Raw genomic sequence first — 46,163 nt, 5'->3', positions numbered from 1 at the left:
GTGGCCGCCGGCGGCCACGCCGTAGAGCCCGGTGGCGGCGAACAGCGCCGCCGTCATCGCGGTCGCGGCGAAGGGCGGCGGCTCGAAACGGCCGGCCGCCAGCCGCGTGACGAGACGCGCAGGACGGCGCAGCCAGCGCGGCAGCACGACGGCCCTCGCCGGCGCACCGGCGCTTGCCGGCCTGTCATGTCCTGTCGTCAACGCGAACAAGAGGCGTCCTCCACCATCCAACGCAACAGCTCACCGAACCCATGCCCCGCCTCGGCGGCGATCTCGGGCACCAGGGAGGTCGGCGTCATGCCCGGCTGGGTGTTCACCTCGAGCCAGACGACCTCGCCGTTCTCCGAGTACCGGTCGTCGTAGCGGAAGTCCGAACGGGACACGCCGCGGCAGCCGATCGCTTGGTGCGCCTTGAGCGAGAGTGTCTGTATCTTTTGGTAAATATTCGGTGAAATTTTTGCCGGGCATTCGTGTTTCGAGCCGCCGGCGACGTATTTCGAATCGTAGTCGTAGAAGGCGTGGCCGACCGGCACGATCTCGCACACGCCGAGCGCCACGTCGCCCATCACCGCGCAGGTCAGCTCGCGGCCGTGCACGTAGCGCTCCACCATCACCGTGTCGCCGTACTTCCAGTCCGGCGCGCCGATCACCTGCGGCGGATGCGACTGGTCCTCGCGCACGATGACGACGCCGAAGCTCGAGCCCTCATTGACCGGCTTGACCACGTAGGGCGGCGGCATCGGGTGCCGGCTGCCGATCTGGAAGCGGTCGAGAATGCGCGCCTCGGCGACCGGAATGCCGGCCGCCCTGGCGACGGTCTTGGCGAGCTCCTTGTGCATGGCGAGCGCCGAGGCGAGCACGCCGGAATGCGTGTAGGGAATGGCGAGATATTCGAGGATGCCCTGGACGGTGCCGTCCTCGCCAAAGGGGCCGTGCAGCGCGTTGAAGGCGACGTCGGGCTTGAGGTCGGCCAGCACGCGCGCCACGTCGCGGTCGACGTCGATGCGGGTGACGCGGTAGCCCTCGGCCTCCAGCGCATCGGCGCAGGCCTTGCCCGACGACAGGCTGACCGGTCGCTCGGCCGAAAAGCCCCCCATCAGCACGGCCACATGCTTCATCGCCATCGAGCGATCGTCCCTCTCGCGTCCCGTCCCCGCGCTCCCCCGCATTGGCGCGTGAATCGGACCCGTCCGGGACAGAGCCCCGGACCGCACCGGCGACCGACTCAAATCAGGAAACGCTTTCGAGCAAAGAATCAGAGACGGGAGTCGCTGGCAAGTCCGGGCGAGTCCGCGCGGCCGGTTTTTTCGCCCCGGCCGTCCCGAACCGCTACAGCATCAGCCCGAGGAACGGGTCGATGGCATGGCCGGGCCGGAAGGCGCCGATGCGCCGGATTTCCCATTCCAGCCGCACGGCGGAATGCTCCAGCACGCGCGCGCGCACCGTCTCGCCGAGATATTCGAGATCGTAGCCGGTCGCCGTGCCGGTGTTGATCATGAAGTTGCAGTGCATCGGCGACATCTGCGCGCCGCCGATCATCAGGCCGCGGCAGCCGGCCTCGTCGATCACCTTCCAGGCCGAATGCCCGGGCGGATTCTTGAAGGTCGAGCCGCCGGTCTTCTCGCGGATCGGCTGCACCGTCTCGCGGTGCTGCTGCACGGCGTCCATGTCGCGGCGGATCTGCTCGCGCTCGGCCGGTTCGCCCTCGAACAGCGCCGCGGTGAAGATCAGATCGGCCGGCGCGGCCGCGTGGCGGTAGGCATAGCCCATGTCGGCGTTGGCGAGCACGTGCAGCTCGCCCCTGCGGTCGAGCGCGCGCACCTCGACGACGCGCTCGCGCGTCTCCACGCCGTTGGCGCCGGCGTTCATGCGCAGCGCGCCGCCGACGCCGCCGGGAATGCCGTGGTAGAAGTGGAAGCCGCCCAGCCCCGCCTCGAGCGCCACCGCCGCCAGCCGCTTGTCCGGCGTCGCCGCGCCGGCGCGGATCTGCCGCTCGCCGACCTGTTCGGCGGTGCCGAAGCCGCGCGCCGAAAGCCGCACGACGAAGCCGGCGATGCCGCCGTCGCGCACCAAAAGGTTGGAGCCGATGCCGACCACGGTGACGGGAATGTCGTCCGGCACGGCGCGCAGGAAGGCGGCCAGGTCCTCCTCGTCGGCCGGCTGGAACAGCACCTCGGCCGGGCCGCCGACGCGGAACCAGGTGATCTTGTCCATCCCGGCATCGGGCGTCAGCCGGCCGCGCAGGCCGGCCAGCCGGTCGCCGAGCCGGTCGAGAAGCGCACGTCCGTCGGTCATGCGGCGTCCTCGGCCGCCGCCAGCGCGTCGGGCAGCGCGTAGGCCCACTGGGTGATGTTGCCGGCGCCGAGGAAGATGACGAGATCGCCTGGCTCGGCCAGCGCGCGCACGATCGGCGCGATCGCCTCGGGTCCGTCGATCAGCCGCGCGTCGCGGTGGCCGGCCGCGCGGATGCGCGCCACCAGCCCGGCCGCGTCGACGCCCTCGATCGGCTCCTCGCCGGCCGGATAGACCGGCGCAACGAGCACCGTGTCGGCCTCGTGGAAGCAGGCAGCGAAATCGTCGTAGAGGTCGTGCAGCCGGCTGTAGCGGTGCGGCTGGGCGATCGCCACGACGCGGCCGCGCGCGGCGTCGCGCGCCGCTTTGAGAACGGCGCGGATCTCGACCGGGTGATGGCCGTAGTCGTCGAACACGCGCACGCCGTTCCAGCTTCCCGTCGGCGTGAAGCGGCGCTTGACGCCGCCGAAGCCCGACAGCCCCTTGCGGATCGCCTCGGCGCCGATGCCGAGCTCGTGCGCCACGGCCACCGCGGCGGTGGCGTTGAGCACGTTGTGCTGGCCGGGCATTGGCAGGCGCAGGCCGTCGATCCGCTCGACCGCGCCCGAGCGCCGGTCGCGCAGCGCCACGTTGAACACCGACACCGCGTCGTCCATGCGATGGTCGAAGCAGCGCACGTCGGCCTGCGGATTGGCGCCGTAGGTGACGACGCGCCGGTCCTCGATGCGCGAGACCAGCGCCTGCACCTCCGGGTGGTCGATGCACATGACGCCGAAGCCGTAGAACGGCACGTTCTCGACGAAGCTGCGGAACGCCTCGCGCACCTTGTCGAACGAGCCGTAGTGGTCGAGATGCTCGGGGTCGATGTTGGTGACGACGGCGATCTCGGCCGGCAGCTTGAGGAAGGTGCCGTCGCTCTCGTCGGCCTCGACCACCATCCACTCGCCCTCGCCCATGCGCGCATTGGTGCCGTAGGCGTTGATGATGCCGCCATTGATGACGGTCGGGTCGAGCCCGCCGGCCTCGAGCAGCGCGGCGACCATCGAGGTGGTCGTGGTCTTGCCGTGCGTGCCGCCGATCGCCACGCACTGGCGGAAGCGCATCAGCTCGGCCAGCATCTCGGCCCGCCGCACGATCGGCAGCAGCCGCTCGCGCGCCGCCGCCACCTCGGGATTGTCCTTGCGGATGGCGGTCGACACCACCACCACCTCGGCCGCGCCGAGATGGGCCGCGTCGTGGCCGATCGCCACGGCGATGCCCTTGTCGCGCAGCCGCTGGACGTTGGCGCTGTCGTTCTGGTCTGTCCCCTGCACGCGGTAGCCGAGCGTGTGCAGCGCCTCGGCGATGCCGCTCATGCCGATGCCGCCGATCCCCACGAAGTGGATCAGCCCGATGGTCTGCGGCATGGTCATGGCCGCGCTCCGCGCTTGATGGCGTCGATTGGCATGCCCGACGCAATAGCTTCTGTGAGGTCGGCAAGCAACTCGGCCGCCTGCGGCCGGCCGGCCGCCTGCGCCGCCCCGGCCATCGCGGCGAGCCTTTCGGGCGCGTTGATCAGCGTGCCGAGCCGCTCGGCCAGGCGCTCGGGCGTCAGCATCGCCTGGGCGTGCACCTCCGCCCCGCCGGCCGCCGCCAGGGCAGCCGCGTTCGCCGCCTGGTCGTGGTCGAGCGCGTGCGGATAGGGCACGAGCAGCGCCGGCCGGCCGATCACGGCGATCTCCGAGACGGTCGAGGCGCCGGCGCGGGCGATGACGAGGTGGGCTTCGGCCATGCGCCGGGCCATGTCGGAAAAGAACGGCGAAATCTCGGCCGCGACGCCGAGCTCGGCATAGGCCGCGCGCAGCGCCGTCTCGTCCTCCGGCCGCGCCTGCTGGGTGACGGCGAGCCGCGCCCGCTCGCGCGCCGGCAGCAGCGCCAGCGCCGCGGGCAGCGCCTGCGAGAAGAACTGCGCGCCCTGGCTGCCGCCGAAGACGAGCAGCCGGACCGGCGCGCCGGCGGCCGGCGGCGCGTAGCCGGCCTGCGCGGCGGCGACGACCGGCGGGCGCACCGGGTTGCCCGTCGTCACCGTCTTGTGCGCGTGCGCGCCCTCGCCCTCGGGCAGGAAGCCGCCGGCGATCGCCGCGACGCGCCCGGCAAGCGCCCGGTTGGCGCGCCCCATCACCGCGTTCTGCTCGTGGATCAGCGTCGGCACGCCGCGCCGCGTGGCGGCAAAGAGCGGCGGCAGCGTCGGATAGCCGCCGAAGCCGACGACGGCGGCCGGCCTCAGCCGCGCGATCAGCGCCGAGGCCTGGCGCACCCCGCGCCAGATCGTCCAGCCGGCCCTGAGCAGGGCGAGCGGATTGCGCGAACCGATCGTCGCGGCGTCGACGGCGTGCACCGCCTCGGCTGGAAAGTCGGCGGCGAAGCGCTCGGCCCGCCGGTCCGTGACCAGGTGCACCTGCCAGCCGCGCGCGCCGAGCGCGGCGGCCAGCGCGGCGGCGGGAAACAGGTGCCCGCCGGTGCCGCCGGCCGACAGCAGGATGACGCCGCGCCGCATCGTCAGCCGGCCGCCGCGGGTGTCGCCGGCAGCGGCGCATGGGCCGGCCGGCGCTTCTCCGGCCGGCGCCGCGTCAGCGCCAGCACCATGCCCATCGAGATCGCCACGGCGACCAGCGACGAGCCGCCGTAGGAGATGAAGGGCAGCGTCATGCCCTTGGCCGGCATCATCTGCAGGTTGACCGCCATGTTGATGATCGCCTGGAAGCCGAACAGGATGACCAGGCCGCTGACGGCGAAGCGCGAGAAGTCGTCGCCCTCGCGCGTGGCGATCCACAGCCCGCGCAAGACGACGAAGGCGAACAGCGCCATGATGATGAAGCACAGCACCAGGCCGAACTCCTCGCCGGCCACGGCGAAGACGAAGTCGGTGTGGCTGTCGGGCAGGATGCGCTTGACGGTACCCTCGCCCGGCCCCTGGCCGAACCAGCCGCCGCGCACCAGCGCCTCGCGGCCCATGTCGACCTGGAAGGTGTCGCCCTCGCCGGTGAGGAAGCGGTCGATGCGCCCGGCCACGTGCGGGAAGCTGAGATAGGCGAGCACGCCGCCGCCGACGGCGAGCGCGGCGAGCAGGCCGATCCACAGCCAGGGCAGCCCGGCGACGAAGAACATCGCGCCCCAGGTGCCGAGCACCAGCACCGTCTGGCCGAGGTCGGGCTGGGCGACGAGCAGCGCCAGCACCAGGCCGAGCAGGATCATGGCGAACAGGTTGCCGGGGATCTCCGGCTGGCGCGCGTGCTCGGCGAACAGCCAGGCGCAGATCACCACGAAGGCGGGCTTGAGATACTCCGACGGCTGCACCGACAGGCCGCCGAGATAGATCCAGCGGCGCGAGCCCTTGACCTCCAGGCCGACATAGAGCGTCGCCACCATCAGCACCAGCGAGACCGCCAGCATGACCAGCGCCAGCCGGCGGACATGGCGCGGGTCGAGGAACGAGACGCCGATCAGCGCCGCCAGCGCCGGCACCATGAAGATGATCTGGCGGGTGACGAAGTGGAAGCTGTCGAGGCCGAGGCGCTCGGCGACGGCCGGGCTGGCGGCGAAGGACAGCACCACCCCGAGCCCCATCAGGCTGAGGAAGGCGGCGAGCAGCCAGCGGTCGACGGTCCACCACCAGTTGGCGGCCGGGCTGCGGTCGGTGCGGCTGACCATCGGCTTATCCTCCGATCACGGTGATGTCGTCGAGGGCGGTGACGGCGGCGCGGAAGGCCTCGCCGCGGACCTCGAAATTGCGGAACTGGTCGAAGCTGGCGCAGGCCGGCGACAACAGCACCACCGGCTCGGCCGCCGGGTCGGCCGCCGCGTCGGCCGCGGCGCGCGCGACGGCCGCCTCGATCGTGCCGGCGATCTCGTAGGGCACCGCCCCGCCGAGGGTGGCGGCGAATGCGGGTGCCGCCTCGCCGACCAGATAGGCGCGCGCGATGCGCGGCCAGAAGCGGGCCAGGCCGTCGATGCCGCCCTGCTTGGGCAGGCCGCCGGCGATCCAGTAGATGCGCTCGAAGCTCGACAGCGCCGGCGCGGCGGCGTCGGCGTTGGTCGCCTTGGAATCGTTGACGAACAGCACCCGGCCGCGCCGCGCCACCTGCTCCATGCGGTGGGCGAGGCCGGGGAAGCTGGCGAAGCCGGCCTGGACCGCGTCGGCGCTGAGCCCGCAGGCCAGGCAGGCGGCGAGCGCGGCGAGCGCGTTCTGCGCGTTGTGCCGGCCGCGCAGCGCGCCGATGCCGGCGAGCGAGGCGAGCGGCGTGCGCCGGCCGCCCGCGATCTCCAGCAGCGTATCGCCGTCGGCGAACAGGCCGTCGGCCGGCGGCGTCCGCGTCGCGATGCGCCGGACCGTGCGGCCGGCCGCCTGCAGCCGGTCGGCGACGGCCGCCGAGCGGGCGTCGTCGGTGCCGACGATCGCCACCGCGCTGCCCTCCACCAGCCGCGCCTTGATGGCGGCGTAGTCGTCCATCGTGCCGTGCCGGTCGAGATGGTCGGGGCTGATGTTGAGCAGCACGCCGGCGCTCGGGTCGAGCGAGGGGGCGAGGTCGATCTGGTAGGACGAGCACTCGACCACGTGGCAGCGCGCGGCGGCCGGCGGCGCGAGCGACAGGACCGGTCGGCCGATGTTGCCGCCCATCTGCGCGTCGCGGCCGGCCGCCGCCAGCACGTGGGCGATCAGCGCCGTGGTCGTCGACTTGCCGTTGGTGCCGGTGATGGCGACGAACGGCGCGTCCGGCGCCAGCCGCCGGCGCTCGCGGCAGAAGATCTCGACGTCGCCGATCACCTCCGCCCCCGCCGCGTGCGCCAGCGCCACGCTCCAGTGCGGCCGGGGATGGGTGAGCGGCACGCCGGGCGACAGCACCAGCGCCGCGGTGCCGGTCCAGTCGTGCGCGCGCAGGTCGGCCGTCGCGATGCCCGCCGCGCCGGCCCGCGCCACGCTGTCGGGGTTGTCGTCCCAGGCGGTCACCGCCGCGCCGCCCTCGGCGAGCGCGCGCGCGGTCGCCAGGCCCGAGCCGCCGAGCCCGAACACCGCCACCTTGCGCCCGTCGAAGCTGTGCGCCGCGATCATCGTCCGCCCCTAGCGCAGCTTGAGGGTCGACAGGCCGATCAGCGCCAGGATCACCGCGATGATCCAGAAGCGGATGACCACCTGGCTCTCGGTCCAGCCGAGCTTCTCGAAATGGTGGTGGATCGGCGCCATCAGGAAGACGCGCCGGCCGGTCAGCTTGAACACCGCCACCTGGACGATGACCGACAGGATCTCGACGACGAACAGGCCGCCGATGATGGCCAGCACGATCTCGTGCTTGGTGGCCACCGCGATGGTGCCGATCAGCCCGCCGAGCGCCAGCGAGCCGGTGTCGCCCATGAAGATCGCCGCCGGCGGCGCGTTGAACCACAGGAAGCCGAGCCCGGCGCCGATCACCGCGCCGAGCACCACGGCGAGCTCGCCGGTGCCGGGCACGAAGTGGATCTGCAGGTAGTCGGCGAAGATGGCGTTGCCCGACAGGTAGGCGATGACGCCGAACGAGGCGGCCGCCACCATCACCGGCACGATGGCCAGCCCGTCGAGCCCGTCGGTCAGGTTCACCGCGTTGCCGGCGCCGACGATGACGAAGGCGGCGAACGGCACGAAGAAGATGCCGAGATTGAGCAGCAGGTCCTTGAAGAAGGGAAAGGTGAGCGAGGAGGAGAACGGCGCCTGGCCGGCACGCATGATGATCCACGCCGCGAGGCCGGCGATGACGAACTCGGCGCCGAGCCGCGCCTTGCCGGAAAAGCCCAGATGCGACTGCTTGGTGACCTTGAGATAGTCGTCGTAGAGGCCGATCAGGCCGAAGCTGACCGACACGATCAGCACCGCCCAGACATAGACGCTGGCGAGGTTCGCCCACAAGAGCGACGAGCCGACGATGCCACACAGGATCATCAGCCCGCCCATCGTCGGCGTGCCGGCCTTCTTGAAGTGGGTCTGCGGCCCGTCGGCGCGGATCGGCTGGCCGCGCCCCTGGCGCACGCGCAGCGAGTTGATGATCGCCGGCCCGAACAGGAAGACGATCAGCGCCGAGGTGATGAGCGCGCCGCCGGTGCGGAAGGTGATGTAGCGGAAGACGTTGAAGGCCGCGAAGGTGTCGGCGAGTTCGACGAGCAGCAAGAGCATGGGAAACCCCCGGCGGTTCGGTTCAGGCCGTCATCGGCCGCTCCGCCCGCGGCGGATAGGTTGTCGTCAGCGCCGCCACCAGCCGGGCGAAGCCCATGCCGTTCGACGACTTGATCATCACCGCGTCGCCGGCGCGCACGGTCTTCATCAGCAGCGGCCGCAGCGCCTCCGCGCTGTCGCGGTACTCGACCTGGAAACCGCCTTCGAGGCTGTCGGCGAGCGCCTTCATCTCCGGCCCGGCGAGCAGCACGACGTCGATGCCCGTCTCGCCGATCGCCTCGGCCAGGCCGGCATGCAGCTTGGCCGAATGGGCGCCGAGCTCGAGCATGTCGCCGAGCACGGCGATGCGCCGGCCGCGCTCGCCCACCGGCGCCGCGTCGAGCAGCCGGATGGCGGCGCGCATGGAGGCCGGGTTGGCGTTGTAGCTCTCGTCGATCAGCGTCAGCGTGCCGTCGGGATGGGCGAGTGCGTGGCGCCGGCCGCGGCCCTCGTCGGGCGCGAACTCGGCGAGCGCCATCGCCACCTTGGCGAGATCGGCCCCGACGAGATGCGCCGCGCCCATCACGGCGAGCGCGTTCTGCACCATGTGGCGGCCCGGCGCGCCCATCTTGGCGATCACCTCCTGGCCGGCGATCTTGGCGGTGAAGGTGGAGTTGTCGGGGTTGAGCTTGCACTTGACCAGCTTGAACTGGGCGCGCTGGTGCTCGCCGAAGCCGAGCACGCTCTCCACCCCCGCCTGGCCGGCCAGCCGCGACAGAAGCTTCCAGCGCTGGTCGTCGCGGTTGATGACGGCGTGGCCGCCCGGCTCGAGCCCCTCGAAGATCTCCGCCTTGGCCGCGGCGATGCCGTCGAGGTTCTTGAAGTTGCCGAGATGGGCGGCGGCGATCAGCGTGACGATGGCGACGTGCGGGCGCACCAGCTTGACCAGCGGGCGGATCTCGCCGGCATGGTTCATGCCGATCTCGAACACCGCATAGTCGCTGTCGGCCGGCATGCGGGCGAGCGTCAGCGGCACGCCCCAGTGGTTGTTGAAGGAGCGGTCGGCGGCGTGCACGCTGCCGACGGTGCCGAGCGCGTGGCGCAGCATCTCCTTGGCCGTCGTCTTGCCGACCGAGCCGGTGACGGCGACGATCCTCGCCTTGCTGCGCGCGCGCGCCGCCGCGCCCAGCGCGCGCAGCGCCTCCAGCACGTCGGGCACGACGAGCATCGGCGCGGCCAGCCGGCCGAGCGCCGGCAGCTTGGCCTCCGAGACGACGAGCAGCGCGGCACCTGCCGCCATCGCCGCGCCGGCGAAGTCGTGGCCGTCGAAGCGGTCGCCCGTGATGGCGAAGAAGGCGTCGCCGGGCGCGAGCGTGCGGCTGTCGATCGAGATGCCGGTGATGCCCCCGGGCAGCCGGCCGAGCGGCCGCCCGTCGGTCGCCGCGACCAGCGCCTCCATGGTCCACAACAGGCTCATGCGGCGCCCTCCCGAAGCGCGGCGGCGAGCTCCTCGTGGTCGGAGAAGGGCAGCGTGCGGCCGGCGATCTCCTGGCCCGGCTCGTGCCCCTTGCCGGCGACGATCAGCGTGTCGCCGGGCTCCAGCATGGCGACGGCGCGGCGGATCGCCTGGCGGCGGTCGCCGATCTCCTCGGCGCCGGGCGCGGCGGCCAGGATGGCGGCGCGGATCGCGGCCGGCTCCTCCGAGCGCGGATTGTCGTCGGTGACCACGACGACGTCGGCGAGTCGCGCGGCGATCTCGCCCATGATCGGCCGCTTGCCGCGGTCGCGGTCGCCGCCGCAGCCGAACACGACGACGACGCGGCCGGTGGTGAAGGGCCGCACCGAGGCGAGCACGTTCTCCAGCGCGTCGGGCTTGTGCGCGTAGTCGACATAGGCCGGCGCGCCGGCCGCCGTGGTGCCGACGAGCTCGAGCCGGCCGGGCGCGCCGGAAAGCCGCGCCAGCGCCGCGAGCGCGGCCTCGGCGTCGCTGCCGGTGGCGATGGCGAGACCGGCGGCGACCAGTGCGTTGGCGATCTGGAAATCGCCGGCCAGCGGCAGCACGATCTCGTGGATGCGCCCGCCATGGGCGATCTCGGCGCGCTGGCGGAAGCGCTCGTGCTCGACGCGCTTGAGCGTCAGGAAACCGCCCTTGCGGCCGACGGTGAGCACCTCGAGGCCGGCCGCCCGCGCCGCCGCCGCGCTCGGCGCCGACCAGGCGTCGTCGGCGAAGATGACGGCCGGCGCGCCCTTCGGCAGCAGCGTGTCGAACAGCCGCATCTTGGCGGCGTGATAGGCCTCCACCGTGGGGTGGTAGTCCATGTGGTCGCGGCCGAGATTGGTGAAGCCGCCGGCGGCCAGCCGCACGCCGTCGAGCCGGCGCTGGTCGAGGCCGTGGCTCGAGGCCTCCATCGCCGCATGGCTGACGCCCGCCGCGGCGAGCTCGTCGAGCAGCCGGTGCAGCGCGATCGGATCGGGCGTCGTCAGCGAGCCGTATTCGACGCGGCCGGGCGCGGTGACGCCGGTCGTGCCGATGCTGGCCGCGGCGCGCCCGGCATCGGCCCAGATCTGCCGCGTGAAGGCGGCGACCGAGGTCTTGCCGCTGGTGCCGGTGACGGCGACCATCGTTGCCGGCTGGCGCGGATGGAGCCGCGCGGCCGCCAGCGCCAGCGCCCGGCGCGGATCGCCGACGCGCACCACCGGCACCGCCAGCTCTGCGACGTCGGCGTCGCGCGCGGCGACAATGGCGGCGGCGCCGCGCGCAACCGCCTCGCCGGCGAAGCGCGCGCCGTCGGCCTTGCTGCCGGGCAGCGCGAAGAACACGTCGCCCGGCGCCACGGCGCGCGAATCCGCCGCCAGTCCGCCGACCGCGATCGGCGGCAGCGGGGCCTCGGCATCGAGCGCGTCGGAAAGGTCGGCCAGGCTTGTCACGGTCGGGTCGGTCAAGATGTCGGCACGCTCTCCAGGGCTGGGCGACGGAATCACTGCTGCGAGACGAGCAAAGCGTCCCTTTCATGGCCGAATTCGGGCTTCACGCCAAGCAGCGGCGCCGCGCGGCGGATGATGCCGCCGACCGTCGGCGCCGCGTTGAGGCCGGCCGTGGCGCCGATTCCCTCGCGCTCCGGCTTCGGCTCGTCGAGGATGACGAGCACGACATAGGCCGGGTCGTCGGCCGGGAAACCGGCCAGGAACGCGTTGAAGCGCTTGTCGGAGGAATAGCGGCCGTCGACGACCTTCTCGGCCGTGCCGGTCTTGCCGCCGACATAGAAGCCCGGCACCTCGGCGCGCCGGCCCGACCCGCGCTCGACGTTGAGGCGGAACAGCCGGCGCATCAGCGCGCTGGTCTCGGGCTCGAGCACCTGCTCGGCGACCGCGTCGGCCCGGGCGCGGCTGCGCGGCAGGAAGGTCGGCTGGATCAGCCGCCCGCCATTGAGCATGGCGGCGGCCGAGACCGCCGTCTGCAGCGGCGTCGTCGTCATGCCGTGGCCGTAGGAGATGGTGACGGAGCTGATCTTCTTCCACTCGGCCGGCTCGGTCGGCCGCGCCACCTCGGGCAGTTCGGTGTCGAGCCGGTCGAGCAGGCCGATGCGCTTGAGGAAGGCGCGATGGCCCTCGACGCCGACCACATCGGCCATCTTGGCGGTGCCGATGTTCGACGAGTAGATGAAGATCTCCGGCACGGACAGCACGCGCCGCTTGCCGTGGAAGTCGTTGATGGTGAAGCCGGCGATGCGGATCGGCCGCGAGGCGTCGAAGCTGTCGGTGATCGCCACCTTGCCCGAATCGAGCGCCATCGCCGTGGTGAACGCCTTGAAGGTCGAGCCCATCTCGTAGGCGCCGGCCGACATGCGGTTGAGGCGGTCCTTGTCGAGGGCGTTGTACGGGTTGTTCGGATCGTAGTCGGGCAGCGAGGCCATCGCCACCACCTCGCCGGTGCGCGCGTTGAGCATCACCGCGCCGGCGGCGATCGCCTTGTAGCGCTCCATCGCCTGCACGAGCTCGTCGCGCACGATGTGCTGGACCCTGAGATCGATCGACAGGCGCACGGGGGCGAGCTCGCCCTCGACGGCGAGCCCGGTCGCCTGCAGGTCGGCCAGGCCCTGGTCGTCGACGTATTTCTCCAGCCCGGCGATGCCCTTGTTGTCGATGTTGACCAGGCCGAGCAGGTGCGAGGCGGTCGGCCCGCCGGGATAGAAGCGCCGCTTCTCGGTGCGGAAGCCGAGGCCGGGAACGCCGAGCGCCAGGATGTCGGCCTGCTGGCGCGGCGAGAGCTGGCGGCGCAGCCACACGAAGCCCGCATCGCTCGCCAGCCGGCGGTAGGTCTGCTCGTAGTCGAGGTCGGGCAGCACGGTGGCGAGCTTCTCGATCGCCTCGTCGACGTCGACGATGCGGCGCGGCTCGGCGAACAGCGAGGCGGTCTTGATGTCGGTCGCCAGCACCTCGCCGTTGCGGTCGACGATGTCGGGCCGCGAGGCGGTGATGCGGGCGCGCGGCGCGTTGCCGGCGGCGGCGTCCTGCAGGCCGAGATGCACCAGGCGGCCGCCGATCGCGCCGAACACGGCCAGGAACACGACCATGGTCATGGCGAGCCGGCTGCGCGCCCGGCCGCCGGTCGCCTTGCGCGCGCCGTCGACGACGATGGCGCCGCCTGCCGCCGCCGCGGCGCCGCGCTGCCGCACGAGCCGCATCATCGCACCACGCTCCCGGTCGTCGCCGGGTCCTGGCCGGTCGCCGCGATGCCGCCGAGCGGATGCGTCGGGTCCTCGATCCGCATCGGCCGCACCGGCAGGTCGTCGAGTTCGGCGATCTGGCCCGCCTCGACCGGCGCCAGGTCGAGCTCGGCGGCGTAGACCTCGGTCAGCCGCTGCAGCCGCGCCGGCTGGGTGAGCAGGCTCCAGTCGGCCTTGAGGACGTCGATCGTGTCCTTCTCGAGGCCGATGGCGGTCTGCAGCGCGCGCACGCGGTCGAGCTGGTTCTCCGCCTCGTGCTTGGTGGTGTAGGTGAAGGCAGCCGCCGAGACCATGACGGCAATCAGCACGATGTCGAGGGTGCGGAACACGGGCAACGCCTACCTTTCGATGTCGATGGATGCGAGGTCGGGCAGACCGAGCCCGGCGGGATCGGCGGGCCGCGCCGCGGCGTCCGTGCGCGTCGCCGCACGCAGCCGCGCGGAGCGGGCGCGCGGGTTCTGCTCCACCTCGGCCTGCGACGGCGTGACCGGCCGGGCCGGCTTGCCGAAGGTGGCCGGCGCGGGGGCGACCGCCGGCAGGTGGCGCGAGCCGCCGGCCGGGCCGGCGGCGGCGGCCAGGAAGCGCTTGACGATACGGTCCTCCAGCGAATGGAAGGTGACGACGGCGAGCCGGCCGCCAGGCTTCAATGCGCGCTCGGCCGCGTAGAGGCCGCGCGCCAGCTCGCCGAGCTCGTCGTTGACGAAGATGCGCAGCGCCTGGAAGACGCGGGTGGCGGGATGGATCTTGTCCTTCGGGTTGCGGCCGACCGTCGCCTCGATCAGCCCGGCGAGCTCCAGCGTGCGCGCGAAGGGCTGCCCGGCGCGCCGGCGCTCGATGGCGCGCGCGATGCGTCCGGCATGCCGCTCCTCGCCGAGCAGGCCGAAGAGGCGCGCCAGCTCGTTGGCCTTGAGCCGGTTGACGACGTCGGCCGCGCTCGGGCCGGTGCCGCCCATGCGCATGTCGAGCGGCCCGTCGTGGCGGAAGGAGAAGCCGCGCTCCGCCTGGTCGAGCTGCATCGACGACACGCCGATGTCGAGCACGACGCCGTCGACCGGCTCGCCGGCCAGCGTGTCGAGCGCGGAAAAGCGCCCCTCGACGAGCCGCAGGCGCCCGCCGGCCGCCGCCTCGCGGGCGCGGCCGGCCGCCACGGCCGCCGGATCGCGGTCGATGGCGACGACGCGCGCGCCCGCCTCGAGCAGCGCGCCGGTGTAGCCGCCGGCGCCGAACGTGCCGTCGACGACCAGCGCGCCGGACAGCGGCGCCAGCGCGTCGCGCACCGCCTGGAGGAGAACCGGAATGTGGCGGGCCGGTCCGCCACCGGCGCCTTGCGGATCGCCGGGGCCCGCCATCATTCCGTTCTTTGCGCCGGCGGCCGCGCGGCCGCCTGGCGAAGCCGGGAGAGCCGGGCGCGCACCTCCGCGCCATGCGCCGCGAGGCGCTTCGGCTCCCACATCTGGAAGAACAGCCCGCGGCCGACGAAGGCGACCTCGCGGTCGATCCCCGTATGCGCGCGGATGAAGTCGCTCATCGTGATGCGACCGTCCTGGTCGATCTTCAGGAACGTCCCGTCGCCATGCACGAAGAACGACATGTCGTCCGCCGTCTGCAGGAACGGATCCTCCTGGGCGATGCGCGTCTCGTAGCGGTCGAGCAGGTCCGGCCCGCCGACATCCATCGCCGGCACGTCGAGCGCACGCAGCGCATAGAGCTCCGAGTAGCCGCGCTTCTGGACCACGCTGCGGAAATGCGCCGGCACCGACACCCGTCCCTTGGCGTCGACCCTGTTGACGGCATTCGACAGAAACCGGTCCATGGCACAAGGCGGCCTGCGCCGCCGTTCCCCTCTGCATCGCCCCGCCCGCGCCCTCGCGCGGCTCCTCGGATAAAGGCCCCCCGCCTGAACACACAGATGCCGTGTCCGGGCGCCGCTCTCTTGCGGGTCGCCCGACGTGCACCGCACCTCGAACTGAGACGAAAACCTGACTGGGTTTATGGGATATCATGGGCCATCATGGGCGTCAACGGGAACAGCCTCCACAATGCGGGGCGAAGACCCCACTTCCGGCCTTTGCCGCGCACCCCGCCACTTATTCCCCATTAAGGCTAACGAAGCGTTTAGACGGCGCAGGCAGCGCCCCGCCGCCGTGTCGGCGCCGCCTGCGCGGCGATGCCGCGGCCGCGCGCCGCGCGCGGTTTCCGCCCGGCCGCGAAATGCTCTACACGTTTGGCGCCGCACGACGGCCGACACAGGATCGCCAGCCATGACCGACGCGCTCGACCGGCGGCTCGCCCGCCTCTCCCACCTTCGCCGTGAGGCGCTGTCGCCGGGCGACCCGGTGGCGCTGCCCATCGTGCCGGCCTCGATGTATCACCTGCCGGGCGATCCCGCCGGGGTGCGCCAGTACGGCCGCTTCGCCAACCCGACGACCGAGGGGCTGGAGGACGCGCTCGGCCATCTCGAGGAGGCGGCCGTCGTCGCCCTGCCGTCCGGCATGGCGGCGATCGCCGCGCTGTTCTACGGCCTGCTTGCGACCGGCGACCGGGTGCTGCTGCCGTCCGACGGCTACTACACCACGCGCCGCCTGGCCGAGCGCTTCCTGGCGCCGATGGGGGTGGCCTGCGACACGCGTCCGACGGCGGCCTTCCTCGACGGCGGCTTCGACGGCTACCGGCTGGTGCTCGCCGAGACGCCGGCCAATCCGGGCCTCGACCTGTGCGACATCGCCGCCGTCGCCGAGGCCGCGCATGCCGCCGGCGCGCTCCTGGCGGTCGACAACACCACCATGACGCCGCTCGGCCAGCGGCCGCTCGATCTCGGCGCCGACCTCGTCGTCGCCTCCGACACCAAGGCGCTGAACGGCCATTCCGACGCGCTCTACGGCCATGTCGCGGCGCGCGACGGCGCGCTGATCGACCGCCTGCGCGACTGGCGCACGCTGGCCGGCGCCGTGCCCGGCCCGTTCGAGGGCTGGCAGGTGCATCGCGGGCTGGAGACGCTGGAGGTGCGCTTCGCGCGCATGTGCGCGACGGCCGAGGCGCTGGCGCCGCGGCTGGCCGCCCACCCGGCCGTCACGGCGCTGCGCTATCCCGGCCTGCCGCAGGACCCCGGCCACGCGCTCGCCGGCCGGCAGATGCGCTGCTACGGCTTCCTGATCGGCCTCACGCTCGCCTCGCGCAGGGCCGCCGACGCCTTCATCGAGCGCTGCACGCTGATCCAGCCGGCGACCTCCTTCGGCGGCGTGCACAGCTCGGCCGAGCGCCGCGCGCGCTGGGGCGACGCGGTGCCGGAGGGCTTCGTGCGGCTGTCGGTGGGCTGCGAGCCGGCCGAGGCGCTGTGGGCCGCGCTCGAGGCCGCGCTCGACCCGCTGGCGGCCTGACTACGGCCGCGCCGCGGCTCGAGCGTTTCCAGGCGAAGCGGACACCGGTTCGCCTGAAAACGCGCCAAACCAAGGACCTGGAGCCGATCCGCGCTTCCGTGAAAAGCAGATCGGCTCTGGAAAAGAGATGCCAGCCGGCCTGTAAGCCGGGTTCTGTATGGCCGGGCGCCGTGCGGCGCCCCGACGTGGCGGCCATTCCTCTGGGACCGATGTCGCCATCGGCCTCGTGCAACCTACCCGAACGGCTGGGCCGGAAACCGCCTGAAGGTCGCCCTTCGCGCCGTTCCTATTCGGTCTTGCTCCCGGTGGGGTTTGCCGTGCCGCTTCCGTTACCGGTCGCGCGGTGGGCTCTTACCCCACCCTTTCACCCTTACCCCGCCGGCGCACCGGCCCGAGGACCGGTCTGCAGACGGGGCGGTCTGCTTTCTGTGGCACTTTCCCTGGGGTCGCCCCCGCCGGACGTTATCCGGCACCGTGTTTCCGTGGAGCCCGGACTTTCCTCCCCGCCGGCATCCCGAAGGATGCCCGCGGAGCGGCCGCCCGGCCGGCTGGCAGGGCTTATAAAGGCATTCCCGCGGCAAAACGCAAACGCTTTCCGCCGCCGCGGGAGGATGGCACGGCGTCAGACGCCGAGGCGGCGCTTCACCTTGGCGCAGTAGGCGGCGGAGATCGGGTTCATCCGCTTGGCACCGTGGCCGGCGTTGTATTTCAGGATCGTCCCGCAGGTCGATCCGCCGCCGAGCTGATGGGCGCGGCCGAGATACATCATGCCGTACTTGATGTTGGTCTCGGGGTTGTAGAGCGCCTTGGCCGAGCCGCTGTAGCCCATGCCGCGCGCGGTGGCGAGCTTGAGCTGCATCAGGCCGATCTCGCCGGCCCGCCCGCGCGCGTCGGCCCGGTAGTTGCTCTCCACCGACACCACCGCATGGGCGAGCGACAGCGGCACGCCGTAGGTGCCGGCATAGCGCGTGATGATGGCGTCGAACGGCCGCCCGCCGGCGGCCGCCTGCTGCGTCGCGGGTGCCGGCTTCGCGGGTGCCGGCTTCGCCGCTGCGGGCGCCGCGGCCTCCGCCTCGGCCTGCGGCGCGGCGGAGACGGCGGCGGTGGTCGTCTCGTCGACCTGCGGCACGGTCACCATGCGGCCGCGGTCGACCCACACGGTCTTCACCGCGCCGCCGCCGGCCGACGCCGCCGCGTCGCCTTCCGCGTCGGCCGCGGGTGCGGCCGTCCCGGCCGCCTGCGGCTTGTCCTTGGCCGCCGCGATCATGCTCTCGGCGCGGTCGGGCGCCTCCTTGGCAAGCGCCGCGTGCGACAGGCCGGCCGCCAGCGCGGCCGCAATAACGGTCAGTCTTTTCATCGTCACCATTCGTTCGTTGGAGCGTGCGGCCGATCGCCCGCACGGTGTCTGCTGTCGGTCGTCTGGATGTCCGGCGCCAGCGCCGGCATGGGCGGCGCTGTGACAGGGCAAGGTGCACGAAAAAGGGAGGCCGCGGTCACTTTCGGTGTCGCGCGTTAACCTGCCATCAGCTTCCGCAGCGTGAGCCGCGCGGCGTCGAAGTCGGCGAAACGGCCGCTAGGCCGCACCCGGCAGGGCCGCGAGCAGCCGCCGCAGCGTCGCCTGCGTGCCGCCGTCGGCCACGCCGTCGACGCGGGCCGGACGGAAGTGGCGCTGGAAGGCGGCGACGACCGTCGCCGTCCTCTCGTCGTAGCGGCCGCTCTGCGCCAGACAGTAGCCGTAGCGCGCCAGATCGCGCTGCAGGGCGGCGACGGCCGCTCCGCCGCCGCCCGCCGCCGGACCCGTATCGTCGGCCGGCGGCGCCGGCTCGACCCAGTGGCCGAGGCCGGCCGCGGCGAGCCGCGCCCAGGGGAATTTCTCGCCCGGATCGACCTTGCGGCCCGGCGCGACGTCGGAATGGGCGAGCACGCGCGCGGCCGGAATCGCATGCCGGCGGGCGATGTCGAGGCCGAGCGCGATCACCGCGTCGATCTGGCGCGCGGGAAAGTCGGGATAGCCGAGATCGTGCCCCGGATTGACGATCTCGACGCCGATCGACAGCGAATTGACGTCGGCCTCGCCGTGCCAGCAGGCGCGTCCGGCATGCCAGGCGCGGTCGGCCTCGCGCACCATCTGCACGATCCTCCCGTCTTCCTCGACCAGGTAGTGCGCGGAGACCTCGGCCTGCGGATCGCACAGCCGCTGCGCGGCCGCCCGCCCGCTCGCCATGCCGGTGTAGTGCAGGATCAGCGCGTCGGGCCGGCGGCCGCCGCGCCGCGCGCCGCAATTGGGCGAGGCCGAGACCCGCGCCCCCGCATGGTCCGGCGCAAAGCCCCTCATGCGCGCTGGCGGGTGCGCTCGATCTGCGCGTAGGCGGCGTTGAGCGCGGCGATGCGGTCGTTGGCGATGGCCACGAACTCCTCCGGCACGCCGCGGCCGATCAGCACGTCGGGATGGTTTTCCGCCACCAGCCGCCGGTACTGCCGGCGCACCGCCTCGAAGGGCGCGTCCTGCGGCAGGCCGAGCACCAGATAGGGGTCGACGCCGTCGGGGTTGGCGTGCCGCGCCAGGATGCGGTCGAAATGGTCCTCGTCGATCTCGAAGATGCGCGACACGCGCTGCAGGAAGGCCAGTTCGCGCTCGTGCAGCACGCCGTCCGCCTTGGCGATGTGGAACAGCCCGTCGAGGATGTCCTCCAGCACCGCGCAGTTGCGCGCGCCCGAGCCGCACAGCCGCGCCATGCGCTCGGCATAGGCCTCGAAGCCGGCGACATCGCCCTTGGCCAGGTCGTAGAGCCGCGCGACGTTGCGCGATTCGCTCTGCGGCACGGCGAAGATCTCGTGGAAGGCGCGGATCTCGTCCTGGGTGACGACGCCGTCGGCCTTGGCCATCTTGGCCGACAGCGCGATCATCGCGACGGAGAAGGCGACGCGGCGGCGCAGTTGCGGATCGCCCTCGAAAACCGTGCGCAGCCCCTCCACGATCCCCGACAGCGCGCTGGCCGAGGTGCGGGAGAGGAAATCGCCAAGCCGAACCCAAATCGACATGGCGCAGTTCTAAAACCAAATTCGCGCCGACGCGAGGTCGAAACGCCCCATGCAAGGGGCTGCGACGAACCGTCTTTGCGGCGCCGCGCCACCCCGCTCAGGTTCGTCGCGACGGCGGCCAGCCCGGCCGCGGCACTGACGCGCGAAACCCGCGGCCGGCCGTCGGGCCGGTCGCGGGCTCGGCAGGGGTCTGCCGCGGGACGCGTCGGAACCTACTCGGTCGCCTGACGCACCTCGTCGCCGGCCTCCTCGATGGCCTCGCCGGTCTCCTCGATCGCCTCGTTCGTCTCCTCGACCGGGTCGACCTCGATGCTCTGCGTCGTGGTGTCGTCGGTCTCGGCGCCCTCGACGGGCTCCTCGGTCGCCTCCGGCTCGACGGCCTGCGTGGTCGTCTCGTCGGTGCCCATCTCGTCGGCGGGCTCCTCCATCGGCGTCACGTCGGTCGTCTCCTCGGTGATCTCCGGCTCGACCGACTGCGTGGTCACCTCGTCGGTGTCGCTGCACGCGGCCAGACCGAGCAGCGCGATGGAGGAAACGGATGCGATCAGCAGCTTCTTCATGACAAATCTCCTTCTTCGACGGTGGCGCCCTCGCAGGGCGCGTCGCCGGAGAAATGCCTTCCCCCGCCTTCGCGTTGCGTCACGAACGATGAAGAACGGTTACAATTCTCGCCGGGGCGGGGCGCGGCGCGCGGGGCGTCCGCTCCCGGTCGGCAGCGAGGCGGCAGCTCTACAGGCTGGCCGCCGCGCGGGCGGCCTGGTCGTACTGGCCGGAGATGGTGTGCATGGCCGCGGCGATCTCGCTCAGCGCCGTCTCGTCGAGCTTGAGATGCTTCAGGCTGTCGACCAGCAGCCCCTCGCGCACCCGGTGGTAGCGCGCGCAGGCCGCCAGCCCCGCCTCGGTCGCCCGCACCGTCTTCTCCTTGCCGCGCCGGCTCGTCGTCACCAGGCCGAGCGCGGCCAGCTTCTTGATGGCGTAGGAGGCGACATGCGTGTCCTCGATGTTGAACATCATGCAGATCTCGGCCAGCGTCTTGTCGCGTCCGCGATGCGCCACCGCATGCAGGATGTGCACGGCCGTCGGCTGCAGGCCCGGCACCCCGGCCGCCGCCATGCAGCGCACCATCCAGCGCTCGAAGGCATGATGCATCACCGTCATGGCGAACTCGACCTCCGACAGCGCCGGCATGCCGCCGGCGGCCAGGTGCGCGGCCGTCACCACCGGACCGACGGACTTGCGGGCGCTCGGCATGGTCTCACCTCGAATGCACGGTCTGCAGCCGGCGGAAAAAGCGGCCGGCAGCGCGACCGGAGCGTCGCATACGATGATAATTTGTCAACATATTATTGACGTTTTGCCGCAAACGTGGTTCCCCTTCCGCCTTGCCGGGACCGCCGGGCGCGGCTGCCGGAAACCATCACGAGCCGACAGGCGGGGAGGACGGCATGGGCGAGGCGCGCTGGGACTTCTGGATCGACCGCGGCGGCACCTTCACCGACGTCATCGGACGCGACCCCGCAGGCCGGCTGCACGCCCGCAAGCTTCTGTCCGACAATCCGGAGGCCTATCGCGATGCCGGCATCAAGGGCATCCGCGAGCTGCTCGGCGTGGCCGACGGCGAGGCGATGCCCTCGCAGCGCATCGGCGAGGTGAAGATGGGCACCACGGTCGCCACCAACGCGCTGCTCGAGCGCAAGGGCGACCGCGTGCTGCTGCTCGTCACCAAGGGCTTCCGCGACGCGCTGAGGATCGCCTACCAGGCGCGGCCCGACATCTTCGCCAAGGAGATCGTGCTGCCCGAGCAGCTCTACGAGCGCGTCATCGAGGTCGAGGAGCGGGTGCGCGCGGACGGCGACGTGGAGACGGTGCCGCATCTCGACGCGGTCGAGGCCGAGATCGCCGCCGCGCGGCGGGACGGCATCGACGCGGTGGCGATCGTCTTCATGCATGCCTGGAACCATCCCGCGCACGAGACGATGGCGGCCAGCCTGTGCCACCGCCTCGGCTTCGCGCAGGTCTCGGTCAGCCACCAGATCTCGCCGCTGATCAAGCTGGTCGGCCGCGGCGACACCACGGTGGTCGACGCCTATCTGTCGCCGATCCTGGCGCGCTACGTGCGGCAGATCGCCGACGAGCTCGGCGTCGACCTCGCCGCCGAGTCCGACCCGGACCAGACGCCGCGCCTCAAGTTCATGATGTCGTCGGGCGGCCTGACGGCGGCCAACCTGTTCCAGGGCAAGGACGCCATCCTGTCGGGCCCGGCCGGCGGCGTGGTCGGCATGGTCGAGACCGCGCGCACCGCCGGCTTCGACAAGGTGATCGGCTTCGACATGGGCGGCACCTCGACCGACGTGACGCACTACGACGGCGACTACGAGCGCGTGCTCGACACCGAGGTGGCCGGTGTGCGCATCCGCGCGCCGATGATGCGCATCCACACCGTGGCCGCCGGCGGCGGCTCGGTGCTGCACTACGAGGACGGGCGCTTCCAGGTCGGCCCGGATTCGGCCGGCGCCAACCCCGGCCCCGCCTGCTACCGGCGCGGCGGGCCGCTCGCCGTCACCGACGCCAACGTGATGCTCGGCAAGCTGCAGCCGGACGTCTTCCCGGCGATCTTCGGCCCCGGCCAGGACCAGCCGCTCGACGCCGACACGGTGCGCCAGCGCTTCGCCGCGCTGGCCGAGCGGATCGGCGACGGGCGCAGCCCCGAGGCGGTGGCCGAGGGGTTCGTCACCATCGCCGTCGAGAACATGGCCAACGCCATCAAGAAGATCTCGGTGCAGCGCGGCTACGACGTGACGCGCTACCTGCTCAACAGCTTCGGCGGCGCCGGCGGCCAGCACGCCTGCCTGGTCGCCGACGCGCTCGGCATGGAGGCGGTGCTCGTCCACCCGATGTCGGGCCTCCTGTCGGCCTACGGCATCGGCCGCGCCGCCGTCTTCGCCTCGCGCCAGCAGGCGCTGATGAAGCCGCTCGCCGACGCCGCGCTTCCCGCCATCCGCATGCAGATCGACGCGCTGCGCCGCGGCGTGATGGGCGAGCTCGCCCGGCAGGGCATCGCCGAAGCGGAGACCGCCTGGCGGGCGCTGCTGCAGGTGCGCTACGACGGCACCGACACGCCGCTCGCCGTGCCCTTCGAGGAGGGCACGGTGGCGGCCGCCCGCGCCGCCTTCGAGGCCGCGCACAAGGCGCAGTTCGGCTTCGTCTACGAGGCCAAGCCGACGGTCGTCGAGGCGGTCGTGGTGGAAGGCATCGACATGCGCGACACCGGGCCGGAGGAGGCCGAGCACGCAACCCGCGAGGCAGCCGCCGAGCCATTCGACCGGCGGCGGATCTTCTGCGACGGCGCCTGGCGCGAGGCCGGCGTCTTCCGCCGCGCCGAGCTGTCGCCCGGCCACCGCGTCGCCGGCCCGGCGCTGCTGATCGAGGACCACCAGACGATCGTGGTCGAGCCGGGCTGGCGCGCCGAGATCACCGCCCGCGACCACGTGCTCTTGCGCCGCAGCGAGCGCAAGGCGCGCCAGGCCGCGCTCGGCACCGAGGCCGACCCGGTGATGCTCGAGGTGTTCAACAACCTGTTCATGTCGATCGCCGAACAGATGGGCGTGACGCTGCAGAACACCGCCTATTCGGTGAACATCAAGGAGCGGCTCGACTTTTCCTGCGCCGTGTTCGACCGGCACGGCGCGCTGGTCGCCAACGCGCCGCACATGCCGGTGCATCTCGGCTCGATGGACCGCTCGGTCGAGACGATCATCCGGCTGAACGCCGGCGCCATCCGGCCGGGCGACGTCTTCGCCCTCAACGCGCCCTACAACGGCGGCACCCACCTGCCCGACATCACCGTGGTCACGCCGGTGTTCGACGAAGAGGCCGAGGCGATCCTCTTCTGGGTCGCCTCGCGCGGCCACCACGCCGATGTCGGCGGCACCGCGCCCGGCTCGATGACGCCGCTCGCCACGACGGTCGACGAGGAGGGCGTGCTGTTCGACAATTTCCGCCTCGTCGAGGGCGGCCGCTTCCGCGAGGCCGAGCTCACCGCGCTTCTCACCGACCACCCGTACCCGGCCCGCAACCCGCACCAGAACGTCGCCGACCTCAAGGCGCAGATCGCCGCCAACGAGAAGGGTGCGGCCGAGCTCAGGAAGATGGTCGCCGGCTTCGGCCTCGACGTGGTCGAGGCCTATATGGGCCACGTCCAGGACAACGCCGCCGAGAGCGTGCGCCGGGTGCTCGAGCGGCTGCCCGAGAGCGCCGCCTACGACTACCCCACCGACACCGGCCAGACGATCCGCGTGCGGATCACCGTCGACCGTCAGGCGCGCCGCGCCACGGTCGACTTCACCGGCACCTCGCCGGCCATGGCCAACAACTTCAACGCGCCCGAGCCGGTGGCGCGCGCGGCCGTGCTCTATGCCTTCCGCGTCATGGTCGAGGGCTCCATCCCGATGAACGCCGGCTGCCTGCGGCCGATCGACATCGTCATCCCGGAGGGCTGCATGCTGCGGCCACGCTATCCGGCCGCCGTGGTGGCCGGCAACGTGGAGACCTCGCAGCACGTCACCAACGCGCTGTTCGGCGCCATGGGCGCGCTCGCCAACGCCCAGGGCACGATGAACAACCTGACCTTCGGCAATGCGCGCTACCAGTACTACGAGACGATCTGCTCAGGCTCGCCGGCCGGCCGCATGAACGACGGCCGCGGCTTCCACGGCACCGCCGGCGTGCACACCCACATGACCAACTCGCGGCTGACCGACCCGGAGGTGCTGGAGCTGCGTTTTCCCGTGCTGCTGGAGGACTTCCACATCCGCACCGGCTCGGGCGGCCGCGGCCGCTGGAACGCCGGCGACGGCACGCGCCGCACGATCCGCTTCCTCGAGACGATGGAGTGCGCCATCCTGTCGTCGCACCGCGACCGGCCGCCGCAGGGCATCGCCGGCGGCGGCGACGGCGCGGTCGGCCGCACCGAGGTGCGCCGCCGCGACGGCACCATCGAGACGCTTCAGGCCTGCGACCAGACGGTGGTCGAGGCCGGCGAGGCGGTGATCGTGACGACGCCGACGGCCGGCGGCTACGGCAAGGCCTGACGGCGCGCCGGCGGCCTGGCGAACGCAGGCCGCCGCCCGCCGTCGCGCCGCTCTCCCCCGCCTGCGTCACACGACCGTCGCGAAACCGTCACGGGCCGGTTACCGGCGCGCGCTAGCCGGGGCGAACGCCACCAGTCGGGATTCGCCCCCATGACCGACCTGTCCGCCGGCCTCGGCCGGCCCTCCGCCCGCCCCGTCGCCCGCGCCATGTGCCGCAGCCGCGCGCTGTCGCGCACCGGCCTGTCGGAGCGCCTGTTCGCCCTCGCCTTCTCCGGCCTCGTCTACCCGCAGATCTGGGAGGACCCGGAGGTCGACATGGAGGCGATGGCGCTCGGCCCGGGCCACCGCGTCGTCGCCATCGCCTCGGGCGGCTGCAACGTGCTGGCCTATCTCGCACGCTCGCCGGCGCGCATCGACGCCGTCGACCTCAACGCCGCGCATGTCGCGCTCAACCGGTTGAAGCTCGCCGCCTTCGCGGCGCTGCCGAGCCATGCCGCGCTGTTCCGCTTTCTCGGCGAGGGCGGGCCGGGCAACAGCGCCACCTACGACCGCATGATCGCGCCGCGCCTCGACGCGGCCACGCGCCGCCACTTCGAGGCGCGGCGCTGGACCGGCCGGCGCCGCATCGCCGCCTTCGACGGCAACTTCCACCGCACCGGCCTGCTCGGCCTGTTCATCGGCCTAGGCCACCGCGTCGCCCGGCTGCACGGCGTCGACCCGGCCGGGATCATGCAGGCGCGCACGCCGCGCGAGCAGCGCCGCTTCTTCGACGAGCACCTGGCACCGCTGTTCGACCGACCGCTGGTGCGCTGGGCGACCGGCCGCCGCGCCTCGCTGTTCGGGCTCGGCATCCCGCCGGCGCAGTACGACGCGCTGCGCGGCGGGCGCAGCATGGCGGCCGTCCTGTCGGCGCGGCTGGAAAAGCTCGCCTGCCACTTTCCCCTCAGCCACAACTACTTCGCCTGGCAGGCCTTCGCGCGGCGCTATCCGAAGCCCGGCGAGGCCGCGCTGCCGCCCTATCTGGCGCCGGAGAACCACGCCACGATCCGCGCCAATGTCGGCCGCGTCGCGCTGCACAATGTCAGCGTCACCGAGCTGCTCGCCGGCAAGCCGGCGGCGAGCGTCGACCGCTTCGTGCTGCTCGACGCGCAGGACTGGATGACCGACGCCCAGCTCGACGCGCTGTGGCGCGAGATCACCCGCACCGCCGCGCCCGGCGCGCACGTCATCTTCCGCACCGCCGCCGCCCCGTCGCTGCTGCCCGGCCGGCTCGACCCCGCGCTGCTCGACCGCTGGCGTTACGAGGCAGCGCGCTCGCGCGCGCTGACGGCGCGCGACCGCTCGGCGATCTACGGCGGCTTCCACCTCTACGTGAAGACGGGCGCATGAGCGTGCACGCGCCGCCGCGCGACGGCCATGCCGGGCTGATGGACGCCGTCTATCGCCGCCAGCGCCACGTCTACGACCTCACCCGCAAGTTCTACCTGCTCGGCCGCGACGGCATGCTCGACGCGCTCGCCGTGCCGCCGGGCGGCACGGTCCTGGAGCTCGGCTGCGGCACCGGCCGCAACCTGGTCCTGGCGGCGCGGCGCTACCCCGCGGCCCGCCTCTACGGGCTCGACATCTCGGCCGCCATGCTGGAGACGGCGCGCCGCAGCCTCGCGCGCGAGCATCTCGACGACATGGTGGCGCTGGCCGCCGGCGACGCGAGCGCCTTCGATGCGCAAGCGCTGTTCGGCCGGCGCCGCTTCGACCGCGTCTACGTCTCCTACGCGCTGTCGATGATTCCGGACTGGCGGCAGGCGATCGCCGCCGGCCTCGACGCGCTGGCGCCGGGCGGCGCGCTGCACGTGGTCGATTTCGGCCGCCAGGAGCGGCTGCCCGGCTGGTGCCGCGCCGGGCTCGCCGCCTGGCTGGCCCGGTTCCATGTCAGCCCGCGTGAAGAGCTGCGTGACGTGCTCGAATCGGAATCGCACGACCGCGGCGCAAGCCTCGCATTCGAAACGCTTTTCCGCGGCTATGCCGTGCGCGCCGCGGTGCGGCTGCCGGCCTCCTGAGCCGGGGTCAGCGCAGCGCCGCCGCCAGCGCCGCGACCATCGCCTGCGGCCGGTAGCCGAGGTCGGACGGCGTCAGCCCCATGCGCACCACGACGAGGTCGCGCGAGGGAATGACGGTCACCGTCTGGCCATCGTGGCCGCGCAGCCAGTAGGCGTCGTCGGGCAGGTCGTGGCCGGCATCGGGATCGGCGTCCTCGGCCAGCCCGGCATCCGGCCCCTCGAGCCAGACGTGCCGGCCGTAGCGCCCGCCGGACACCTCGGTCGGCGTGCGCATCCACGCGACATAGCCCTCCGGCAGGAGGCGCTCGCCCTGCCACACGCCGTCGCGCAGCAGCAGCAGCCCGAAGCGCGCCCAGTCGCGCGCCGTGGCGTAGAGATAGGACGAGCCGACGAAGGTGCCGCGCGCATCGGTCTCCAGGACGGCGCTGGTCATGCCGAGCGGCCCGAACAGCACCGTGCGCGGCCAGGCCCGCGCCGCATCGCCGCCGCCCGCCGCCTCCTGCCACACGCGCGACAGCAGCACCGAGGTGCCGCTCGAATAGCTGAAGACGCTGCCCGGTTCCGCCTCGAGCGGCTGGGCGGCGGCGAAGCCGGCCATGTCGGGCTCGAGATAGAGCATGCGGGTGACGTCGGCGACGGCGCCGTAGTCCTCGTTGAAGGCGAGCCCGCTCGCCATGGCGAGCAGTCCGGCGACGTCGATCGCCGCGCGGCCGTCGTCCTGCCAGCGCTCGAACAGCCCGTCGGCCGCGCGCGTCAGCATCCCCTCGCCGATCGCCCGGCCGACCAGCGCGGCCGTCACCGTCTTGGTCATCGACCAGCCGAGCAGCGGCGTCTCGGCGGCGAAGCCCTCTCCATAGCGCTCGGCCACGATGCGCCCGCCATGCACGACCACCACCGCGCGCATGCCCGGCCCGGTCATCGCATCGTCGTCGAGGACGGCGGCGAGCGCGGGGTCCTGCGAGGCCGCCAACCGCTCGCCCTGCGGCCACGGCGCGTCGCCGGCCGGCGCGGCCGCCGGCGGCGGGGCGGTGAACCGGCGCGCGGCGTCGAGATCGCCGTCGGGCACCGCCGCGCAGCCCGCGCCCTCGCGGTGGACGGCCAGGCCGCCGCCGAACAGGCCGAAGATGCCGGCCTCCACCGTGCCGGCCTCGCGGTCGACGTCGACCGACACCAGCCTGAGCAGCGGGTGGCCCGGCGCCTGCACGTCGACGGCCAGCACGGTGTCGCCGTCGCGGCCGGCGAGGAAGACGTTGGAGCACACGATCTTGGCCGCATAGCCGGAGGCGACGCGCAGCTCGCCCGGCGGCGCGACGTAGAACCACACGACGACCGCCGCCAAGAGCGCCACGATGAGCGCCAGCAGCCACACCAGGATGCGCCCCATGCCATTTCCTTTCGCGGCGGCGCCGGTTGCCCTTGAATCGCCGCCATTCGGCCCATGATCGGCCGCCACTGTCGATCCTGGTGCGGCGAAAATCAATGCTGCCGCAGGGGCAGCGCGTGACGGGCGCGCGGCGATCGCGTATGGAAGGGTGCAAGCGCATGACACCGTCGATTCGAGGGGGAACGTCCCTGCTGATCCGCCGTCTCGCGATCCTCGCCAGCGCCGCAGTCCTGAGCGCCTGCACCAGCGGCGGCATGGACATGGCCGACCTCGTGCCGACGGCCGGTGCGGCGGTGGGCGAGCTGCGCTTCGCCGATTCCGACCCGCACGACTGGCAGGCCCGGGCGCCGTGGAGCTATCCGGTGCACGGCACCGACGTGTCGAAGTATCAGGGCGACATCGACTGGACCGAGGCGCGCGAGAACGGCATCTCCTTCGCCTTCATCAAGGCGACCGAGGGCGGCGACCGCGTCGACGACTATTTCGCGCAGAACTGGCGCGCCGCGCGCGCCGCCGGCATCGCCCGCGGCGCCTATCACTTCTACTATTTCTGCCGTCCGGCGATCGAGCAGGCGCGCTGGTTCATCAAGACGGTGCCGAACGACCCGTCCGCGCTGCCGCCGGTGCTCGACATGGAGTGGAACCCGTTCTCGCCGTCCTGCCGGCTGCGGCCCGAGCCCGAAGTGGTGCGCCGCGAGATGCGCGTCTTCCTCGACGCCGTCGAGCGGCACTACGGCAAGCGGCCGATCATCTACACCTCGATCGACTTCTTCGACGACAACGACCTCGCCCGCTTCAAGGGCTATCCGTTCTGGCTGCGCTCGGTGGCCGGCCATCCCGACGAGAAGTACGGCGACCACCCCTGGGTGTTCTGGCAATACACCGGCACCGGCGTCGTGCCCGGCATCACCGGCGACGCCGACATCAACGTCTTCAACGGCAGCCCGTCGGCCTGGCGGAGCTGGCTCGAGGCCAATGCCGGCTGAGGCCGGCCGCACAGCGCCCGTTTCCCGCGCCACGCCGGCCGGCGGCCAAAGCCCCCATCTTGCCAGACAGGAGCAAGCGATGAGACCGACCCCGATCCTCTGCGCGGCCGCGCTCGCCGCCGCCCTCGCCACCCCCGCCGCAGCGCAGCAATGCGGCGGCGACTTCGCCCAGTGGCGCGCCGGCGTGCGCGCCGAGGCCGAGGCGGCCGGCGTCGGCCGGCGCGGCCTCGACGCGCTGGCGCAGGCGCGGCTCGATCAGCGCGTCATCGACTTCGACCGCGGCCAGCGCGTCTTCACCCAGACCTTCAACGAATTCGCCGGCCGCATGATCAACGACTACCGGCTGACGAACGGCGCGGCCAATCTGCGCCGCTACGCCGACACCTTCGCGCGGGCGGAATCGGAGTTCGGCGTGCCCGGCCCGGTCATCACCGCCTTCTGGGCGCTGGAGACCGATTTCGGCGCCGTGCAGGGCGACTTCTCCACCCTCAATGCGCTGACGACCTTGGCGCACGACTGCCGCCGGCCGGAGATCTTCCGCCCGCAGCTCGTCGCGCTGCTCAAGCTGATCGACCGCGGCGTGGTGCCGGCCGGCGTCGAGGGTGCGTGGGCGGGCGAGATCGGCCAGATGCAGATGCTGCCGAGCGACTACATCGAGAAGGGCGTCGACGGCGACGGCGACGGCCGCATCGACCTCAAGGCCAGCAAGCCCGACGCCATCCTGACGGCTGCCAACAAGATCCGCGCGCTCGGCTGGCGCGCCGGCGAGCCGTGGATGGACGAGATCCGCGTGCCGGCCGACCTGCCCTGGGCCGAGACCGGTCGCGTCAACGCCAAGCCGCGCGCGCAATGGGCCGCGCTCGGCGTGACCCTGCGCGACGGCAGCCCGCTGCCGGCCGACGACCTGCCGGCCGGCGTGGTGCTGCCGATGGGCCACAAGGGGCCGGCCTTCCTCGTCTACCCCAACTACGACGTCTATCTGGAGTGGAACGAGTCGCTGATCTACACGCTGACGGCGGCCCAGCTCGCGCGCCGCTTCGCCGGCGCGCCGCGCTTCGACCGGCAGAACCCGGAGCCCGGCCTGGCGCCCGAGACGATGAAGCAGCTGCAGACCAAGCTCAAGGCGCGCGGCCACGACGTCGGCGGCGTCGACGGCATCCTCGGGGTCAAGACGCGCGAGGCGGTGCGCCGGGAACAGCTCCGCCTCGGCTTTCCGGCCGACGGCTGGCCGACGCCGGCGCTGCTCGCCAATCTCTGAGGCCGGGCCGTCCGCCGGCGGTCGGCGCCAAACGGGCGGCCGAAAGCCCGGCCGCGCCCCGCCGGAGGCGGCCTGTCATGCGGGTCGCGGCGGCCGCTCGCGCGCGCGCTCAGCCGGCGGTGCCTGCGCCTTCGTCCTGCCGGGCGGCGACGATGCCCCAGACCGCCACGGCGATCAGCAGCAGGCCGACGATATAGGCGTTCCAGGCCGCGCTCTGCTCGGCCGCATAGGCGAGCGCCCAGGGCGAGACGAACAGCCAGGCGCCCAGCACCAGGTTCGCCCACTCCTCCCACTCGGCCATCCTGGCCATGGCGCCGACGGCGAGCGCGCCGACGATGACGGCGACGATCCAGGCGTTCCATGCCCAGGCGCCCGCCGCGACGGCCGGCAGGATCCACGGCGCTATGAACAGCCATACCGCCAGGATCAGGGCGATCCAGTTCGGCACCTGGTTGGCGCTTGCTGCGGAGTTGCTAGCCATAACCTGCCTCCCTTTCAGCGGTTACAGCGCGTTAACACTCCGTGAAGCGGCGGCGTTCCCGCCGTCAAGGCAGCCATGCGCGTGGTGCAGACCTGCCATGCCGCGCGGCGCTCCGCCGGCCGGCGGAGCCTGGAGCGTTTCCAGGCACGGTGGAAACCGGCTCGCCGTTCGCAAACGCGTCAAGACAATGACTTGGAGCCGATCCGCGATGCCGTGAAAAGCAGATCGGTTCTAGTCCGCCATGGTCTCGAGGCTGGCGAAGCCCTCGGGCGCGCTGCCCTCGTCGAACGGCGTCGTCACCTCCACGAAGGTGTCGGGATAGAAGCCGTTGAAGCGGGTGCGCAGCGCCATGGAATAGGCGCCGATATGGCCGATCTCGATCCAGTCGCCGGTGTCGACCGTCTCCGGCAGCCAGAACGGCCGCGACAGGATGTCGACCGAATCGCAGGTCGCCCCGCACACCCGGAACGGCACGATGTTGGCCGGGTCGCCGTTGCGGCTGCGGATCGCCGGATCGGCGATGAAGCGGGCCGGCAGCGTGATCTTGCCGGTCCACGAATCCGACAGCGAGGCCCAGATGCCGTCGTTGATGTAGAGCCGCCGGCCCTTGCGCAGCAGCACGCGCACGATCAGCGAGAAGGCGCGCGCCACGATCACCCGGCCCGGCTCGGCGACCAGCGGCAGGTCGTCGAAGCCCCATTCGGCGATGTCGGCGTCGAGCCGCGCCATGATCTCCTCGAGCGAGGGCAGCACCGGCTTCCTGCGGTTGGGGTCGTGGCCGTATTCGGCGGGAAAGCCGCCGCCCACGTCGAGCGCGGCGAGCGGCACGCCGGCCCGGTTGCGCACCCAGTCGGCCGAGGCGAGCGCCCGCTCGTAGGTGTCGGGATCCTCGATCTGGCTGCCGACGTGGAAGCACAGGCCGACGCGGTAGCCGGTGCGCGCCAGCCGGCGCAGCAGCTCGACCGCCTGCGCCGGCGCCGCGCCGAACTTCTTCGACAGCTCGTAGGCGGCATGGCCCTTGGTCTGCAGCCGCACGAACACGGTGAGGCCGCCGGGGTCTACGTCGAGCGCGCGCACCACGCGGGTGAGCTTGGTCACCTCGTCCTCGTGGTCGACGGCGATGGTGCGGATGCCGTAGCCTTCCAGCGCCAGGCGGATGTCGGACTGCGCCTTGACCGGGTGCATGTAGAGCATCTCGGCATCCGGCGCGACGCCGCGCACGGCGGCGAACTCGGCCGGCGAGGCGACGTCGAAGGCGCGGACGCCGGCCTCGGCCAGCGTCTTCAGCACCATGGGCTCGCCGTTGGTCTTCACCGCATAGGCGGTCTTGCCGGAAAACAGCGCCATGAAGCGCCGCGCATCGGCCTTCAGCACCTCCGGCCGGAAGCAGTAGACCGGCTGGTCGGGCCGCATCTCCAGCGCGGCGTGTCGGGCGTCGTCGAATCGCTGCATGAAATCTCCCTGCCGTCCCGGGAAGCCTAGAACCTTTGCCCCCGTTGTAAACGCGCCGCCGCGGGTCCGGTCGCAAATCGGGTGGCGCGGGACGCGCCGGCCAGCCTAGCGTCGCGCGCACGACATCGGGGTGACGGCAGCGGAACGGAGGCGTGGTGAATGACGACGACATCGGGCGAAAGGAAGGTCGCGGCACCGATCGCGGCGCGCGACTGGGCAATGATCCTGACGCTCGGCGCGGTGTGGGGCGGTTCCTTCTTCTTCGCCCGCATCGCGGTGGCCGAGATGCCGCCGCTGGCGCTGGTGCTGTTCCGCGTCGCCATCGCCGCGGCCGTGCTGCAGCTCTGGCTGGCCGTGCGCGGCCCCGCCTTCCGCCCCGACCGGCGGCTGGCCGGGCGCTTTCTCGTGATGGGCTTTCTCAACAACGCCCTGCCCTTCTCGCTGATCTTCGCCGGCCAGACGGCACTCGGCGCGGGGCTCGCCTCGGTGCTCAACGCCACGACCCCGTTCTGGACAGCGCTGATCGCCGACCGGCTGACGGCCGACGAGAAGCTGTCGGCGCGCAAGGCCGCCGGCATCGGCATCGGCATTGCCGGCACCGCGGTGATGCTGGCGCCGGGCCTCGTCTCGGGGCTCGGCGGGCCGCTGTGGGCCAAGCTGTGCCTGCTCGGTGCGGCGGTCGCCTATGCCTTCGCCTTCCTCTACGCGCGGCGCTTCCGCGGCGTGCCGGCGCCGCTGGTGGCGACCGGCCAGCTCACCGCCTCGACGGCGGTCATGCTGCCGGTCGTGCTGGCGCTGCACCAGCCGGCCGCCCTGTTCGCCGTCGGCGGCGGCACCTGGGCGGCGATCGTCGGCCTCGCGGTGCTGTCGACGGCCTTCGCCTACATCCTCTATTTCCGCATCGTCGCCTCGGCCGGCGCCACCAACGCCTCGCTGGTCACCCTCGTGGTGCCGGTCAGCGCCCTGCTGCTCGGCACGCTGCTGCTCGGCGAGCGGCTCGCCGGCTACGAGATCGCCGGCATGGCGCTGATCGGCCTCGGCCTGCTCACCATTGACGGCCGGCTGTTCGCCCGGCGATAGCTGAGCGGAGCGGAACAGGGGGATGGCCATGCAATCGTTTCTGGCGCTTCGCGCGGCGATCGAGGCGGACAGGCTGACGGCCGAGGCGGCGGTGGCGCAGAGCCTCGAGGAGATCGCCGCGCGCGAGGCGCAGATCGGCGCCTTCGAGGCGCTCGCCCCGCGCGATGCCGCGCTCGCCGCGGCCGCGCGCGCCGGCGGCCCGCTCGCCGGCATCGCGCTCGGCGTCAAGGACATCTTCGACACGCACGACCTGCCGACCACCTACGGCTCGCCGGTCTTCGCCGGCCACCGGCCGCCGGTCGACGCGGCGGTCGTCGCCATGGCGCGGAGCGCCGGCGCCACGGTCGTCGGCAAGACGGTGACGACGGAATACGCCTTCCTCCAGCCCGGCCGCACGGTCAACCCGCACGACCCCGCCCACACGCCCGGCGGCTCGTCGTCGGGCTCGGCGGCGGCCGTCGCCGCGGGCATGATCCCCGCGGCCATCGGCACCCAGACCGGCGGCTCGGTGATCCGCCCGGCCTCCTTCTGCGGCGTGGCCGGCTACAAGCCGAGCTTCCGCCTGGTGCCGGCGACCGGCATGAAGACCTTCTCCTGGTCGCTCGACACGGTCGGCTTCTTCGCCGCCGGCGTGGCCGACGTGGCGGCGTTCGCCGCCGCGCTGACCGGCCGCCCGCTCGCCGTCGAGCCGGTCGACGCGCCGGCCCTGCGCATCGGTGTCTATCGCGGCGCGATCTGGCAGCGGGCGAGCGCGGCGATGCGCGATGCGGTCGAGCGCGCGGCCGCGCTGGCCGAGGCGGCCGGCGCGCAGCTCGCCGCCGCCGACGAGCCCGAGGCGCTCGCCGCCGCGCGCGAGGCGCACGCCACGGTGCAGAATCACGAGGCCGCGCGCGCGCTCGCCGGCGATTTTGCGCTGCACGCCGCGCGCCTGAGCCCGGTGCTGCGCGAGACGCTGGAGGCCGGCTTCGCCATCGCGCCCGAGGCCTATGACCGCGCCCGCGCGCTCGCCCGGCGCGGCCGCCACATCGCCGGCACCCTGTTCGCCGACCACGACGTGCTGATCGCGCCGGCAGCGCCGGGCGCGGCGCCGGCCGGGCTCGAGACGACCGGCGATCCGCTGTTCAACAAGCTGTGGACGCTGACCGGCAACCCCTGCGTCGCCGTGCCGGGGCTGACCGACGCCGCCGGCCTGCCGCTCGGCGTGCAGGTGATCGCCCGCTTCGGCCGCGACCGCACCGCGCTTTCGGTCGCCCACTGGCTCGAAGGGCTGCTCGCCGCGCCCGCACGCCCGGCGACAGCCGTTAACAGCCCGTGAACGACACCGTTTCGCGAGCGATTTCAACGCGCAAGGCGGCGGCCGGGCACAGCTTTTCCCAACCCTCTCGCATTGCAGCATAATTTCTTCTTGCGGGGCCGCCAAAGCGGTCTAGATTCAAGGGTCCATTCTGCAGAGAGGAGGCTGTGCAATGGGACTGACAAGGCCGCTTAATGCGCTCATGCTGTGTGCCGCATTCGCCGTCGTCGGCGCCCTGATCATCGGGGTCCTGCCCTAGGCGGCGCCCGCACAGGAGACCGGCCGCCGCGCCCGCGCGTCGGCCCCACGAACAACCACCGCAAGCAGCAATCGGACAGGACGGTCGCCGGAAGACGAGAATCGGGCTGAAGACGAGAATCGGGCTCAAGCATCGCAAGACCCGGAAGCGCGAAGCCACCGACGACCGGCCGGGAACAACGGCAAGAAGATCCGCAGACATGGCGAGGGGCCGGCATCGACCGGCCCTTCGTGCTGTCGGACGCGTGCCGTCGCAGGCCGGCGCGACGCCGCCTCAGGCCGCCGCGGGCTGCGCCTGGGCGCCCGGCTGACCGGCGCGGATGCCGATCATGTGGCAGATGGCGAACACCAAGTCGGCCCGGTTCATCGTGTAGAAGTGGAAATCGAACACGCCGCGCTCGACCAGGTCGAGCACCTGCTCGGCCGCCACCGCCGCGGCGATCAGCGCATGGGTCTGCGGGTCGTTCTCCAGCCCCTCGAAGCGCTCGGCCAGCCACGCCGGCACATGCGCGCCGCAGCGCGCCGAGAAGTTCGCCACCTGGCGGAAATTGTGCACCGGCAGGATGCCCGGCACGATCGGGATGTAGATGCCGGCGCGCCGCGCCCGCTCGACGTAGCGCTCGTAGACGTCGTTGTCGAAGAAGAACTGGGTGATGGCCCGCGTGGCGCCGGCATCCACCTTGCGCTTCAGCATCTCGATGTCGGTGGCGAAGTCCGGACTTTCGGGGTGCTTTTCGGGATAGGCGGAGACCGAGATGTCGAAATCGCCGAGCGCCCGCAGCCCGCCGACCAGCTCGGCACCGTTGGCATAGCCCTGCGGATGCGGCCGGTAGGCCGCGCCGACGCCCTCCGGCGGATCGCCGCGCAGCGCCACGAAGCGCTGCACGCCCATCGCCGCGAAATCGCCGATCACCGCGTCGACCTCGGCGCGCGAGGCGTCGACGCAGGTCAGATGCGCGGCCGGCGTCAGGTCGGTCTCCGTCAGGATGCGGCGCACGGTGCGCGCGGTGCGCTCGCGCGTCGTGCCGCCCGCCCCGTAGGTGACGGAGACGAAATGCGGGTTGAGCGGGCGCAGGCGGCTCACCGTCTGCCACAGCCGCTCTTCCATCTCGTCCGTCTTGGGCGGGAAGAACTCGAACGACACCCGCACCTTGTCGCCGATGTCGGGCCGGCGGGAGAGGCGGAATTGGGACATCAGGCTTTCTCCGGTTCGCCGGCCCGCGGCGTCTCGGCGTCGTCGGCAACGAGCAGACGCCGGTCGCGGGCCAGCCACAGTTTCACGGTCAGGCCGGCGGCGGCGTCGCCGCGCGGCGCGAAGTCTTCGACGGCCTCGAGGTCGAGGCCCGCCTCGTCGAGCCACTCGGCCATCTGCGCGTCGGCGAAGCCGAGCCGCAGATGGGCGTGCTCCTCGCGCAGGAACTCGAGCGCGTGCGGCGCGAAGTCGACGACGATCAGCCGCCCGGCCGGGCGCAGCAGGCGGGCGGCCTCGAGCAGCGCGCGTGCCGGGTCCTCGGCGTAGTGCAGCACCTGGTGCATGGTCACCAGGTCGTGCGCGCCGCGCTCCACCGGCGGGTCGACGATGTCGCCGAGCCGCACCTGGGCGTGCGTCACCCCGGCGCGGTCGAGATTGGCGCGCGCCACCGCCAGCATCTCGCGCGAGAAGTCGATGCCGACGCCGCGCTGGTAGAGCGGCGCCAGCAGGACGAGAAGCCGGCCGGTGCCGGTGCCCAGATCGACCATCGAGCCGAACGGCCGCGCGCCGACCAGCGCCGTCAGCGCCGTCTCGACCGCCTGGTCGGCGACGTGCAGCGAGCGGATCTGGTCCCAGCGCGCGGCGTTCTCGCGGAAGAACTCCGCCGCGCGCTCCTGGCGCCGCCGCTTGACGGCGGCCAGCCGCTCGCGGTCGCGCTCGAGCTGGCCGTCGGCCGGGTCGAGCCGCGCCACCACGCCGTGCACGAACTCGCGCGCCGCCTCGCCGTCGGACAGCCGGAAATAGGCCCAGGAGCCCTCCTGGTAGCGCGCGATGAGCTCGGCATCGAGCAACAGCCGCAGATGGCGCGAGACGCGCGGCTGCGACTGGTTGAGGATCTCGGTCAGATCCGACACGGTGAGATCGCCCTGCGCGAGCAGCACCAGGATGCGCAGGCGGCTGGATTCGGCGGCCGCCTTCAGGGTATCAACCATGGTGTCGAAATCGATCGCGCGGCGCGTCAGCATTCCCAGCTCCGAAAAGACATAAACATATGTTTATATCGAATTGCCATGTCTGACAAGCAGGCGCCGCAAGACAGCCCGCCGCGCCCCGGCGAGCTGCGGCTCGCCGACGATCCGGCCGCCGCGCCGGGCGATGCCTCGGTCGTGTTCATCGGCCGCGTGCGCTCGCCCTGGACGCGGCGCGAGGACTGCCCGAAGAACATGAGCCAGGCGCGCGAGCGCGGCGGCGCCGGCCGGGTCGAGGTCGCCGCGCCCTTCCGGGCCGGGCTTGCCGGGCTGGAGCGCTTCAGCCATGTGGTGCTGCTGACCTGGTTCGACCGCGCCGGCCGCGACCTGATCGTGCAGCATCCGAAGCACGCCGCGGTGGCGCGCGGCGTCTTCGCCCTGCGCTCGCCGGTGCGGCCCAATCCGATCGGCATGCATGTGGCCCGGCTCGAGGCGCTCGACGCGGCGGCGGGCGTGCTGCACCTCGACGCCATCGACGTGCTCGACGGCACGCCGCTGCTCGACATCAAGCCCTATTTCGCCTCCATCGACGCCTTTCCCGAAGCCGCGCGCCCCGCCGACGACGGCCGCCGGTGACGGCGCGCACCGGCCGCCAGCGCGCCATCGCCAAGGCGCTGACGGCGCTGCTGCCGCTCGCGCCGCTCGCCGACATCGAGGCGATCCGCGCCCAGGCCGGCGCCCGGCACATGCGCGACCTGCCGCCGGCGATCGCCGTCTGGCTGGCCACCGTCAGCCATGTGCGCCACGCCCACACCGACTACGACGCGCTGCTCGACGACGGCTACGACCGCGACGCGGCGCGCTTCTTCGTGGTCGACGACATCAACCGCGTGCTGACCGCCTGGCGCGCCACCCGGCTGCTCGACCCCGACGCCGACGACGACGGCGACTGAGCGCCGCCGACCCGGTCGACCGCCGCGGTCAGGGCCGGTAGATCCACTGCTCGGGCACGCGCACCGACACCGCCTCGCCCGGCGCGATGGTGCCCGGCTTCTCCACCCAGGCGACGAGGCCGCGCAGCCGCCGCGCCACCCGGGCGAACAGCAGTGCCCCCGCCTCGCGGTCGGCCATGCGGGCATGCTCGGCCACCGCGCGTCCGGCGACGCGGCACGGGGCGTTCTGCCCGTCGACCTTGAGCGTCGCCCCGCCGGAGAAGAAGAAGAGCGTGCCGGCGGGCAGCATCGACAGCGCCGGCACGCCGTCGATCACCAGATTGGCGCCGAGCCAGTGCGGCTCGACCGCGCGCAGGCCCATCGCCGCGGCGATGCGCGCCAGCTCGTCGCCGGCGACGATGGAAAGCTGACGCGCGTTGCGCATCTCGGTGCCGCGCGGATACCACGGCTCGCGGCCGCCCGCGCGCCGCGTCAGGCCGGCATGGAGATCGCCCTCGATTCCCGCGAAGCTCAGCCGCAGCTCGGGCACGGCGCGGGTCTCGAAATGGTCGAAGGGAGCGACGAGGGTTTCCGTCACCCGGCCGGCGAGCTTGCGCCCCGGCAGGACCTCCGGCTCGTCGTCGCGCCTGGCCAGCGGATCGCGCATCGGCCGCCCCCATGCCCCGCGGCGCGTCGCGCGCCGGCGGCCGTCACATCATGCGCATCAGCGCGCCGCCGATCGAGTAGCCGGCGCCGAAGGCGCACAAAAGCCCGTACTCGTCGCGCGCCATGTCGGCGTGGTTTTCCGACAGCGCCACGATCGCGCCGGCGGCCGCCGTGTTGCCGAGCCGCTCCAGCACCATCGGCGCGCGGTCGTGGTCGACCGTATGGCCGAATGACAGCTTGAGGATCATCGCGTTCATGCGCGCATTGGCCTGGTGCAGCCAGAAGCGGCGGATGGTGTGCGGCGTGTGGCCGTGCTCGGCCAGGAAGTCGACGATGAAGCGGTGGCCGGCGACGGTCACCTCCTTGAAGACCTTGTTGCCGACCTGCTTGATCATGTTGCCGTCCATGTGGACGACCGAGGTGTCGTCCTGGGCGGCGCGGTTGAGGAAGCCGAAATTCGAGCGGATGTTGTTGGAGAACTGCGTCCAGCAGCGCGTGTCGACGATCTCGAAGCGGCCCGGCCGCTCGGCGTCCCCCTCCATGCCCTCGACCAGCATCGCCACCGAGGCGTCGCCGAAGATGAAGTGGGTCTGCCGGTCGCGGAAGTTCAGATGGCCGGTGACGATCTCCGGCGTGACGACGAGCACGCGCTTCTGCGCGCCGGTGCGCACCAGGTTGGTCGCCACGTGCAGCCCGGCCAGCGCCGAGGAGCAGCCGAGCCCCATGTCGAAGCCGGCGCCGCCGCAGCCGAGCGCGTTCTGGATCTCGATGCCGAGCGCCGGATAGGGCCGCTGGTGATGCGAGGCCGCGCAGATCACCATGTCGACGTCCTCGGGCGCGGTGCCGGCATGGGCCAGCGCCTTGCGCGCCGCCGCGACGCCGAACTCGGCCATCACCGACAGCTCGTCGTCGCCGCGCGCGGGAATGCGCGGCGCCATCCGCTCGGGGTCGAGGATGCCCGCGCGGTCGAGCACGTGGCGCTCGCGGATGCCCGAGGCGTAGTCGATGAACTCGGTATCGGATTTGTCGAGCAGCGGCCGGCCGTCGCCCTGCCGCCGCGCGTTCTCCGCGTCGACCCAGCGGTTGAAGCTGTCGACCAGCTCCTCGTTGGTGATGAAGGCCTCGGGGATTTCGGCGCCGATGCCGCTGACGCACACGCGGGCCAGCGGCCTTTGCGCGTTGGCGACGGCGGCGGCGTCGCGCTTGTCGGTGCGCTGTAGCATTGTCTTGCCTGCTCGTGGGCCGGAGACCGGAACGTCCAGCCTCGACCTTGCCGCAACAGGGTTTATGGGAGGTAAAGCGCAAGTCAAGGCCGCGGCCCGAAGATTCGCCGCCGCGCCGCGCCATCGGCGGGCCGGTGCGCTTTACCGGCAACAGGGCCTGGCGTATCGTTGCGCGCAGACGGGGAGCATGACGGCCTGTGACGGAGGATGCCCGCATGCCTGCCACCACCCGCTTTGCCCGCCGCGCCGCCGGCGCGCTCGTCGCTCTGCCGCTTCTCGCCGCGCCGCTCGCCGCCGCCGACCTGTCCTGCGAGGGGCTGGTGCCGCTCGGCCAGCGCATGATCTGCCCCGGCTTCGAGCCCAACTGGGCGGTCGAGCTCGTGTGTTCCGGCGAGACGATGACGGCCAACTTCATCGACGCGTTCTCCGGCGCCGACATCGCGACGACGCCCGGCACCGTGGCCTTCTCCGGCCAGGCGCCATGGGTCTTCGAGACCAGCCATCCGGTGGCCGGCAGCATCGCCTACACGCCCGGCGGCTGCACCGACGAGAGCGACCGGGTCTACGACTTCACCTTCGCGCCGACGGCCGCGCCGGGGTTGTCCGGCCCCTTCTACCCGTTCTGCTGCCGCATCGAATGAGCCCGGGCGGCGCTCAGTCCGCCAGCGCCCGACGCAGAGCGCGCGCCAGATCGGCCGCCAGATAGGGCTTCTGCAGGACCGGCCGCGTCGCCCAGCCTTCCGCCAGCCCCTCGCGGCCGTAGCCGGTGGCGAAGACGACCGGGATGCCGGCCGCCGCGAGCCGCTCGGCGAGCGGGAAGACCGGCCGGCCGCCGACATTGACGTCGAGCACGGCGGCGTCCACCGCCACGCCCTCGGCCAGCATCGCCTCCGCCGCGTCGAAGCGCATCGCCGGGCCGACGACCGCGCAGCCGAGCTCCTCGAGCATCATCTCGAGGTTCATCGCCACCAGCGCCTCGTCCTCGACGACGAAGATCCTGAGGCCCTGAAGACCCGTCGCGCCGCCGTTCATCGCCACACCCCCAGCACCGCATCGCCGGGCAGCGCGAGCCGGCACGAAAAGCCCTCCGGCGCATAGTCGACGTCGCAGGTGCCGCCGAGCTCGCCGGCGACGAACCCCTCGATGATGCGGCTGCCGAAGCCGCGCCGCGTCGGCGGGCTGACCGGCGGTCCGCCGCGCTCGCGCCATTCGACGGAGAGCCCTTCGCCGGCCGCGGCGACGCGCCAGCGCAGCCCCACCGTGCCGGTGTCGTTCGACAGCGCGCCATACTTGGCCGCGTTGGTCGCCAGCTCGTGGACGACCAGCGCGACGGCGATCGAGGCCTTGGGCGTCAGCATGACCGCCGGCCCGTCGAGCTCGAGCCGGCTCTCGTCATAGGCGGCCAGCCCGTTGTCGAGCAGCGTGCGCAGCTCGGCGCTCGACCACTCCTCGCGGCTCAAGAGGTTGTGCGCGTTCGACAGCGCCATGATGCGCGCCTCGAAGCTGCGCCGCGCGGTGGCGAGGTCGGGCGCGCTGCGCAGCGTCTGCGAGGCGATCGACTGCACCGAGGCCAGCGTGTTCTTGACCCGGTGGTTGAGCTCGTCGAGCAGCAGCCGCTGGCGGCGCTGGGTGCGCACCGTCTCGGTGCGGTCCATGCCCTGCACGAACACGCCGGTGATGCGGCCGTGCGCGTCGCGGATGGCATCGTAGGAGAAATCGAGGAAGCTTTCCTGCAGCGGCTGGCCCGGCGTGCGGCGCAGCATCACGCGCATCGCCTCGCCGCCGGCCGGCTCGCCGCTGGCGTAGACCGCGTCGAGCATCTCGAGGAAGCCCTGCCCCTCGATCTCGGGCAGCGCCTCGCGCACCGGCTTGCCGACCAGCGCCCGCTCGCCGACCAGCCTGGCATAGGCGTCGTTGGCGAAGGTGAAGACGTGGTCGGGGCCCGACAGCACGGCGAAGAAGCCCGGCGCCTGCTGGAACAGGCGGCGGAAGTCCGCACTTTCGGCCATCAGCGCCCGGTGCTGCTCCTCCGCCTCGCGGGCGCGCTCGAGGAGCTGCGTTTCGCCGGAGCGGAACGGCAGGTTGGCCGCCTCGCGCAGCCGCACGATGTCGGTCACGTCGACCGTGTTCTGCATCAGGAAGGCAACCGCGCCGCCGGCGTCGCGGATCGGGATGTGGGTGGCCGTCCAGTAGCGCTTCTCCATGCCGCCGCCCTGCGCCTCGGGGCGCGGGATGTCGTAGGGGATGAATGCGACGGTGTCGGTCTCGCCGGTCTCGAAGACGCGGCTGAAGGAGGCCTTCAGGCGCCGGCCGCCCTCGCCCTCGTTGGGAAAGAGCTCGAACAGGCCGCGGCCCATCAGCTCCTCGCGCCGACGCATGGTGACCCGCTCGTAGGCGGCGTTGGCCGCGACGAAGCGCCACTCGCGATCGATCACCATGTGCGGACTCGACAGCGCGTCGAAGAGCCGCTCGAAGTTCACGTCTGCCATAGACCCCCAAAGCCGGTCCGTGCCGGATCCCGACGCAAAACGCGCCAGCCGCGATAAGGTTTCACGGCGGGCGCCGGAAAGCAGCGCGCGGCAGCGGCACGGCCGGCCGCTGCCGGAGGGCCTGCGCCGGGCCCTATCGCGTCAGCCGCTTGTAGGTGACGCGGCGCGGGTTGACGCTTTCGGGGCCGAGGCGGCGCACCTTGTCGGCCTCGTAGTCCTCGAAATTGCCCTCGAACCATTCGACGTGGCTGTCGCCCTCGAAGGCGAGGATGTGGGTCGCCAGGCGGTCGAGGAACATGCGGTCGTGGCTGATGATGACGGCGCAGCCGGCGAACGCCTCGAGCGCGTCCTCGAGCGCGGCCAGCGTCTCGGTGTCGAGGTCGTTGGTCGGCTCGTCGAGCAGGATGACGTTGCCGCCTTCCTTCAGCAGCTTGGCCATGTGCACGCGGTTGCGCTGGCCGCCCGACAGCGTGCCAACCTTCTGCTGCTGGTCGCCGCCCTTGAAGTTGAACGAGGAGCAGTAGGCGCGCGAGTTCACCTCGTGCTTGCCGAGCTTGATGACGTCGTTGCCGCCGGAGATCTCCTCCCACACCGTCTTGTTGGGATCGAGCGCGTCGCGGCTCTGGTCGACATAGCCGAGCTTGACGGTGTCGCCGATGCGGATCTCGCCGCCGTCGGGCGTCTCCTGGCCGGTCATCATGCGGAACAGCGTCGTCTTGCCGGCGCCGTTCGGGCCGATCACGCCGACGATGCCGCCGGGCGGCAGCTTGAACGACAGGTCGTCGATCAGCAGCCGGTCGCCATAGCCCTTCGACACGCCGTCGAGCTCGATCACCTGGTCGCCGAGCCGCTCGCCGGCCGGGATGATGATCTGCGCGTCGCCCGGCCGCCGTTCCGAGGCGGCCTTGACCAGCTCGTCATAGGCGCGGATGCGCGCCTTCGACTTGGCCTGGCGCGCCTTCGGGCTGGCGGCGATCCACTCGCGCTCGCGCTCCAGCGCCTTCTGCCGCGCCGCCTCCTCGCGGCCCTCCTGGGCCATGCGCTTGGCCTTCTTCTCCAGATAGGCGGTGTAGTTGCCCTCGTAGGGAATGCCGCGGCCGCGGTCGAGCTCGAGGATCCAGCCCGTCACGTTGTCGAGGAAGTAGCGGTCGTGGGTGATGATCAGCACGGCGCCGGGATACTCGCGCAGGTGCTTTTCCAGCCACGCCGTCGTCTCGGCGTCGAGGTGGTTGGTCGGCTCGTCGAGCAGCAGCAGGTCGGGCTGGCGCAGCAGGAGCTGGCACAGCGCCACGCGGCGCTTCTCGCCGCCCGACAGATTGTCGATCGAGGCCTCGGCCGGCGGGCAGCGCAGCGCCTCCATGGCCATCTCGACCTGGCTGTCGAGATCCCACAGGTTCTTCGCGTCGATCTCGTCCTGCAGCTTCGACGCCTCCTCGGCCGTCTCGTCCGAGTAGTTCATCATCAGCTCGTTGTAGCGCTCGAGGATGGCCTTCTTGTCGGCCACGCCCTCCATCACGTTGCCCATCACGTTGAGCGCCGGATCGAGCTCGGGCTCCTGCGGCAGATAGCCCGAGGTCGCCCCCTCGGCGAGCCACGCTTCGCCGGCAAACTCCTTGTCGAGGCCGGCCATGATGCGCAGCACGGTCGACTTGCCGGCGCCGTTCGGGCCGAGGATGCCGATCTTGGCGTCGGGGTAGAACGACAGGTTGACGTTCTCCAGCACCTTCTTGGGGCCGTAGGCCTTGGAGAGGCCGGACATGTGATAGATGAACTGGCGTGCCATGGGGCGCGTCGCACTCCGTGTCTCGAACGCGGGAAGAGGTGAAGTCGCGGCGTATGTAGGCGAAACCGCAAGATGGGGCAATGCGGCCCGGCGGCCGCCGCGCGGCCGCCCGGTGACCCGGCCGCCCGGGCGCGGCGGGGCGGTGAACGCCCGCTGAACGGCCGATTCAGCCCGCGTTCCGCCGCGCCCTGCCAGGGTCGCCACGTTCACCCGAACGACGTATCGCAACCCCGGAGCACAACATGACCCGCAAGCACATCGTCGCCGGCGCGCTCGCCGTCCTCGTCGGCCTTTCCTCCGTCCCGGCCATGGCCAACAGCATCTGGATCGAGCAGAACGGCTGGAACCACTCCGTCGGCGGCCGCCATGACGGCCGGCACAACGAGATCGGCGTCTACCAGAACGGCTGGCGCAACGGCGCCGTCGCCGAGCAGCGCGGCCGCCGCAATCTCAGCGCCATCGGCCAGGACGGCGCCCGCAACCGCGCCGTCACCGACCAGCGCGGCCGCGACAACGCCGCCGGCGCCGGCCAGTTCGGCCGCGACCACAACGCGATCATCATCCAGGACGGCAACGGCAACATCGCCGCCGGTGTCCAGGTCGGCCGCGGCTGCGACGCCGAGGCGCGGCAGAACGGCAACGGCAACGTGGCGGCGATCGTCCAGACCTGCCGCTGACCGGCACGCCGGCCGGCCGCCCGCCCGCGGGCCGGCCGGCCGCCAACCATGGAGGCCATCATGGCAAGACGATCCCTTCGCACCGGCCTGGCGCTGGCGCCGCTCGCAGCGCTCGCCGGCGTCGCGGCGGCCGGCACGGACCAGGCAACGCCGGCCCGCGCACACGACGCCCCGTTCGCCTGCGCGATCGAGAGCGAGCGCGCCGGCGGCATGACGACGATCCGCGGCGTGGCAAGCAGCGACACCGCGATTTCCGGCAGCTACCGCCTGAGCGTCGACGGCGGCGGCGGCGCCGGCAGCGCGCGCATCAGCCAGGGCGGCGCCTTCTCCGCCGCCCCGCGCGCGCCGGCCGCGCTCGGCCGGGTGACGCTGAGCGACGGCGTCTACGAGGTGCGCCTGGCGCTCGAGGCGGCGGGCGAGACCGTCATCTGCGAGGCGCTGGTCGGCGGCCGCGTCTGACGGCACATCGCGGCACGGCCCGCCACAGCGCGCGCCGGTCACGGCACCCGCCTTCTGGAGCCGATCTGCTTTTCACGAGATCGCAGATCGGCTCCAAATCATTGTTTTCACACGTTTTCCGAACGGAAAACCGGTTTCCACCTCGCCTGGAAACACTTTGAGTTTCGGCGCCCGCGCCCGCGCGGCCCGGTTTCTAAACGAAGTCTGAACGGCCGGTTCCGCGCCGGTTCAGCCGCACCGCCCCACGGTGCGCACACGGCCGCAAGGACCGGCCGCCACCCGCAAGCCCCACGCCATGGAGACCCGACCATGACCCGCATCGCCACGATCCCCCTCGCCGCCGGTCTGATCGCCGCCACGCTCGGCACCGCCGGCCTCGCCACGCCGGCGGCCGCCGGCGGCTCCTTCAGCATCACCATCGAGGGCAACAGCCCCGAATCGCGCCGCGCGCTGCGCACCGGGCTGGAGCTCTACTCCGCCTACAACGCCGTGCGCAGCGGCGCCGCCATCCGCCAGAACGGGCGCGGCAACCGCGCCGGCATCCGCCAGGACGGCCGCGGCAACCGCGGCATCGTGCACCAGGAGGGCGACGGCCACAGCGGCACGCTCGACCAGCGCGGCGCGCGCAACGCCTACGGGCTGTTCCAGTTCGGCCGCAACACCGAGGCGCATGTCGTCCAGCGCGGCCGCGGCCGCACCGGCGCCACCTTCCAGTACGGCTGGTAGCCCGGCCGCCCCGCCCGGCGCCGGCGACGGCGTTTCGCGCCGCCGGCCACGGCGGGGCTTGCCAAGCCGGCGCGGACAACCGACATGTCCGGTAAGGCCATGGTGGCGTG

The 46,163-nt window shown here is 72.4% G+C and carries 42 protein-coding genes, 1 other RNA gene and 1 pseudogene; 14 read left to right on the top strand and 30 right to left on the bottom strand.

All coding sequences use genetic code 11. The annotated features are described in order from the left end of the window. Positions 1-197: 197 nt before the first annotated feature. The 13 genes from N1F89_RS11715 to mraZ all read right to left on the bottom strand — a co-directional run bounded on the left by N1F89_RS11715 (position 198) and on the right by mraZ (position 14,992). A complete protein-coding gene (locus tag N1F89_RS11715) occupies positions 198-1,124 on the bottom strand; it encodes a D-alanine--D-alanine ligase (protein ID WP_290084274.1) in 927 nt (308 codons plus the stop codon). Between the two features lie 205 nt (positions 1,125-1,329). Then, the gene (gene murB / locus N1F89_RS11710) at positions 1,330-2,295 is read right to left on the bottom strand and encodes a UDP-N-acetylmuramate dehydrogenase (RefSeq protein ID WP_290084273.1); all 966 of its coding nucleotides are present in this window, start codon (positions 2,293-2,295) and stop codon (positions 1,330-1,332) included. Further along, positions 2,292-3,704, bottom strand: coding sequence for a UDP-N-acetylmuramate--L-alanine ligase (murC, locus tag N1F89_RS11705; RefSeq protein ID WP_290084272.1), 1,413 nt, complete (start codon positions 3,702-3,704; stop codon positions 2,292-2,294). Before murC ends, murB begins: the two co-directional genes overlap by 4 nt. Beyond that, a complete protein-coding gene (murG, locus tag N1F89_RS11700; RefSeq protein ID WP_290084271.1) occupies positions 3,701-4,828 on the bottom strand; it encodes an undecaprenyldiphospho-muramoylpentapeptide beta-N-acetylglucosaminyltransferase in 1,128 nt (375 codons plus the stop codon). Before murG ends, murC begins: the two co-directional genes overlap by 4 nt. 2 nt (positions 4,829-4,830) lie before the next feature. Beyond that, entirely contained in the window at positions 4,831-5,982 is a 1,152-nt protein-coding gene (gene ftsW, locus N1F89_RS11695) for a putative lipid II flippase FtsW (RefSeq protein WP_290084270.1), read from the bottom strand. A 4-nt stretch (positions 5,983-5,986) separates the two neighbouring features. Further along, the gene (gene murD / locus N1F89_RS11690; RefSeq protein ID WP_290084269.1) at positions 5,987-7,381 is read right to left on the bottom strand and encodes a UDP-N-acetylmuramoyl-L-alanine--D-glutamate ligase; all 1,395 of its coding nucleotides are present in this window, start codon (positions 7,379-7,381) and stop codon (positions 5,987-5,989) included. 9 nt (positions 7,382-7,390) lie between these two features. Continuing rightward, positions 7,391-8,473, bottom strand: coding sequence for a phospho-N-acetylmuramoyl-pentapeptide-transferase (mraY, locus tag N1F89_RS11685; RefSeq protein ID WP_290084268.1), 1,083 nt, complete (start codon positions 8,471-8,473; stop codon positions 7,391-7,393). 22 nt (positions 8,474-8,495) lie between these two features. Beyond that, on the bottom strand, positions 8,496-9,929 hold the full coding sequence (locus N1F89_RS11680; RefSeq protein WP_290084267.1) for a UDP-N-acetylmuramoylalanyl-D-glutamyl-2,6-diaminopimelate--D-alanyl-D-alanine ligase: 1,434 nt from the start codon (positions 9,927-9,929) through the stop codon (positions 8,496-8,498). Next, on the bottom strand, positions 9,926-11,371 hold the full coding sequence (locus N1F89_RS11675; protein WP_290084276.1) for a UDP-N-acetylmuramoyl-L-alanyl-D-glutamate--2,6-diaminopimelate ligase: 1,446 nt from the start codon (positions 11,369-11,371) through the stop codon (positions 9,926-9,928). The genes N1F89_RS11680 and N1F89_RS11675 overlap by 4 nt, the downstream gene beginning before the upstream one ends. 59 nt (positions 11,372-11,430) lie before the next feature. Next, positions 11,431-13,140, bottom strand: coding sequence for a penicillin-binding protein 2 (locus N1F89_RS11670; RefSeq protein WP_290084266.1), 1,710 nt, complete (start codon positions 13,138-13,140; stop codon positions 11,431-11,433). Then, a complete protein-coding gene (locus N1F89_RS11665; RefSeq protein ID WP_290084265.1) occupies positions 13,137-13,508 on the bottom strand; it encodes a hypothetical protein in 372 nt (123 codons plus the stop codon). Before N1F89_RS11665 ends, N1F89_RS11670 begins: the two co-directional genes overlap by 4 nt. A 9-nt stretch (positions 13,509-13,517) precedes the next feature. Further along, positions 13,518-14,531 carry a 16S rRNA (cytosine(1402)-N(4))-methyltransferase RsmH gene (gene rsmH / locus N1F89_RS11660; protein WP_290084264.1) on the bottom strand — a complete coding sequence of 338 codons (1,014 nt, stop codon included), beginning with the start codon at positions 14,529-14,531 and terminating at the stop codon, positions 13,518-13,520. Then, on the bottom strand, positions 14,528-14,992 hold the full coding sequence (mraZ, locus tag N1F89_RS11655) for a division/cell wall cluster transcriptional repressor MraZ (RefSeq protein ID WP_290084263.1): 465 nt from the start codon (positions 14,990-14,992) through the stop codon (positions 14,528-14,530). Before mraZ ends, rsmH begins: the two co-directional genes overlap by 4 nt. Before the next feature lie 448 nt (positions 14,993-15,440). Between mraZ and N1F89_RS11650 the strand changes: the two genes are divergently transcribed. Continuing rightward, positions 15,441-16,556 (top strand): cystathionine gamma-lyase, encoded by a 1,116-nt coding sequence (locus N1F89_RS11650; protein ID WP_290084262.1) that lies wholly within the window; start codon positions 15,441-15,443, stop codon positions 16,554-16,556. 8 nt (positions 16,557-16,564) lie between these two features. Here the strand turns inward: N1F89_RS11650 and N1F89_RS20695 are convergent. The 7 genes and pseudogenes from N1F89_RS20695 to N1F89_RS11620 form a co-directional block, all read right to left on the bottom strand. Beyond that, a pseudogene (locus N1F89_RS20695) lies at positions 16,565-16,624 on the bottom strand (hypothetical protein); the annotation flags it as partial. 58 nt (positions 16,625-16,682) lie between these two features. Beyond that, positions 16,683-17,108, bottom strand: an RNA gene (gene rnpB / locus N1F89_RS11645) — RNase P RNA component class A. A gap of 70 nt (positions 17,109-17,178) precedes the next feature. Next, positions 17,179-17,913, bottom strand: coding sequence for a transglycosylase SLT domain-containing protein (locus tag N1F89_RS11640; protein ID WP_290084261.1), 735 nt, complete (start codon positions 17,911-17,913; stop codon positions 17,179-17,181). A gap of 216 nt (positions 17,914-18,129) precedes the next feature. Then, entirely contained in the window at positions 18,130-18,891 is a 762-nt protein-coding gene (locus N1F89_RS11635; protein WP_290084260.1) for an N-acetylmuramoyl-L-alanine amidase, read from the bottom strand. Beyond that, positions 18,888-19,598 (bottom strand): DnaJ family molecular chaperone, encoded by a 711-nt coding sequence (locus N1F89_RS11630; protein ID WP_290084259.1) that lies wholly within the window; start codon positions 19,596-19,598, stop codon positions 18,888-18,890. Before N1F89_RS11630 ends, N1F89_RS11635 begins: the two co-directional genes overlap by 4 nt. Before the next feature lie 212 nt (positions 19,599-19,810). Continuing rightward, on the bottom strand, positions 19,811-20,158 hold the full coding sequence (locus N1F89_RS11625; RefSeq protein ID WP_290084258.1) for a hypothetical protein: 348 nt from the start codon (positions 20,156-20,158) through the stop codon (positions 19,811-19,813). Positions 20,159-20,327: 169 nt separating this feature from the next. Next, the gene (locus N1F89_RS11620; protein ID WP_290084257.1) at positions 20,328-20,849 is read right to left on the bottom strand and encodes a winged helix DNA-binding protein; all 522 of its coding nucleotides are present in this window, start codon (positions 20,847-20,849) and stop codon (positions 20,328-20,330) included. Positions 20,850-21,043: 194 nt separating this feature from the next. Between N1F89_RS11620 and N1F89_RS11615 the strand changes: the two genes are divergently transcribed. The 3 genes from N1F89_RS11615 to N1F89_RS11605 all read left to right on the top strand — a co-directional run bounded on the left by N1F89_RS11615 (position 21,044) and on the right by N1F89_RS11605 (position 26,745). Beyond that, a complete protein-coding gene (locus N1F89_RS11615; protein ID WP_290084256.1) occupies positions 21,044-24,688 on the top strand; it encodes a hydantoinase B/oxoprolinase family protein in 3,645 nt (1,214 codons plus the stop codon). Positions 24,689-24,838: 150 nt separating this feature from the next. Next, entirely contained in the window at positions 24,839-26,077 is a 1,239-nt protein-coding gene (locus tag N1F89_RS11610; protein WP_290084255.1) for a DUF3419 family protein, read from the top strand. Next, positions 26,074-26,745, top strand: coding sequence for a class I SAM-dependent methyltransferase (locus tag N1F89_RS11605; RefSeq protein ID WP_290084254.1), 672 nt, complete (start codon positions 26,074-26,076; stop codon positions 26,743-26,745). Before N1F89_RS11610 ends, N1F89_RS11605 begins: the two co-directional genes overlap by 4 nt. A 7-nt stretch (positions 26,746-26,752) precedes the next feature. Here the strand turns inward: N1F89_RS11605 and N1F89_RS11600 are convergent, their stop codons facing one another. Next, a complete protein-coding gene (locus tag N1F89_RS11600) occupies positions 26,753-28,129 on the bottom strand; it encodes a serine hydrolase (RefSeq protein ID WP_290084253.1) in 1,377 nt (458 codons plus the stop codon). A 194-nt stretch (positions 28,130-28,323) separates the two neighbouring features. On the opposite strand from N1F89_RS11600, the gene N1F89_RS11595 reads away from it, so the two are divergent. Together N1F89_RS11595 and N1F89_RS11590 are read left to right on the top strand one after the other, a co-directional pair. Beyond that, positions 28,324-29,115, top strand: a complete 792-nt coding sequence (locus N1F89_RS11595) for a GH25 family lysozyme (protein ID WP_354670321.1) — start codon at positions 28,324-28,326, stop codon at positions 29,113-29,115. 79 nt (positions 29,116-29,194) lie between these two features. Continuing rightward, positions 29,195-30,373: a lytic murein transglycosylase gene (locus N1F89_RS11590; protein WP_290084252.1), complete on the top strand. Its 1,179-nt coding sequence runs from the start codon at positions 29,195-29,197 to the stop codon at positions 30,371-30,373. Positions 30,374-30,482: 109 nt separating this feature from the next. Here N1F89_RS11590 and N1F89_RS11585 read toward each other — a convergent pair whose 3' ends face one another. Both N1F89_RS11585 and N1F89_RS11580 read right to left on the bottom strand, forming a co-directional pair. Further along, on the bottom strand, positions 30,483-30,854 hold the full coding sequence (locus N1F89_RS11585) for an SPW repeat protein (RefSeq protein ID WP_290084251.1): 372 nt from the start codon (positions 30,852-30,854) through the stop codon (positions 30,483-30,485). A gap of 231 nt (positions 30,855-31,085) precedes the next feature. Next, positions 31,086-32,306: an alanine racemase gene (locus tag N1F89_RS11580; RefSeq protein WP_290084250.1), complete on the bottom strand. Its 1,221-nt coding sequence runs from the start codon at positions 32,304-32,306 to the stop codon at positions 31,086-31,088. 159 nt (positions 32,307-32,465) lie between these two features. Between N1F89_RS11580 and N1F89_RS11575 the strand changes: the two genes are divergently transcribed. Together N1F89_RS11575 and N1F89_RS11570 are read left to right on the top strand one after the other, a co-directional pair. Then, positions 32,466-33,386 carry a DMT family transporter gene (locus tag N1F89_RS11575; RefSeq protein ID WP_290084249.1) on the top strand — a complete coding sequence of 307 codons (921 nt, stop codon included), beginning with the start codon at positions 32,466-32,468 and terminating at the stop codon, positions 33,384-33,386. A gap of 28 nt (positions 33,387-33,414) precedes the next feature. Beyond that, positions 33,415-34,701 (top strand): amidase, encoded by a 1,287-nt coding sequence (locus N1F89_RS11570; RefSeq protein ID WP_290084248.1) that lies wholly within the window; start codon positions 33,415-33,417, stop codon positions 34,699-34,701. A gap of 511 nt (positions 34,702-35,212) precedes the next feature. Here the strand turns inward: N1F89_RS11570 and metF are convergent. Further along, entirely contained in the window at positions 35,213-36,133 is a 921-nt protein-coding gene (metF, locus tag N1F89_RS11565; RefSeq protein WP_290084247.1) for a methylenetetrahydrofolate reductase [NAD(P)H], read from the bottom strand. Then, positions 36,133-37,155: a metalloregulator ArsR/SmtB family transcription factor gene (locus N1F89_RS11560; RefSeq protein ID WP_290084246.1), complete on the bottom strand. Its 1,023-nt coding sequence runs from the start codon at positions 37,153-37,155 to the stop codon at positions 36,133-36,135. Before N1F89_RS11560 ends, metF begins: the two co-directional genes overlap by 1 nt. A 45-nt stretch (positions 37,156-37,200) precedes the next feature. Between N1F89_RS11560 and tsaA the strand changes: the two genes are divergently transcribed. After that, entirely contained in the window at positions 37,201-37,734 is a 534-nt protein-coding gene (gene tsaA / locus N1F89_RS11555; RefSeq protein WP_290084245.1) for a tRNA (N6-threonylcarbamoyladenosine(37)-N6)-methyltransferase TrmO, read from the top strand. After that, on the top strand, positions 37,731-38,051 hold the full coding sequence (locus tag N1F89_RS11550; protein WP_290084244.1) for a DUF2293 domain-containing protein: 321 nt from the start codon (positions 37,731-37,733) through the stop codon (positions 38,049-38,051). Before tsaA ends, N1F89_RS11550 begins: the two co-directional genes overlap by 4 nt. A gap of 28 nt (positions 38,052-38,079) precedes the next feature. On the opposite strand, the gene N1F89_RS11545 is transcribed toward N1F89_RS11550, so the two are convergent. Continuing rightward, positions 38,080-38,697: an MOSC domain-containing protein gene (locus N1F89_RS11545; RefSeq protein ID WP_290084243.1), complete on the bottom strand. Its 618-nt coding sequence runs from the start codon at positions 38,695-38,697 to the stop codon at positions 38,080-38,082. 43 nt (positions 38,698-38,740) lie between these two features. Next, positions 38,741-39,919, bottom strand: a complete 1,179-nt coding sequence (locus N1F89_RS11540) for a beta-ketoacyl-ACP synthase III (RefSeq protein WP_290084242.1) — start codon at positions 39,917-39,919, stop codon at positions 38,741-38,743. Between the two features lie 215 nt (positions 39,920-40,134). Here N1F89_RS11540 and N1F89_RS11535 point away from each other — a divergent pair, with 215 nt between their 5' ends. Then, positions 40,135-40,560 carry a hypothetical protein gene (locus N1F89_RS11535; RefSeq protein WP_290084241.1) on the top strand — a complete coding sequence of 142 codons (426 nt, stop codon included), beginning with the start codon at positions 40,135-40,137 and terminating at the stop codon, positions 40,558-40,560. 13 nt (positions 40,561-40,573) lie between these two features. On the opposite strand, the gene N1F89_RS11530 is transcribed toward N1F89_RS11535, so the two are convergent. From N1F89_RS11530 to ettA, 3 genes are all read right to left on the bottom strand, one after another. Beyond that, positions 40,574-40,951, bottom strand: coding sequence for a response regulator (locus N1F89_RS11530; RefSeq protein ID WP_290084240.1), 378 nt, complete (start codon positions 40,949-40,951; stop codon positions 40,574-40,576). Further along, positions 40,948-42,408, bottom strand: a complete 1,461-nt coding sequence (locus tag N1F89_RS11525) for an HWE histidine kinase domain-containing protein (protein WP_290084239.1) — start codon at positions 42,406-42,408, stop codon at positions 40,948-40,950. The genes N1F89_RS11530 and N1F89_RS11525 overlap by 4 nt, the downstream gene beginning before the upstream one ends. 133 nt (positions 42,409-42,541) lie before the next feature. Continuing rightward, positions 42,542-44,191 (bottom strand): energy-dependent translational throttle protein EttA, encoded by a 1,650-nt coding sequence (gene ettA / locus N1F89_RS11520; protein WP_290084238.1) that lies wholly within the window; start codon positions 44,189-44,191, stop codon positions 42,542-42,544. Positions 44,192-44,433: 242 nt separating this feature from the next. Here ettA and N1F89_RS11515 point away from each other — a divergent pair, with 242 nt between their 5' ends. The 3 genes from N1F89_RS11515 to N1F89_RS11505 all read left to right on the top strand — a co-directional run bounded on the left by N1F89_RS11515 (position 44,434) and on the right by N1F89_RS11505 (position 46,053). Continuing rightward, complete coding sequence (locus N1F89_RS11515) at positions 44,434-44,868, top strand: curlin (protein ID WP_290084237.1); 435 nt, start codon at positions 44,434-44,436, stop codon at positions 44,866-44,868. A gap of 60 nt (positions 44,869-44,928) precedes the next feature. Next, positions 44,929-45,327 carry a curli-like amyloid fiber formation chaperone CsgH gene (gene csgH / locus N1F89_RS11510; protein ID WP_290084236.1) on the top strand — a complete coding sequence of 133 codons (399 nt, stop codon included), beginning with the start codon at positions 44,929-44,931 and terminating at the stop codon, positions 45,325-45,327. Between the two features lie 309 nt (positions 45,328-45,636). After that, positions 45,637-46,053, top strand: coding sequence for a curlin (locus tag N1F89_RS11505; RefSeq protein ID WP_290084235.1), 417 nt, complete (start codon positions 45,637-45,639; stop codon positions 46,051-46,053). Positions 46,054-46,163 lie beyond the last annotated feature (110 nt).

The sequence above is a fragment of the Aquibium sp. A9E412 genome, from assembly GCF_030398335.1.
Taxonomy (GTDB): Bacteria; Pseudomonadota; Alphaproteobacteria; order Rhizobiales; family Rhizobiaceae; genus A9E412.
The sequence above is the reverse complement of the archived record's forward strand: the minus strand, read 5'-3'. Positions and strand labels throughout refer to the sequence as shown.

Excerpts from the sequence above, each read along its gene's own strand:
- N1F89_RS11715 (WP_290084274.1), bottom strand. The coding sequence starts at position 1,124 with ATGGCGATGAAGCATGTGGCCGTGCTGATGGGGGGCTTTTCGGCCGAG.
- murB (WP_290084273.1), bottom strand. The coding sequence starts at position 2,295 with ATGACCGACGGACGTGCGCTTCTCGACCGGCTCGGCGACCGGCTGGCC.
- murC (WP_290084272.1), bottom strand. The coding sequence starts at position 3,704 with ATGACCATGCCGCAGACCATCGGGCTGATCCACTTCGTGGGGATCGGC.
- murG (WP_290084271.1), bottom strand. The coding sequence starts at position 4,828 with ATGCGGCGCGGCGTCATCCTGCTGTCGGCCGGCGGCACCGGCGGGCAC.
- ftsW (WP_290084270.1), bottom strand. The coding sequence starts at position 5,982 with ATGGTCAGCCGCACCGACCGCAGCCCGGCCGCCAACTGGTGGTGGACC.
- murD (WP_290084269.1), bottom strand. The coding sequence starts at position 7,381 with ATGATCGCGGCGCACAGCTTCGACGGGCGCAAGGTGGCGGTGTTCGGG.
- mraY (WP_290084268.1), bottom strand. The coding sequence starts at position 8,473 with ATGCTCTTGCTGCTCGTCGAACTCGCCGACACCTTCGCGGCCTTCAAC.
- N1F89_RS11680 (WP_290084267.1), bottom strand. The coding sequence starts at position 9,929 with ATGAGCCTGTTGTGGACCATGGAGGCGCTGGTCGCGGCGACCGACGGG.
- N1F89_RS11670 (WP_290084266.1), bottom strand. The coding sequence starts at position 13,140 with ATGATGCGGCTCGTGCGGCAGCGCGGCGCCGCGGCGGCGGCAGGCGGC.
- rsmH (WP_290084264.1), bottom strand. The coding sequence starts at position 14,531 with ATGATGGCGGGCCCCGGCGATCCGCAAGGCGCCGGTGGCGGACCGGCC.
- mraZ (WP_290084263.1), bottom strand. The coding sequence starts at position 14,992 with ATGGACCGGTTTCTGTCGAATGCCGTCAACAGGGTCGACGCCAAGGGA.
- N1F89_RS11650 (WP_290084262.1), top strand. The coding sequence starts at position 15,441 with ATGACCGACGCGCTCGACCGGCGGCTCGCCCGCCTCTCCCACCTTCGC.
- N1F89_RS11640 (WP_290084261.1), bottom strand. The coding sequence starts at position 17,913 with ATGAAAAGACTGACCGTTATTGCGGCCGCGCTGGCGGCCGGCCTGTCG.
- N1F89_RS11635 (WP_290084260.1), bottom strand. The coding sequence starts at position 18,891 with ATGAGGGGCTTTGCGCCGGACCATGCGGGGGCGCGGGTCTCGGCCTCG.
- N1F89_RS11630 (WP_290084259.1), bottom strand. The coding sequence starts at position 19,598 with ATGTCGATTTGGGTTCGGCTTGGCGATTTCCTCTCCCGCACCTCGGCC.
- N1F89_RS11625 (WP_290084258.1), bottom strand. The coding sequence starts at position 20,158 with ATGAAGAAGCTGCTGATCGCATCCGTTTCCTCCATCGCGCTGCTCGGT.
- N1F89_RS11620 (WP_290084257.1), bottom strand. The coding sequence starts at position 20,849 with ATGCCGAGCGCCCGCAAGTCCGTCGGTCCGGTGGTGACGGCCGCGCAC.
- N1F89_RS11615 (WP_290084256.1), top strand. The coding sequence starts at position 21,044 with ATGGGCGAGGCGCGCTGGGACTTCTGGATCGACCGCGGCGGCACCTTC.
- N1F89_RS11610 (WP_290084255.1), top strand. The coding sequence starts at position 24,839 with ATGACCGACCTGTCCGCCGGCCTCGGCCGGCCCTCCGCCCGCCCCGTC.
- N1F89_RS11605 (WP_290084254.1), top strand. The coding sequence starts at position 26,074 with ATGAGCGTGCACGCGCCGCCGCGCGACGGCCATGCCGGGCTGATGGAC.
- N1F89_RS11600 (WP_290084253.1), bottom strand. The coding sequence starts at position 28,129 with ATGGGGCGCATCCTGGTGTGGCTGCTGGCGCTCATCGTGGCGCTCTTG.
- N1F89_RS11590 (WP_290084252.1), top strand. The coding sequence starts at position 29,195 with ATGAGACCGACCCCGATCCTCTGCGCGGCCGCGCTCGCCGCCGCCCTC.
- N1F89_RS11585 (WP_290084251.1), bottom strand. The coding sequence starts at position 30,854 with ATGGCTAGCAACTCCGCAGCAAGCGCCAACCAGGTGCCGAACTGGATC.
- N1F89_RS11580 (WP_290084250.1), bottom strand. The coding sequence starts at position 32,306 with ATGCAGCGATTCGACGACGCCCGACACGCCGCGCTGGAGATGCGGCCC.
- N1F89_RS11575 (WP_290084249.1), top strand. The coding sequence starts at position 32,466 with ATGACGACGACATCGGGCGAAAGGAAGGTCGCGGCACCGATCGCGGCG.
- N1F89_RS11570 (WP_290084248.1), top strand. The coding sequence starts at position 33,415 with ATGCAATCGTTTCTGGCGCTTCGCGCGGCGATCGAGGCGGACAGGCTG.
- metF (WP_290084247.1), bottom strand. The coding sequence starts at position 36,133 with ATGTCCCAATTCCGCCTCTCCCGCCGGCCCGACATCGGCGACAAGGTG.
- N1F89_RS11560 (WP_290084246.1), bottom strand. The coding sequence starts at position 37,155 with ATGCTGACGCGCCGCGCGATCGATTTCGACACCATGGTTGATACCCTG.
- tsaA (WP_290084245.1), top strand. The coding sequence starts at position 37,201 with ATGTCTGACAAGCAGGCGCCGCAAGACAGCCCGCCGCGCCCCGGCGAG.
- N1F89_RS11545 (WP_290084243.1), bottom strand. The coding sequence starts at position 38,697 with ATGCGCGATCCGCTGGCCAGGCGCGACGACGAGCCGGAGGTCCTGCCG.
- N1F89_RS11540 (WP_290084242.1), bottom strand. The coding sequence starts at position 39,919 with ATGCTACAGCGCACCGACAAGCGCGACGCCGCCGCCGTCGCCAACGCG.
- N1F89_RS11535 (WP_290084241.1), top strand. The coding sequence starts at position 40,135 with ATGCCTGCCACCACCCGCTTTGCCCGCCGCGCCGCCGGCGCGCTCGTC.
- N1F89_RS11530 (WP_290084240.1), bottom strand. The coding sequence starts at position 40,951 with ATGAACGGCGGCGCGACGGGTCTTCAGGGCCTCAGGATCTTCGTCGTC.
- N1F89_RS11525 (WP_290084239.1), bottom strand. The coding sequence starts at position 42,408 with ATGGCAGACGTGAACTTCGAGCGGCTCTTCGACGCGCTGTCGAGTCCG.
- ettA (WP_290084238.1), bottom strand. The coding sequence starts at position 44,191 with ATGGCACGCCAGTTCATCTATCACATGTCCGGCCTCTCCAAGGCCTAC.
- N1F89_RS11515 (WP_290084237.1), top strand. The coding sequence starts at position 44,434 with ATGACCCGCAAGCACATCGTCGCCGGCGCGCTCGCCGTCCTCGTCGGC.
- csgH (WP_290084236.1), top strand. The coding sequence starts at position 44,929 with ATGGCAAGACGATCCCTTCGCACCGGCCTGGCGCTGGCGCCGCTCGCA.
- N1F89_RS11505 (WP_290084235.1), top strand. The coding sequence starts at position 45,637 with ATGACCCGCATCGCCACGATCCCCCTCGCCGCCGGTCTGATCGCCGCC.